General features: G+C 67.2%; 60 protein-coding genes and 1 tRNA gene (1 of these 61 running past the window's edge). 24 read left to right on the top strand and 37 right to left on the bottom strand.

The window, feature by feature from the left end:
• The 11 genes from JJQ90_RS26160 to JJQ90_RS26110 form a co-directional block, all read right to left on the bottom strand.
• Window positions 1-428, bottom strand: the 5' portion of a protein-coding gene (locus tag JJQ90_RS26160) for a thioredoxin domain-containing protein (RefSeq protein ID WP_168049725.1). The gene continues 268 nt to the left of window position 1, outside the view; only the first 428 of its 696 coding nucleotides appear in the window; the start codon lies at window positions 426-428; its stop codon lies beyond the left edge, outside the window.
• Complete coding sequence (lspA, locus tag JJQ90_RS26155) at window positions 425-931, bottom strand: signal peptidase II (RefSeq protein ID WP_230411006.1); 507 nt, start codon at window positions 929-931, stop codon at window positions 425-427. The genes JJQ90_RS26160 and lspA overlap by 4 nt, the downstream gene beginning before the upstream one ends.
• Window positions 931-1653: a cytochrome c biogenesis CcdA family protein gene (locus JJQ90_RS26150; protein WP_168049726.1), complete on the bottom strand. Its 723-nt coding sequence runs from the start codon at window positions 1651-1653 to the stop codon at window positions 931-933. Before JJQ90_RS26150 ends, lspA begins: the two co-directional genes overlap by 1 nt.
• Entirely contained in the window at window positions 1643-3238 is a 1596-nt protein-coding gene (lnt, locus tag JJQ90_RS26145; protein ID WP_216879210.1) for an apolipoprotein N-acyltransferase, read from the bottom strand. Before lnt ends, JJQ90_RS26150 begins: the two co-directional genes overlap by 11 nt.
• The gene (locus JJQ90_RS26140; RefSeq protein ID WP_216879209.1) at window positions 3235-3405 is read right to left on the bottom strand and encodes a hypothetical protein; all 171 of its coding nucleotides are present in this window, start codon (window positions 3403-3405) and stop codon (window positions 3235-3237) included. The genes lnt and JJQ90_RS26140 overlap by 4 nt, the downstream gene beginning before the upstream one ends.
• Entirely contained in the window at window positions 3402-3869 is a 468-nt protein-coding gene (locus JJQ90_RS26135) for a copper chaperone PCu(A)C (RefSeq protein WP_216879208.1), read from the bottom strand. Before JJQ90_RS26135 ends, JJQ90_RS26140 begins: the two co-directional genes overlap by 4 nt.
• Entirely contained in the window at window positions 3866-4159 is a 294-nt protein-coding gene (locus tag JJQ90_RS26130; RefSeq protein ID WP_216879207.1) for a TFIIB-type zinc ribbon-containing protein, read from the bottom strand. The genes JJQ90_RS26135 and JJQ90_RS26130 overlap by 4 nt, the downstream gene beginning before the upstream one ends.
• Window positions 4160-4171: 12 nt before the next feature.
• Entirely contained in the window at window positions 4172-5095 is a 924-nt protein-coding gene (locus JJQ90_RS26125; RefSeq protein ID WP_216879206.1) for a cation diffusion facilitator family transporter, read from the bottom strand.
• Window positions 5096-5107: 12 nt separating this feature from the next.
• On the bottom strand, window positions 5108-7324 hold the full coding sequence (locus tag JJQ90_RS26120) for a heavy metal translocating P-type ATPase (RefSeq protein ID WP_171970238.1): 2217 nt from the start codon (window positions 7322-7324) through the stop codon (window positions 5108-5110).
• A gap of 129 nt (window positions 7325-7453) precedes the next feature.
• A complete protein-coding gene (locus JJQ90_RS26115) occupies window positions 7454-7906 on the bottom strand; it encodes a DUF411 domain-containing protein (protein WP_168049732.1) in 453 nt (150 codons plus the stop codon).
• 283 nt (window positions 7907-8189) lie between these two features.
• Window positions 8190-9527 carry an Nramp family divalent metal transporter gene (locus tag JJQ90_RS26110; protein ID WP_168049733.1) on the bottom strand — a complete coding sequence of 446 codons (1338 nt, stop codon included), beginning with the start codon at window positions 9525-9527 and terminating at the stop codon, window positions 8190-8192.
• 82 nt (window positions 9528-9609) lie between these two features.
• Between JJQ90_RS26110 and mntR the strand changes: the two genes are divergently transcribed.
• From mntR to JJQ90_RS26020, 19 genes are all read left to right on the top strand, one after another.
• Window positions 9610-10062 (top strand): manganese-binding transcriptional regulator MntR, encoded by a 453-nt coding sequence (gene mntR / locus JJQ90_RS26105; protein ID WP_168049734.1) that lies wholly within the window; start codon window positions 9610-9612, stop codon window positions 10060-10062.
• Complete coding sequence (locus tag JJQ90_RS26100; RefSeq protein ID WP_168049735.1) at window positions 10059-10532, top strand: MerR family transcriptional regulator; 474 nt, start codon at window positions 10059-10061, stop codon at window positions 10530-10532. Before mntR ends, JJQ90_RS26100 begins: the two co-directional genes overlap by 4 nt.
• A gap of 225 nt (window positions 10533-10757) precedes the next feature.
• Window positions 10758-11165, top strand: a complete 408-nt coding sequence (locus JJQ90_RS26095; RefSeq protein ID WP_168049736.1) for a hypothetical protein — start codon at window positions 10758-10760, stop codon at window positions 11163-11165.
• Window positions 11166-11296: 131 nt separating this feature from the next.
• Window positions 11297-11848: a cupredoxin domain-containing protein gene (locus JJQ90_RS26090; protein ID WP_456305470.1), complete on the top strand. Its 552-nt coding sequence runs from the start codon at window positions 11297-11299 to the stop codon at window positions 11846-11848.
• Window positions 11849-11864: 16 nt separating this feature from the next.
• The gene (locus JJQ90_RS26085; RefSeq protein WP_168049737.1) at window positions 11865-13676 is read left to right on the top strand and encodes a copper resistance system multicopper oxidase; all 1812 of its coding nucleotides are present in this window, start codon (window positions 11865-11867) and stop codon (window positions 13674-13676) included.
• A complete protein-coding gene (locus tag JJQ90_RS26080; RefSeq protein ID WP_168049738.1) occupies window positions 13676-14401 on the top strand; it encodes a copper resistance protein B in 726 nt (241 codons plus the stop codon). The genes JJQ90_RS26085 and JJQ90_RS26080 overlap by 1 nt, the downstream gene beginning before the upstream one ends.
• A gap of 35 nt (window positions 14402-14436) precedes the next feature.
• Window positions 14437-15180: a response regulator transcription factor gene (locus JJQ90_RS26075; protein WP_168049739.1), complete on the top strand. Its 744-nt coding sequence runs from the start codon at window positions 14437-14439 to the stop codon at window positions 15178-15180.
• A complete protein-coding gene (locus JJQ90_RS26070; protein ID WP_216879205.1) occupies window positions 15177-16547 on the top strand; it encodes an ATP-binding protein in 1371 nt (456 codons plus the stop codon). Before JJQ90_RS26075 ends, JJQ90_RS26070 begins: the two co-directional genes overlap by 4 nt.
• Window positions 16548-16684: 137 nt before the next feature.
• Window positions 16685-17017: a DUF411 domain-containing protein gene (locus tag JJQ90_RS26065; RefSeq protein WP_230411005.1), complete on the top strand. Its 333-nt coding sequence runs from the start codon at window positions 16685-16687 to the stop codon at window positions 17015-17017.
• Window positions 17018-18074: 1057 nt separating this feature from the next.
• Window positions 18075-18518 carry a hypothetical protein gene (locus tag JJQ90_RS26060; protein ID WP_230411004.1) on the top strand — a complete coding sequence of 148 codons (444 nt, stop codon included), beginning with the start codon at window positions 18075-18077 and terminating at the stop codon, window positions 18516-18518.
• A gap of 207 nt (window positions 18519-18725) precedes the next feature.
• Window positions 18726-18929 carry a heavy-metal-associated domain-containing protein gene (locus JJQ90_RS26055; protein ID WP_168049744.1) on the top strand — a complete coding sequence of 68 codons (204 nt, stop codon included), beginning with the start codon at window positions 18726-18728 and terminating at the stop codon, window positions 18927-18929.
• A 286-nt stretch (window positions 18930-19215) separates the two neighbouring features.
• Window positions 19216-19485 carry a CopM family metallochaperone gene (gene copM, locus JJQ90_RS26050; protein ID WP_168050077.1) on the top strand — a complete coding sequence of 90 codons (270 nt, stop codon included), beginning with the start codon at window positions 19216-19218 and terminating at the stop codon, window positions 19483-19485.
• Window positions 19486-19581: 96 nt separating this feature from the next.
• Window positions 19582-20196, top strand: coding sequence for a Spy/CpxP family protein refolding chaperone (locus tag JJQ90_RS26045; RefSeq protein WP_168049745.1), 615 nt, complete (start codon window positions 19582-19584; stop codon window positions 20194-20196).
• A gap of 1 nt (window position 20197) precedes the next feature.
• Window positions 20198-20452, top strand: a complete 255-nt coding sequence (locus JJQ90_RS26040; RefSeq protein ID WP_209443224.1) for a DUF2933 domain-containing protein — start codon at window positions 20198-20200, stop codon at window positions 20450-20452.
• 29 nt (window positions 20453-20481) lie between these two features.
• Window positions 20482-20919 (top strand): hypothetical protein, encoded by a 438-nt coding sequence (locus JJQ90_RS26035; protein ID WP_209443225.1) that lies wholly within the window; start codon window positions 20482-20484, stop codon window positions 20917-20919.
• Window positions 20920-20933: 14 nt separating this feature from the next.
• Window positions 20934-23303, top strand: a complete 2370-nt coding sequence (locus JJQ90_RS26030; RefSeq protein WP_168049746.1) for a heavy metal translocating P-type ATPase — start codon at window positions 20934-20936, stop codon at window positions 23301-23303.
• A 40-nt stretch (window positions 23304-23343) separates the two neighbouring features.
• Window positions 23344-23469: a hypothetical protein gene (locus JJQ90_RS27405; RefSeq protein ID WP_268958725.1), complete on the top strand. Its 126-nt coding sequence runs from the start codon at window positions 23344-23346 to the stop codon at window positions 23467-23469.
• Window positions 23469-23933: a c-type cytochrome gene (locus JJQ90_RS26025; protein ID WP_216879204.1), complete on the top strand. Its 465-nt coding sequence runs from the start codon at window positions 23469-23471 to the stop codon at window positions 23931-23933. Before JJQ90_RS27405 ends, JJQ90_RS26025 begins: the two co-directional genes overlap by 1 nt.
• Before the next feature lie 118 nt (window positions 23934-24051).
• A complete protein-coding gene (locus tag JJQ90_RS26020) occupies window positions 24052-25377 on the top strand; it encodes an MFS transporter (RefSeq protein ID WP_168049747.1) in 1326 nt (441 codons plus the stop codon).
• A gap of 103 nt (window positions 25378-25480) precedes the next feature.
• Here JJQ90_RS26020 and JJQ90_RS26015 read toward each other — a convergent pair whose 3' ends face one another.
• From JJQ90_RS26015 to JJQ90_RS25965, 11 genes are all read right to left on the bottom strand, one after another.
• Window positions 25481-25897, bottom strand: a complete 417-nt coding sequence (locus tag JJQ90_RS26015) for a CopG family transcriptional regulator (RefSeq protein ID WP_168049748.1) — start codon at window positions 25895-25897, stop codon at window positions 25481-25483.
• A gap of 6 nt (window positions 25898-25903) precedes the next feature.
• Window positions 25904-27880, bottom strand: a complete 1977-nt coding sequence (locus JJQ90_RS26010) for a conjugal transfer protein TraG (RefSeq protein ID WP_168049749.1) — start codon at window positions 27878-27880, stop codon at window positions 25904-25906.
• Between the two features lie 154 nt (window positions 27881-28034).
• Complete coding sequence (locus tag JJQ90_RS26005; protein WP_216879203.1) at window positions 28035-29792, bottom strand: relaxase/mobilization nuclease domain-containing protein; 1758 nt, start codon at window positions 29790-29792, stop codon at window positions 28035-28037.
• 312 nt (window positions 29793-30104) lie between these two features.
• Window positions 30105-30821: a lytic transglycosylase domain-containing protein gene (locus JJQ90_RS26000; RefSeq protein WP_457851898.1), complete on the bottom strand. Its 717-nt coding sequence runs from the start codon at window positions 30819-30821 to the stop codon at window positions 30105-30107.
• Window positions 30822-30934: 113 nt separating this feature from the next.
• A complete protein-coding gene (locus JJQ90_RS25995) occupies window positions 30935-31465 on the bottom strand; it encodes a S26 family signal peptidase (RefSeq protein ID WP_230411003.1) in 531 nt (176 codons plus the stop codon).
• Window positions 31462-31926: a DUF2840 domain-containing protein gene (locus JJQ90_RS25990; protein ID WP_168049751.1), complete on the bottom strand. Its 465-nt coding sequence runs from the start codon at window positions 31924-31926 to the stop codon at window positions 31462-31464. Before JJQ90_RS25990 ends, JJQ90_RS25995 begins: the two co-directional genes overlap by 4 nt.
• Window positions 31923-32996, bottom strand: a complete 1074-nt coding sequence (locus JJQ90_RS25985) for a replication initiator protein A (protein WP_216879202.1) — start codon at window positions 32994-32996, stop codon at window positions 31923-31925. The genes JJQ90_RS25990 and JJQ90_RS25985 overlap by 4 nt, the downstream gene beginning before the upstream one ends.
• A gap of 12 nt (window positions 32997-33008) precedes the next feature.
• The gene (locus JJQ90_RS25980) at window positions 33009-33293 is read right to left on the bottom strand and encodes a helix-turn-helix transcriptional regulator (protein ID WP_168049753.1); all 285 of its coding nucleotides are present in this window, start codon (window positions 33291-33293) and stop codon (window positions 33009-33011) included.
• Between the two features lie 124 nt (window positions 33294-33417).
• Window positions 33418-33759 carry a DUF2285 domain-containing protein gene (locus JJQ90_RS25975; RefSeq protein ID WP_171970240.1) on the bottom strand — a complete coding sequence of 114 codons (342 nt, stop codon included), beginning with the start codon at window positions 33757-33759 and terminating at the stop codon, window positions 33418-33420.
• Window positions 33760-33841: 82 nt separating this feature from the next.
• Window positions 33842-34180 carry a transcriptional regulator domain-containing protein gene (locus JJQ90_RS25970; RefSeq protein ID WP_168049422.1) on the bottom strand — a complete coding sequence of 113 codons (339 nt, stop codon included), beginning with the start codon at window positions 34178-34180 and terminating at the stop codon, window positions 33842-33844.
• 122 nt (window positions 34181-34302) lie between these two features.
• Window positions 34303-34569: a DNA -binding domain-containing protein gene (locus JJQ90_RS25965; RefSeq protein ID WP_168049755.1), complete on the bottom strand. Its 267-nt coding sequence runs from the start codon at window positions 34567-34569 to the stop codon at window positions 34303-34305.
• Between the two features lie 152 nt (window positions 34570-34721).
• On the opposite strand from JJQ90_RS25965, the gene JJQ90_RS27590 reads away from it, so the two are divergent.
• A complete protein-coding gene (locus tag JJQ90_RS27590; protein WP_168049756.1) occupies window positions 34722-35039 on the top strand; it encodes a helix-turn-helix domain-containing protein in 318 nt (105 codons plus the stop codon).
• 140 nt (window positions 35040-35179) lie between these two features.
• On the opposite strand, the gene JJQ90_RS25955 is transcribed toward JJQ90_RS27590, so the two are convergent.
• The 12 genes from JJQ90_RS25955 to cysK all read right to left on the bottom strand — a co-directional run bounded on the left by JJQ90_RS25955 (window position 35180) and on the right by cysK (window position 49890).
• Window positions 35180-35497: a DUF736 domain-containing protein gene (locus tag JJQ90_RS25955; RefSeq protein ID WP_168049757.1), complete on the bottom strand. Its 318-nt coding sequence runs from the start codon at window positions 35495-35497 to the stop codon at window positions 35180-35182.
• Window positions 35498-35961: 464 nt separating this feature from the next.
• Complete coding sequence (locus JJQ90_RS25950; protein ID WP_209443227.1) at window positions 35962-36501, bottom strand: hypothetical protein; 540 nt, start codon at window positions 36499-36501, stop codon at window positions 35962-35964.
• Window positions 36502-36603: 102 nt separating this feature from the next.
• Complete coding sequence (locus JJQ90_RS25945) at window positions 36604-37536, bottom strand: DUF2493 domain-containing protein (protein ID WP_209443228.1); 933 nt, start codon at window positions 37534-37536, stop codon at window positions 36604-36606.
• Window positions 37537-38150: 614 nt separating this feature from the next.
• On the bottom strand, window positions 38151-40907 hold the full coding sequence (locus tag JJQ90_RS25940) for an AAA family ATPase (protein ID WP_168049759.1): 2757 nt from the start codon (window positions 40905-40907) through the stop codon (window positions 38151-38153).
• 380 nt (window positions 40908-41287) lie between these two features.
• On the bottom strand, window positions 41288-42316 hold the full coding sequence (locus JJQ90_RS25935) for a DUF7146 domain-containing protein (protein WP_216879201.1): 1029 nt from the start codon (window positions 42314-42316) through the stop codon (window positions 41288-41290).
• Window positions 42317-42378: 62 nt separating this feature from the next.
• Window positions 42379-44499, bottom strand: a complete 2121-nt coding sequence (locus JJQ90_RS25930; protein WP_216879200.1) for a ParB/RepB/Spo0J family partition protein — start codon at window positions 44497-44499, stop codon at window positions 42379-42381.
• A 77-nt stretch (window positions 44500-44576) separates the two neighbouring features.
• Window positions 44577-44996, bottom strand: a complete 420-nt coding sequence (locus JJQ90_RS25925; RefSeq protein ID WP_230411002.1) for a hypothetical protein — start codon at window positions 44994-44996, stop codon at window positions 44577-44579.
• A 44-nt stretch (window positions 44997-45040) separates the two neighbouring features.
• Window positions 45041-45961 carry an ArdC family protein gene (locus tag JJQ90_RS25920; protein WP_216879199.1) on the bottom strand — a complete coding sequence of 307 codons (921 nt, stop codon included), beginning with the start codon at window positions 45959-45961 and terminating at the stop codon, window positions 45041-45043.
• A gap of 161 nt (window positions 45962-46122) precedes the next feature.
• Window positions 46123-46515 carry an XRE family transcriptional regulator gene (locus JJQ90_RS25915; protein ID WP_168049763.1) on the bottom strand — a complete coding sequence of 131 codons (393 nt, stop codon included), beginning with the start codon at window positions 46513-46515 and terminating at the stop codon, window positions 46123-46125.
• Window positions 46515-46886, bottom strand: a complete 372-nt coding sequence (locus tag JJQ90_RS25910; protein WP_168049764.1) for a type II toxin-antitoxin system RelE/ParE family toxin — start codon at window positions 46884-46886, stop codon at window positions 46515-46517. Before JJQ90_RS25910 ends, JJQ90_RS25915 begins: the two co-directional genes overlap by 1 nt.
• A 22-nt stretch (window positions 46887-46908) precedes the next feature.
• Window positions 46909-48291 (bottom strand): tyrosine-type recombinase/integrase, encoded by a 1383-nt coding sequence (locus JJQ90_RS25905; RefSeq protein WP_168049765.1) that lies wholly within the window; start codon window positions 48289-48291, stop codon window positions 46909-46911.
• A 570-nt stretch (window positions 48292-48861) separates the two neighbouring features.
• Window positions 48862-49890, bottom strand: coding sequence for a cysteine synthase A (gene cysK, locus JJQ90_RS25900; RefSeq protein WP_230411001.1), 1029 nt, complete (start codon window positions 49888-49890; stop codon window positions 48862-48864).
• A 181-nt stretch (window positions 49891-50071) separates the two neighbouring features.
• On the opposite strand from cysK, the gene JJQ90_RS25895 reads away from it, so the two are divergent.
• Window positions 50072-50515, top strand: coding sequence for an RrF2 family transcriptional regulator (locus JJQ90_RS25895; protein ID WP_216879198.1), 444 nt, complete (start codon window positions 50072-50074; stop codon window positions 50513-50515).
• A gap of 125 nt (window positions 50516-50640) precedes the next feature.
• Here JJQ90_RS25895 and obgE read toward each other — a convergent pair whose 3' ends face one another.
• From obgE to rplU, 3 genes are all read right to left on the bottom strand, one after another.
• Window positions 50641-51672: a GTPase ObgE gene (obgE, locus tag JJQ90_RS25890; RefSeq protein WP_216879197.1), complete on the bottom strand. Its 1032-nt coding sequence runs from the start codon at window positions 51670-51672 to the stop codon at window positions 50641-50643.
• A 76-nt stretch (window positions 51673-51748) separates the two neighbouring features.
• Window positions 51749-52018, bottom strand: a complete 270-nt coding sequence (rpmA, locus tag JJQ90_RS25885) for a 50S ribosomal protein L27 (protein WP_216879196.1) — start codon at window positions 52016-52018, stop codon at window positions 51749-51751.
• Window positions 52019-52046: 28 nt separating this feature from the next.
• Entirely contained in the window at window positions 52047-52364 is a 318-nt protein-coding gene (gene rplU, locus JJQ90_RS25880; RefSeq protein WP_216879195.1) for a 50S ribosomal protein L21, read from the bottom strand.
• Window positions 52365-52665: 301 nt separating this feature from the next.
• On the opposite strand from rplU, the gene JJQ90_RS25875 reads away from it, so the two are divergent.
• The 3 genes from JJQ90_RS25875 (at window position 52666) to JJQ90_RS25865 (ending at window position 54840) form a co-directional block, all read left to right on the top strand.
• A tRNA-Ser gene (locus JJQ90_RS25875) sits at window positions 52666-52755 on the top strand.
• 88 nt (window positions 52756-52843) lie between these two features.
• On the top strand, window positions 52844-54412 hold the full coding sequence (locus JJQ90_RS25870) for a site-specific integrase (RefSeq protein ID WP_216879194.1): 1569 nt from the start codon (window positions 52844-52846) through the stop codon (window positions 54410-54412).
• Between the two features lie 74 nt (window positions 54413-54486).
• Window positions 54487-54840: a BRO-N domain-containing protein gene (locus JJQ90_RS25865; RefSeq protein WP_377100213.1), complete on the top strand. Its 354-nt coding sequence runs from the start codon at window positions 54487-54489 to the stop codon at window positions 54838-54840.
• Window positions 54841-54878 lie beyond the last annotated feature (38 nt).

Raw genomic sequence — 54878 nt, 5'->3', positions numbered from 1 at the left:
CCGCGAGCATCTGGGCTGTGCGCCCAAGCCTCCTTGTTGGTGTAGAGCACGGAGAGCAGGGCCTCGAACCGCTCCGGCCCCGCGCAGTGGACAAGCGCGGCGGCATCGACCGCCACGCGGTCGAGCGGGAAGTCCCTCAGCACGAAGCGCACCAGCCCAGGATCCACATAGGCAGCCTTGATGCGGGGAAAATGCTGGGTGTGAAAATTGGCGCAGTTGCCGCAGGTCAGCGAGTGGAACTCGATCACCGTCACAGGAGCGTCCTCCCGCCCGATCGCGCGCTCGCTAGGCAGTGGGCGCGGGGTCTCCGGGCCAGGCTCGGTGACCGCGAAGGGTGGGGCTGCCGCTTGCTGTCCCAAGGCAGGGGCGGACAGGACCAGGACGCCCAGGCCGGTCAGGGTGCCGCGGCGCGAAAGATCTTTGCTCATTGGATTTTGCTCCCAGTATTTTGAAAGGCGGTGGTGTTCTCGGCCGATGCGGGACGCAGGCCGGCAAGGATGAGCAGGGCGACACCGCAGACGATTGCAACATCGGCCATGTTGAAGGTGGGCCAGTGCCAGCCCGCGTAATGCGCGTCGAGGAAGTCAACGACGGCCCCGATGCGCAGCCGGTCGACGGCATTGCCAAGGGCGCCGCCGATGATGAGGCCGAGCGCCAGGGCCTCCACTCTTGATGTCCTGCGCCAGAGCCAGCGCAGCAGAACACCTGTGATGGCGAGGGTGACCAGCACCAGCACCCAGGCGGCGCCGGCTGCACTGTCGGCAAACATGCCGAAGGTCACGCCGGTGTTGAAGCCGAGCCGCAGGTTCAGCACGGGCAGCACCGTGATGCCCTCACTATAGGGTGGCCAAAGGGCGCCGAGCGCCCAGGCTTTGGTGGCCTGGTCCACCGCACCGGCGGCCAGCGCCGCCATGATCCCGATCAAGCGCATCAGCCAAGCCTCAGCAGGAAGGGAAAGGTCTGGACGAACCAGCCCGCGATGCTGGTCATCTCGCCCAGCATCATCAGCACGCCCATCGCCGCCATGACGAAGCCAGAGGCGACTTGCGCTCCGCGGCCGAAGCCACGCCATTGCCGCAACGTCGCCGCGGCCGCAGGCAGGTAGAAGGCGACCAGCAGGAAGGGCACGCCCAGCCCCAACGAGTAGGCCAGCAGCAGCGGTGCCCCTGCGCCATCACCCTGGATAGCCGCGACCGCCAGTACTGCACCGAGGACAGGGCCAATGCAGGGCGTCCAGGCAAAACCGAAGGAGACGCCGAGCAGCGCCGCGCCGCCGGGCGTGCCGCCCGCTGCAAAGGCGGGCAGCCGCACGTCCCGTAGCAGCCAGGAGGGGCGCAGCGCACCGATCTGCACCAGGCCAAAGGCCAGGACCAGTGCCCCGCCGGCGACCTGGAACTCCAGGCTCCAGCGCCGCAGCCATTGCGACAACGCCGAGGCACCGAGCCCGAGCAGCACGAAGACCAGCGAAAAGCCTAGGACGAAGCTGGCACCCAGCAGCATGGCGCGGCTTCGTGGCGGCGCATCCCGCACGCCGGTGCCGCAGGCGTAGGCCACCCAGCCCGGAACCAGCGGCAGCACGCAGGGCGACAGAAAGGAGACCAGGCCGCCACCGAACGCCAGGAGCAGGCCGAGGGCCGAGAATTCAAGCGCCATGCGGCTCGCCTCCCCTGCGGGTCGCGGCTAAGCCTGCCAGCCCTGTGAACAGGACCGCCAGCAGCGGCCAGTCTCCGAAGCTTGCGTAGGGCGTTCGGCTCGGCAACGCTCCAGGCAGCGCCACGTCCAGTACGCCCCGCGTGCCAAGTGCCAACTGCTGCCGCACCCGCCCGTAGGCATCGGTGACGAAGGAAACCCCGCCATTCGCAACGCGCACCATCGGTAATCCGAGTTCCACAGCGCGCATCCTGGCCGCAAGCGCATGCTGGTGCGGCCCCCAGGAGCGACCGAACCAGGCGTCGTTGGTGAGGGTCAGAATCCAACCTGCGTCGCGTGCTGTTCCACCGCCACCACCAGGAAAGATTGCCTCGTAGCAGATCAGCGTCATGGCGGCAGGCAAGCCGGGAACCGGCAATGGCGCCGGGTCCGTGCCCGGCGAGAAATCTACTGCGCCATCCGTCAGCTTCGGCACCCCCGGTAGCCACGCGCGGAAGGGCACGTATTCGCCGAAGGGGACCAGCCGCATCTTGTCGTAGGCCGACAGGATTCGGGCCGTGCCATCGAGGACCAACACGCTGTTCCGCATCGACGGCTGCCCGGCGACGTCCAGCCCGCGTCGTACCCCGCCAGTCACGAGGGCGCCCCGCGGCGGCACCACAGCGGCGATTGCCGCGCGGACGGCAGGCTCCTCTGCGATCAGGTAGGGAACTGCCGTCTCGGGCCAAAGCAGATGCGTCGGTTCTGCGCCCAATGCTCCCGGTGTGCGGCTGAGAGAGAGAAGATCGGCGAGGATGCGAGCCCTTTCCGAGGGCGCCCATTTGAGGGACTGCGCCACGTCGGGCTGCACCAGGCGCAGCCGAACATCCGGCAATTCCGGTGGCGGCGGCACCGCGAGCCTTGCCGCGCCGCCGGCCCACAGCAGCGCCACGCAGCAGGCGGCGAGGCCGAACGGCAAGACCCGCCGAGCGGAAAGCGCGAAAGCCGGCAGCGCCGCGAGGAGGATGGTCGCCAGACCAAGGCCATGAATTCCAATGAAGGCGGCAAGCTGAAGGGGCGCGTCGGCGAACCCCCAGACGTGCCCCGCGAGATTCCATGGAAAGCCGGTCAGGACCGTCCCGCGCAGCCATTCACCCGCCGTCCAGCAGATCGTGAATGCGATGAGAAGACGCGGACCGCGCCCGGAACCCGCCACGTATCGCGCAGCCGCGAGCGATAAGGCGGGAAACAAGGCCAGACCCGCCGACAACGCCACGAGCGCCGGAACGGCGAGCGCACCGAAGGTCTCGGCATCCACGGCGAATGCCTCGGTGATCCAGCCAAGCCCGACTATGAAGTTGCCGATGCCGAACAGCCATCCAAGAAGGAAGGCGCCTTGGACCGAGCGCGTCCGCTCCAGCAGCAGAAACAACCCGCCGAAGCCGAGAAGGAAGGCCGGCAGAAGGTACAGCGGCGCGAAAGCGAGCGGCGTCATAGCCCCGAGAGCAAGTGCGGCCGCACTCGACCGCACCCCAAGCCGGAGCGGCGTCAAGGTCGAATTGCCCACCGATGCGGTGCCGGCTGCTGCGACCAGCGGGCCGGCCTTCATCTTTGCTCCGTCGCACGCGCCTTCCGCGCCTCCGCCTGTTCGTCCATCCGCGCTATGGTGATGGCGAAGAACACGGCTACGAGGGTGAAGAGCACGGCAAGGATGGCGCGCGACCGGCGCTTTTGGGCACGGATGCGGAGGGCATCGGGCGACGTGTCATCGTTCAATGGTCATGACCTCGAAGTTCAACAGGTACGTCGCCGGCCTGCGCAAACCGAAGGAACACCCGGATCATGTTGCCCGACCCGAGAGGCTGACGCAGTCCATTCAGCGCAAGGTATGGCCCGCCGGGTTCCAGTGTGAGAGTTCCGCCAGGGAGAATGGGAAGCCCCTCGGCTGGGGGACGGAATGCGCCGGCAGAGATCGGATCGCGCTCCAGCACGCGTGCTGTCTCGACATCGGGCGACCAGGCTGAGACCAAGAGATCCGCTGTCGCGCCGGCATTGCGGACGATGAAAAAGCCCTGACTTTCGCGAGCTTCAGGGGTCACGGCTCGCGCCCACGCGCCGCTGACGACGACCGATCCTCCCTGTCCATCCTGCGCCTCGGCCGAGCGCGACGAGATCGCCCGCCAGGCCAAGGCAATCGCCATCACCAGCCAGCGGCGTTGGGGTTCATGCAGGGCCTTCAATCGAACATCTCCTGCAACCAAGACTTTCGGCGCCCATGTTGGGCTTGCTTTCCATGGCCCCCGTGCTCCTCGCGGTGGCCGCCTTCCGGCCGCCATCCACTTGCGTTCGGCCTGGTCCAGGCTGAACTTGGCGCGGCAGGCGCGGCCTCCGCACGCTCGATGATCTTGTCCAGCTCGCCGCGGTCTAGCCACACGCCTCGGCAGCTCGGGCAGTAGTCGATCTCAATGCCGGCGCGGTCGCTCATTGTCAGCACGGTGCCACAGCGTGGGCAGTCGAAAGGAACGGTCATGCGGTGAGATCCTCAGTGTTTGCCGGCGACAAGGGCGCCAGGTGGATCAACCTGCGTGGTGACGTGGTCGATAGCATAGCGTTCGCGCAGCCGTGACGCGACCAGCGCCGGCAGCGCCAGCGGATCGCCACCGGCCTCCGGGACGACATGGACCGTGGCCACGCTGCTCTCGTCGGTCAGCGTCCAGGCATGGAAGTGTCCGGCCTCGGCAATGCCGGGAAGAGTGGCAAGATCGGCCTCGGCGGCGCGGGCATCCAGGCCGCGTGGTACGGCCTGTAACAGAACGCGGATCGATTCAGACACCAGCCCCCATGCGGAACGCACCACGAGCACGGCGACCAGGACCGACAGGATCGGGTCAAGCAGGGTCCAACCGGTCAGCATGATGCCGATGGCGGCGCCAATCGCGCCTACCGAGCCTAGCAGGTCGCCCAACACATGCAGCATCGCACCGCGCAGGTTGCTGTCACCCTGGTCGCCGCGGCGCAGAATCAGGGCGCCGATGATATTGATGGCGAGACCGATGGCCGCGACCACCAGCATGGGTCCGGCCAGGACTTCCGATGGCTCACGCAGACGCGACACGGCCTCCCAGGCGATCCAGGCGACCAGCAGCAGCAGGGAGGCGCCGTTGGCCAATGCGGCCAGCACCCGGAGCCGGTGGAAGCCATAGGTCCGTACCGCATCCGGCGCCCTTGCCGCGACACGATAGGCGATCAGCGCCAGCAGCAGGGCCGCCGCGTCGGACACCATGTGACCAGCATCAGCGATCAGCGCCAAGGACCCTGAGAGCCAGCCGCCGACGGCCTGCACTGCGGCGTAGCCGGCAGTCATGATGAGGACGGTGCGGATCCGCCGCTCGCTGCCTGCCGTCACCCGCGCGCCGTGCGCGGGCCCAGCATGGTTGTGCGGCGCATGGTCATGTCCCTCGGACATCAGGTCCCCCTATCAAGCCTGGGGCCGCCAGCGCAGCAGGCGCAGGGCGTTGAGGGTTACAAGCACCGTGGCCCCAGTGTCAGCCAGGATCGCGGGCCAGAGGCCGGTCAGGCCGATCAGCGTCGTCACCAGGAACACGCCCTTCAGCCCGACCGCCACTGCCACGTTCTGCTTCACGTTGGCCATGGTCGCCCGCGAGAGGGAGACCAGTTCCGCCACGCCGGTCACACGATCCTTCAGCACTGCGGCATCCGCCGATTCCAGCGCCACGTCGGTGCCGCCGCCCATCGCCACGCCGACAGAAGCCGCCGCCAGCGCTGGCGCATCGTTGATGCCGTCGCCGACCATCACGACCGGGCCACCCTCCATCAGGCGGCCGATCTCCCGCAGCTTGTCATCCGGGAGCAGTTCCGCCTTCACGTCCAGACCGAGCGAGACGGCGATGGCCTCGCCGGTCCGGCGGTTATCGCCAGTCAGCATCACCGACCGCACGCCGAGGGTTGAGAGCGCTGCGATGCCCTCCTTCGCATCGACGCGTGGCTCATCGCGCAGCGCGATCAATCCGAGCGTGGTGCCGTCTGCCAGCACCACGGCGACCGTCTTGCCCTGGGACTCCAGCCGCGCCAGCCTCATCTCAAGGATGCCAAGTTGCGCGCCTGCCTCGCGCGCATGGCGCGGGCTGCCGACGCTAATGCGGCGCCCGCCGATCATGGCCGTGACCGCCTTGCCGGGGATGGCAGCGAGATCGGTTGCTGTCGGCAGGGTAAGGCTCCGCGCCGAGGCCTCGGCCAGGACCGCCTTGGCCAGCGGATGCGCCGAGCCCTGCTCGACGGAAGCCGCCAGTTCAAGGACCTGCTGCTCCATCTGGCCGGGCGCCGGAAGGATCTCGGTCACGCGCGGGTGACCCTCGGTGAGCGTGCCGGTCTTGTCGAAGGCCACCGTCCGGGCGGCACCGATGGCTTCCAGGGCAGCACCACCCTTCACCAGCAACCCGCGCCTGGCGCCGGCCGAGAGACCGGAGGCCATGGCGGCCGGTACCGAGATCACAAGCGCGCAGGGGCAGGCGATCAGCAGGACCGCGAGGCCGCGATAGACGCTGGTGCCCCAATCCCAGCCGAACAGGAAGGGCGGCAACAGGATTACCAGCGCCGATACAATCATCGCCCCGGGCGTCCACCACTCGGAGAAGCGCTCGATGAATCGCTGGGTCGGCGCCCGAGACGCGGCCGCTTCCTCCACCATGCGAATGATACGGGCGATGGTGTTATCGGAGGCCGCGCGCGTCACGCGGACGCGCAGCACGCCATCTGCGTTGATCGATCCCGCGATCACCGCCTCGCCCAGCCCGCGTGCCACCGGGATGCTTTCCCCGGTCACCGGGCTTTCATCCAGGGCTGAGGTGCCTTCCTCGATGGTGCCGTCGCAGGGCACCCGGTCGCCTGGCCGGATCAGCACCAAGTCGCCGATCGCCAGCCTGTCAGCGGGCAGTTGCTCGGTGGTGCCATCTGGCCGCACGCGTAGCGCCACGCGCGGCATAAGGTCGGCCAAAGCGCGGATGCCGGCACGGGCACGGCCGGCGGCAACGTTTTCCAGCAACTCGCCGATCGCGAAGAGCAGCACGACGACCGCGGCCTCCTCCGCCGCGCCAATCACCACGGCGCCTATGGCCGCGGTGCACATCAGCGTCTCGATGCTGAAGGGGCTGCCGACACGGGCCAGCGCGATGGCGCGCCGGCCAAAGGGAAACAGCGCCACGGCGGTGGCGACGAGGAAGAGCGGATAGGTCAGCTGCTCAGGCAGAACCAGCGATAGCGCATAGGCGCCAAGAACCAGCGCGCCGAGCAGCCAGACCAGCTTTGCCTTGCCGGTCGCCCACCAAGACTTCGTGGCGTCGACAGGATCTTCATGGTCGGTGTGGCTGTGGCCATGTGCCGCGGGCTTCGCTGAGGCAGACTCGTGGCTATGGCCATCCTCGTGATCATGATCGTGTGGATGGTCAGGGCCACAGGTGGGCGCCGCACCGCCTGGGCCTGCCGCCGTCGCGGCGCCATCGAGCCGCTTCGTCGAATAGCCGAGTGCCGCAACCTGCGCCTCGACGGCCTCAGGCCGGCCGGCCGTATCGAGGTCGAGCGTCAATCGCTCGGCCATGAGGTTGACCTCGACACCCGAGACCCCCGGAAGCCGTTCCACGGCTTTGGTGACCTTGGCAACGCAGGAGGCGCAATCCATGCCCTCCACCCGCCAGGTCTGTCTTGTTACAGCGCCCATGACATCCGTCCGATCGTACAGGCGGTAGGTATGGGACCTCTAGTGGCTAGAGGTTCAAGCCCCTTCTTATCGGCCAGCTCAAGTCGGGGTTCACCCGTTGAAGCGCATGAAAGGCCGGTGTGGGCCGGTGCCGAAGGCGATCACGTCGTAGCTGTCAGCCGGTGCGCCGGGCACTTCCATGCCGGGCGAGCCAACCGGCATCTCCGGCACAGCGAGGCCACGAACGCCCGCGGGGCGCTCTGCCAGCAGCCGGCGGATGGCAGCCGCGGGCACATGGCCTTCGAGCGCGAAGCCTTCGACCTCGCCCGCGTGGCAGGACAGGAGGTCGGCCGGCGTCCCAAGGCGGCGCCGCACTGGGGCGACCGACTGCACCACCTGGTCCGCCACGGTAAAGCCCTCAGCGCGCAAATGCGCGATCCAGCCCGAACAGCAGCCGCAATTCGGGTCGCGCCATACGCCGATCTGCGTGGCGCGCTGGGCAAGTACGGGCATCGGCAGCGCAACAAGTGTGGCGGTGGCGAGGAGAGAGCGGCGTGACGTCATGGGTGTTCCTCATCTCGGCCGGACGGGCGGTGACACTAAGCTGGCGACATAAGCCGGTTTGCCCCGGTGGGAAGGTCAAGCGGAACCGGTGCCATGGCTCGTTGCCAACGGGAGCGATTAGCGGGCAGCACCAATATAGCCTCACATTGCATCGCTGACGCGGCCCGTTGGGCCTCTGTACCGGCGTTGCGGGCGCCCTTGGGCAAGTGGAGCCGGCTACAGCATAGATCGCGCCAGCAGACCTGGATGCGGTGCAACCGCCGCCGGACGCGCGGGACCTGCCTTAATCCCCAAGCCCTGCGTCAAACAAAAGCTTCATGTTCAGCCCGACTATCACCGCCGCCGTCGCCCAGCCAAGCGCGATCTGCCAAGCCGGTGCCGTGAAGACACCCATGCGGTTGCGGTCCTGCGCGAACAGCATCAGCGGGATCACCGCGAAGGGCAGCTGGATCGACAGGATAACCTGGCTGAGGATCAGCAGCTGCGCGGTGCCGGACGCTCCATACATCCAGGTGACGATCACAGCGGGGATGATGGCGATCAGCCGCGTCACCAGCCGCCGCAACACCGGGGGCAAGCGGAACCGCAGGAAGCCCTCCATCACCACCTGCCCCGCCAGGGTGGCGGTGACGGTGGCGTTAAGTCCGCACAGCAGCAGCGCCACGCCGAAGGCGGTGGCCGCGATGCCTGCGCCCAATAGCGGCGTCAGCAGCTGGTAGGCCTCACCAATTTCCGCCACCTCGGTATTGCCGCTTGCGTGGAACGTGGCGGCTGCGGTGATTAGGATCGCCGAATTGATCAGCAGCGCCAGGGTCAGCGCCAGAGTGCTGTCGATGGTGGCGAACTTGATTGCCTCCCGCTTGCCCGCTTCATCGAAGTTCCAGGACCGCGACTGCACCACGGCGGTATGCAGGTACAGGTTGTGCGGCATCACGGTGGCCCCGAGGATGCCCATGGCGATGTAGAGCTGCGTCTGGTTAGTCACGATCGAGACGGCAGGGATATAGCCGTTCAGCACCGCCGCCCAGTCCGGGTCGGACAACACGATCTGGATGCCGAAGCAGCCGACGATCAGCATGATGAAGCCGAAGATCAGCGCTTCCAACCAGCGCACGCCTTTGTTCTGGAGCCACAGGATCAGGAAGGCGTCGAGCGCGGTCAGGAACACGCCGTACAGCAGCGGAATGCCGAACAGCAATTCCAGCGCGATGGCCGTGCCGATCAGCTCGGCGAGGTCGGTGGCGCAGATCGCAATCTCGGCAAACAGCCACAGTGGATAGGCGACCACCTTTGGAAACCGCTCACGGCAGAGCTGGGCGAGGTCGCGGCCGGTGGCGACGCCGATCCGGACGCACAGCGCCTGCAGCAGGATCGCCATCAGCGAGGAGGTCAGTGCGACGGCGAGCAGGGTGTATCCGAAGGCCGATCCGCCGGCGAGCGAGGTCGCCCAGTTGCCCGGGTCCATGTAGCCGACCGCAACCAGGTAGCCTGGACCCATGAAGGCAAAGAGCTTGCGGAGGAACCCGCCTGCGTTTGGCACCGCAACCGAGCGGTGCACCTCCGGCAGGCTTGGCAGCCCGGCGGGTGCGGGCGAGGCGACAACCTCGGATGGCGGGTTCACGCACGGCCTCCAAAACTTAGTGTCTGCTAAATTATAGTGATCGGACTATGGCTGATGTCAAGCGGAGGCGCTAATGTCAGGCATGCCTCGCGCCTCGCCACGTTCCCTCCCGCCCCCGGAAGATCACGCAGCGCGCTTCACGCAGCAGCGCGAAGCCGATCGCTCGGCCATTGCCGAAGACTACGTCGAGCTGATCGCCGACCTCCTTCAGGAGGAAGGCGAGGCGCGTGCCGTGGATATTGCCCGACGCATGGGTGTTGCCCAGGCGACCGTCGCCGCGACGGTCGCGCGGCTGCAGCGCGACGGCCTGGTGGAAACCAAACCGTACCGCGGGCTGTTCCTGACGCCTGCCGGCCAGGCGGTGGCATCCGCTGCCCGGGCGCGACACGAATTGGTCGTCCGCTTCCTGCTGGCGGTGGGGCTCGACCCCGAGACTGCGGAGGCTGATGCCGAGGGGCTTGAGCATCATGCCAGCGAGAAAGCCCTGGCCGCCTTCGCACGCTTTCTCGCCAAGCATGAGGCCGACCCAAAGTGAGCGCGACATTCTCGATCGGCGATCTCGCGCGCGCCACGGGCGTCAAGCCAACCACGATCCGGTGGTACGAGCAGGAGGGGTGGCTGCCGCCGCCAAGTAGGACCGAGGGCGGCCATCGCGCCTATGGCGCCGCGCATCTGCGCCGCCTCGGGTTCATTCGCCACGCCCGAGAACTGGGCTTCGAGAGCGAGGCGATCCGCGCATTGCTCGACCTTGCGGACAGGCCAGACGCAGACTGCGGTCAGGCGCATACGCTTGCGACCGCGCAGATTGGCGAGATCGACGCGCGGCTACGGCGGCTCACGGCTCTGCGCGCGGAACTTCAGCGCATGGCGACGAGTTGCGAGGGCGGCGTGGTTGGAGAGTGTCGGATCATTGAGACCCTTGCAGACTTCGCCCACGGGCACTGTGAGGATCCAACACACGGGACGCGTCGACTCCGAAGACGAGACGCGTCTCACATATTGTGACAACCCCCGCCGCGGACAGCCGCCTCCGCTGGCCCGTAGGGCATCCCTGCTGCGGTCGTCCGCCCGATGCAAGACGCTCACGCGTCGCGGTGCGAACGCAGCGTCGCAATGCGACGTATTGAATATGCTTTGTCGGCAAGCCGATAAACCGCTGCAACGGAGGCATTCCATAAGTGGCCTGTGCCGCACCGCAAGGTGCTCGGCCCACGCAAGGAGAGAGCCACCATGTCCCCGACTTCACCCACTGGATTAGCCCTCGCACTCGTCGCCGGCCTGGCCGTGGCGCCAACCTTGGCGCACGCCAACGGTCAGCCGGTGGTCTCCCTGGAGCCGATGTACCTGGGTCGCCTGCCTGTGCTGATCTACTCCAACCGCGCTTCAATGGTGACCTCGCTACCGGTGCGGCGCGTGACCGGCAGCGGAGAGAACGTTGAGATCGAATACGACACCTCCGCCACACCGAGTCCTGTCGTCAGCTGCGTCAATCCACGCATTGTCGGAACTGGGGAGAACGCCAGCAGCGAGTGCGACGAGGCCGCGACCGCCGCCGCGCCTCACACGATGCCCGACATGGGTGGGGGCCACAATTCGGCACTCTGGAACCTCCAGCGGCTGTCCAATTCGGTCCGCTGACCATCCTCCGGACGTCCCGGTCAGCAATATTTTGTCATGATCGGGACGTGCCCCGTACATGTTGGCAAGGCATCCTCCATGCCGAGGGGTTGTTCCGTCCGCCCCCCGCCCAACCATTCCAGGAGAGACCTGTGATCAAGATGTCCCGTTTGGCTGCCCTGACGTTGCTGGCGGCCGCCGCCGCGACGCCTGCGATTCTCGTTCCAGCCCCTGCGCTCGCCTCGCCAGAAGGTCATGGCAACAACGCCCAGTTGCTCGGCCAGCCAGCCGCGCGCGGCACCGGCCGCGTGGTGCGGATCGAGATGACGGAAAACGCTTACAGCGTGCCACGCATCCAGGTTCGCGCCGGCGAGACGATCCGCTTCGTGGCGGTGAATCGCGGCCAGTTCCTGCATGAGTTCAGCTTTGCGCCGGCTGCCGTCGCGGCCGCGCACCGGCCCGAGATGGCACGCATGTTCGAGCACGGCATGATCACGCCGGAGCGCGTCGTCAGCCTGACGATGACGATGCCGGACGGCACACGCATGGACCACACGGCGCCCAACACGGTGCTCGTGGAGCCGGGCAAGACCGGCGAGATCTCCTGGCGCTTCACGCGCGCCGGCACCATTGAGATCGCCTGCAACATCCCCGGCCACTATGAGAGCGGCATGGCGGCCGAACTCGTCGTGACGCCGCGCTGAACGACGGAGAACGCACATGACCAGCCCGCTTTCCCGTCGTGACTCCCTGAAGCTGGCCGCCGCCGCCGGGATGGCGGGCGTGGTGACCGCCTTCCCAGGCCGCCAGAGCTTCGCCAATGCGCATCGCGTTCAGGATCTGGCGGTGGAGGCTACGCGCATCACCGTTGATGGCACGCAGACCAATGCGCTGACCATCGGCGGCACTGTGCCCGGCCCGGTACTTCGGTGGCGCGAGGGCGAGGAGGTGGTGATCCGGGTCACCAACCGCCTGAGCGAGCCGACCTCCATCCACTGGCACGGGCTGCTGCTCGCCGGCGTCATGGACGGCGCGCCCGGCTTCAACGGCTATGAGGCGATCCAGCCCGGTCAGACCTACACCTACCGCTTCCAGCTCCGGCAGGCCGGCACCTACTGGTACCATAGCCACTCCGCGGCGCAGGAGCAGGCGGGCATGTACGGCGCGATCGTCATTGAGCCGGCGAGACCGGAGCCGGTGCGCGTGACGCGCGACTATGTCGTGTTGCTCTCGGATCATAGCCCGGAAGCGCCGGACGCTATCTTCCGTAATCTCCGGAACCGCGAAGGCTACTACAACCGTGGCCAGCGCACGTTTCTGGATTTCATGCGTGACGTTCGACGTGATGGCTGGAGTGCCACAATGGCCGATCGAAAGGCCTGGGGCGAAATGCGGATGGACCCGACGGACCTAGCCGACGTCACCGGCTACAGCTTCCTGGTCAACGGGCGCGGCCCGCAAGACAACAAGACTTTCCTTTTCACCCCGGGCGAGCGGGTGCGGCTACGCTTCATCAACGGATCAGCCATGTCCATGTATGACGTAGCGATTCCCGACCTGCGGATGACGGTGATCTCGGCGGACGGGTTGCCTGTCATCCCGGTGCCGGTCGACGAGTTCCGCATCGGCGTCGGCGAGACCTACGACGTGGTGGTCAACCCGACGGAGGCGCGAGCCTTCACCATCATGTCGGAGCCGCTCGACCGCAGCGGTTATGCGCGCGCCACGCTGGCACCGCGCGAAGGGATGGAGGCGGCTATTCCGCCACGTCGGCCGAGGACCGTGCTGACCATGGCAGATATGGGCATGGCCCATGGCGGGATGGCGATGGGCGGCTCAGCGATGGCTGGCATGGATCATAGCGGTATGGCGATGGGTGGCTCGGCGATGGCGGGCATGAACCATGGTGGCATGCCGATGAGTGGAAGTGGCACCGGCCCGGCCGCGGCCAACCCTCATGCGGGGCATGTGATGCCCGGCGCGCCGGCGCAAGCCGCAGCCGACCCCCATGCGGGACATGCAATGCCTAGTGCCACTGCCATGGCCGATCCGAACAACCCTTTGGGTTGGGAACAGGCCGGCACACCCGAAGGCAAGCGTGCACTGCGCTACGCCGACCTCCGTAGCACGCGAGCTCGCCCGAACGCGCCGCAGCCTTCACGGGACATCATCCTGCGACTCACCGGCCAGATGGGGCGCTATTCCTGGTCACTGAACGACCGCCGCTTCGGCATGGAGGAGGGAATCCGGGTCCGCGAGGGTGACCGCATTCGCATCCGATTCATGAATGAGACGATGATGGCGCATCCCATGCACCTGCACGGGATGTTCATGGAGATGGAGAACGGCGCAGGCGACCGGCTGCCCTACAAGCATGTTGTGCTCGTCCGCCCGGGTGCCGAAGCCTCCGTTCTGCTCACCGCCGACGAGGTAGGCGACTGGCCGTTCCACTGCCACCTCCTGTACCACATGGAAGCCGGCATGATGACGCGCTTCATCGTCGAGCCGGCTCGCGTGGCGAGCGCCGGTTGATGCGAAATGTTGTCCTTGCTGCCGTCGCGGGTGCCTTTCTGGCGCCCGCTATGCCCGCCCTGGCCCACAGCCATAACGCCATTAACTCAGTGGTCCGCCTCAATAATCTCGACTACGGCGGGTCTTCGCAGGGCGATCGATTCTCATGGGATCTCGATGCCCGGGTTGGAACTTACGATCATCGGCTCCTGTTCCGTACGGAAGGCGAGCAAATCCGTGGTCAGACAGACAAGGCCGAGATCCAACTCTTCTACAACCGACCCATCTCGGAATTCTGGGACGTCAACGTCGGGTGGCGCCGCGACTTCTTCCGGACCAATAGGAACTACGGCGCTTTCGGCTTTTCGGGCATCGCGCCCTACTTCTTTGAGGTCGAGGCAACCGCCTATGTCAGCGAAGAAGGCGTGCTGAGCGGGCGCCTGGAGTCTTCAACCGACTTGCTGATCGCCCGAAGCATCTTCAACGACAACGGACCAGGTCTCTATCTGAAGCCCGCAATCGAGATCAACGCAAGTGCGGGCAATGACCGCGAGTTGGAGATAAGGCGGGGACTGACGGACATGGATCTGTCGCTACAGCTGCGCTACGAATTTACCCCTCAGATCGCGCCCTACGTCCAGGTCGGCTGGGAGCGTCAGTTGGGCGAGACCGCCAATCTGGCACGCGCGAATGGAGAGCGAATTTCCAACAGCTATGCTGTCATTGGCATTCGATCGATGTTCTGATGTTACAGGGCCCGCGTACACGGAGGTAGTCAGCTATGCGGGCCGATCAATTGTCACCAGAAGCGCATCTCCTCGTTGTCGAGGATGACGGGGAGATGCGAAACCTGATCACGAAATTCCTGCGCCAGAACGGCTTCCGCGTCACTGGCGCGCGCGACGGGCGGGAGATGTGGGACGTGCTAGGCAGCGCCCCGGTGGACCTTATTCTTCTCGATGTCATGCTTCCCGGGCAATCCGGCCTCGATCTGTGCCGCGCCCTGCGCGCGAAGTCAGGCGTGCCGATCATCATGGTGACGGCGCGCGGTGAAGAGGCAGATAGGGTGCTCGGGCTCGAATTGGGTGCAGACGACTATATCCCAAAGCCGTTCGGCCGCGCAGAACTTTTGGCGCGTGTGCGGGCTTTGCTGCGTCGGTCCAGCGGCGCAGCTGGCGAGCCGGTGGCAGGCACGACGGGAGGCACGATTACCTTCGGCGGTTGGTCGCTTGATGCCCGGCGGCGGGAGCTGGCGTCCCCGGACGGCGTGGCGGTCGACCTCTCGGGCGGCGAATACGATTTGCTGCTGGCCTTCTGCGAGCACGCACAGCGGGTTCTGAGTCGGGACCAGCTGCTCGACCTGGCGCGGAACCGCCATGCATTCAACGGCACCGACCGGTCGGTGGATGTGATGGTGAGTCGCTTGCGGCGGAAGCTTGAACCGACCGACGAAAGCCCGACAGTGATCAAAACGATCCGCGGCGCCGGCTATATGTTGGTGCCTGCCGTGAAGCGCGGCGTGTGAGGTGGCTCGGCTGGCTGGTTCCCGGGACGCTTGGCGGGCGCGTCGTCCTTGTCCTGCTGGTCGGCCTGCTCACCTTCCATGTCGGCAGCCTTTGGGTGCACCAGGCGGGAACTGCGGCGCTGCTCGGCACGACGTGGGAAGCAGTGCTCGCGGAGCGTCTGGTTTCCGTCAAGCGCGCGGTGGTCGCGCTGCCGCTTTCGGAGCGCGACGGCACAGCTCATGCCCTATCAACCGCTAGCCTGGACCTGCATTGGACCGCAGACCCGGCCGTAAACTTGGTGGAGGAGGCAAGCTCACGCATTGAGGCGCTCCGGGCAAGGCTCGGCGAACTCGTGCCAGTATCCGACCTTGCCGGCCTTCGGCTGGGCTATGCCGAGCAGGGCGCGAATCAGGCCGACCCGGCGCGCCACCTGCTTCTAGGCGCACTGCCAATGGCGGATGGAACTTGGCTCAACTTCTCGGCGACGCTGCTCCGTTCGGGTGCACCCGAACACGCGACAGTATTGTCCACCACGGCCATGGGTGTGGGTATCCTCATCCTCGCGCTGTTCGTGGTTCGGCTGATAAGCCGACCGCTGCGCGCGCTGTCGGAGGCGGCGGACCGGATCGGCGGGGTGGGGTCGCAGGCGCCGATCCCGGAGGAGGGGCCACGTGAGGTCCGCCAGGCGGCGCAGGCCTTCAACCGAATGCAGGGGCGCATCGACCGTCTCATCGCCGACCGCACGCAGGCGCTGGCCGCCGTCAGCCACGACCTGCGCACACCAATCGCGCGACTGCGGCTGCGCGCCGGCTTCGTCGAGGATGGCGAGGCGGCGCGTGCGATTGATTCCGATCTCGACGAAATGGAGGCAATGATTGACTCAACACTCGCCTATCTGCGTGGCGAAACCGAAAGCGAGCCGCGCAAGGCGGCCGATTTGGTGGCGATGATCGAGACCCTGTGCGACGCGGCCGCCGATGCGGGCGCGGCCGTGACCTATACCGGCCCATCGCAGGCGAGGCTGGTCTGCAGCCCGGTGACGCTGAAGCGAGCGTTCTCGAACCTGATCGACAATGCCGTGAAATATGGAGGCGGCGCTCGTGTCGGGCTGATCGATGAGGGATCCCGGATCCTAATCCGAGTTGAAGATGACGGGCCCGGCATTCCAGAGGCGGACATGCAGGCAGTGTTCGAGCCGTTCCGGCGCCTCGAGACATCGCGCAATCGCGGCACCGGCGGCAGCGGGCTCGGTTTGACTATCGCTCGTCAGGCTGTCGAGCGGCACGGCGGTACGCTGCGGCTTTCAAATCTGCCCGCTACTGGGTTGTTGGCAGTAGTTACGCTACCGATATCAACAAACACATCGACAAAGGAGAGTGCGTCGTGACGCTAGGAAGACGTGGACTGTTTTCGGCGGGATTAACCTTGCTGGCTGCACCGGCCGCTGCGGTCGCGGGGGGGCTACCGCGCGTTCAGGTGTGGCGAGATGCGAACTGCGGCTGCTGTGGCGCGTGGGTGGAGCACATGCGCACGGCAGGCTTCGCCGTTGAAGACAATGTTGTGGGATCGGTAGCCGCTGCGCGCAGGGCGCTCGGCACACCGGCTGACCTGCTCTCCTGCCATGCGGCGCTAGTCGACCGCTATGTACTGGAAGGCCATGTGCCAGCGGTTGCCGTGAAGCGCCTGCTGGCAACGCGTCCCCCAGGTGTCCGCGGGCTCTCGGTGCCGGCCATGCCGCTGGGATCGCCGGGCATGGAGATGCCTGGCGCAGCGCCGGATACCTACGACGTAATCGCTTTCGACGGCACTGGCGGCCGAATGAGCTTCATGCGTTTCCGGGGCGGCGAGCCGGCCTGACCGCTTTGCGCGGCCACCCGGCAATCTCGTCCGGTGTTCCCGCTATATCCGCCGAAGCCGTAGAAGGAACCGACGACGCCGGTTCTCGCTGTGAAGCCAGGCGATTGGAAAGATGTGAAGCCGTTCGCCGAGGTTCGAAGTGGCGAGACGTAGCGGGCGGAGAAGATCGCAAGGCGGGTTGCGAAGCCCGCCGAATCTCGCTCGAGGCTGCTGGCGCCCGTGTGGATCGCGAATGTGAGACACGTGTTCGCGAGATTCACTCGCTTGGCCACGCCACACTGCTTGCCGCGACGCTTACGCTGCCGCTGTTCGTACTCGAGATGGTGGGCCACCTTGTGCGTGCGCTGCATCTTTGGATAGCCGGCGCGATCGGATGGAGGTGTTCTGGTAACTGCATTTCGCCCTGGCCGCGGTGATGCTCTTCGGGCTTGGCCTGTGCTTCCATTTGAAGGGCTGACCGACCTGCTGCGCGGTGCGCCTAGCATGGACTCTCGCTGGTAGCGATCGGCACCGGCACCGCTTGGGCCTACTCGGTCGTGGCAGCTTTCGCGCCGGGGCTGCTACCTGCGCAGGCACTGGCGGTTTTTACGAGGCGGAGGCTGTCATCGCCACCCTGATCCTGCTTGACCGCCGGCTCGAGGCGCGGAGCAGGCACTGACATCGCCATCAAGAGCGCCGACGGGGTGCTTATACGCGGCGACCTACTCGGCGTGCCGAACGCCATTGCTCTTGGCCATGCTACGATCCGGAACATCCGCCAGAACCCGTTCTCGGCTTCCGCCTACAATGGCGCGCTGATCCCGGTGGCCGCGGGCGCACTGCATCCTGCCTTCTGCATACTGCGCTCGCCGATCCTCGCAGCAGCCGCGAAGGGACGCTCCAGCGTCTTGGTTCTCATTAAGGCATTGCGCTCAAGAAGCGTCCGGACGCCCGGGGAGCTACAGCGGAAGATCCCTACTCTTCCTCACACAACCCACCAGCGACGGAGCCGCGCAGCATGTCGTAGGGATGATCGCCGAGAAAGGTGTCCACGGCTCTGCTACAATGAGACAAAGTATTGCTGGTGGAGGACTTTTACAACCATTGGGGAGATTCGCGCATTATGAAGGGCTCGCGCCAATCGACGGTGCTCAAAGGTCCTTCGGTCGGCGTCAACAAGGGCGAGCAAGAGGAGAATGCCGTGATAGGACTGACCAGGGGTATCGGCGTGAGCTTGGCTGTGCTGCTCGCCGTGGGCGCAGCTGCGTGTGCACCGCAGCAGAATTCTCCCGCAGCGGCCTCAGCGCGGAGCGCGAGTGGCTCACAGGCACCGCCGGGCCAGGGAATGTCCGGCATGCAGGGACACAGTATGGGGGGCATGGATCATCAGGCGATGATGACGCACTGCGCCCAGATGCGGCAGTCGGTGCAGCAGGGTGCGCAGTTGTCCTCTGACATGCAGCAGATGATGACACAATGCGACCAGATGGACCGGTCCATGGGATCGCAGCGGACGCGCTGACAGCCTTTGTCCTCTTGGCCGAAAGACCTGGGCGTTAGGGGGCGATTTAAATCTTACTGGCGAACCTGGCGACAGCGGCCGATGCGCGGAAGGTTGCGCGAAATCGGCCGTCCAGGAAATCGCTTGTCGCACACTGTTGCGCCTCTTGACCTTACCCTTGTGGCAATCACCACATGTGAGGAGGCGAGATTTCATTAGGGGGGCGTTATGCATCGCTTTCGGATCACAAACATGAACTGCGGCGGCTGCGCGAAGGGCGTAACGGCGTCGCTCCGGCAGGTCGACCCGCAGGCGGAAATCGATATCAAGCTGGACACGCGCGAAGCCTCCGTGAAGTCGACCATGGATACAGCGCGTCTCGAGCAGGCGCTGCGCGATGGTGGTTGGCAGGCCGAGCGCATCACCGCCTGATCCCACGGCGACATGCTTCGTCCTGGCGCTGTGAAGCCGGAGATATACGCCGACTTGATGATGCAGATCGTTCAAGGGAAGGAAGCCATCTGATGCCTCGCAAATCCTTCGTGCTGTCTCTCGCAGCCGGCATATTTTTTAGCGCTGGCCTCGGTTACGCCGTGTCGCAGGGCATTTCTCCAGGGCATCTCATGCCGGACGGCACGATGATGCACGGCCAAATGCCGAATGCGCCTGGTCACACGCCCGGGATGCAGCACGCACCCACCGCGCAGCAGCTGGGCGCATCGGGCAGGCAGTCCCCTCGACCGTCGCCTTTCTAGCTGCGAACGAGAAGATGCACCGCGACATGGCCATCACTTTCACGGGCGATGCGGACCTCGATTTCGCGGCCTCCATGATCCCCCATCATGGGGGTGCGATCGCAATGGCGCGCATTCAGTTTGCGCACGGTCGGGATTTGGCGATGCGCCGACTGGCCGAAGCCGTGATCCGCGAGCAGGAGCGGGAGATCACCGAATTGCGTGCCTTTTTGGCGCATACGCCTCCCCGGTGACGCTCTGAGCCGACGCCGGGCGGCACCCTGCGCGCACTCAACCGGCTCCCGTTCGTCTCACAACACGGTTGCCCAACAACCGAAGAGGACAAGACCATGAGGAAGCTCAGCAGTTTCACAACGGCAGCCATTCTGGCGCTCGGAGTGGCCGGAACGGCGCTCGCGCAAGCGCCAGCACCTGCTGGCGGAGCAACCGATCCCCATCATCCCGGAGCGCCCACCGGCGCCCCGCAGCCAGCGACGCCGCCAGCCCAACACGGCGCGCCAGGTCCCGGCATGGCAGGCCCGGGTGCCGGAATGATGGGTGGCGACATGGGCCGCATGATGCAGCAGATGATGCAGAGCCGGATGGCAGCTGCATCGATGCAGCCCTTCCGCCGGATTGAGGGACATCTGGCCTTTTTCCGCGCTGAGCTGCGGATCACGGACGGCCAGATCTCTCAATGGAACGCGTTCGCGGATGCGGTTCGCGCCCAGAGCGACAGGCTTCGGCAGGCAATGCAGCAGGCGATGGGCAGCAGCACCGGCCCTGGCACCGCGCCAGAACAGATGGAGCGCCGTATCGCCCTGCTCTCCGCCCATCTGGAAGCGATTCGCGCGGTCAGCGCGGCGGCGACACCGCTCTATGCAGCGCTGTCCGAGGAGCAGCGCCGCACCGCCGACGAGCTAATGGCCGAGCACCTGCGCGGCATGCGGATGGGGATGCGGTGACATGGACCGCATGGTTGGCGTCCATGCGCAGGGCGCGCCATCCTGGTGGCGCACCCGCACCGGAATCGCCGTGATCGGCTTCGCGCTAGTCGCGGCCTTCTACGTCCTGCGAGAGCATTGGGGCCACGCGTTCGGCGCGCTACCGTATTCTATCCTCCTCGCCTGTCCGCTGTTGCACCTGTTCATGCACCACGGGCATGGCCACGGCGGAGGCGGGCAAAATGCTGGTTCAGATCGTGGCACCGGCGCCAAATGATGCAACTTGCGCCGCAAGGGTGGGCTGCCTTGGCCACCCCCGCGGCACGCTACCTCGCGGTCATGGTAGCCTTGAATCTGATCTGGGAAGTGGCGCAGCTCCCCCTCTACACGTTGTGGGCGGAGGGAACGCCGGGCGAGATTGCCTTCGCCGTCGGTCATTGCACCGGCGGGGACGCGATGATCGCCGCTGCCGCGCTGGCGATCGCGATACTGCTGACGAGAGCCTGGCAATGGCCGAGCCGGGGGTGGGGACGCGTCACCGTTACCACGACCCTGGCGGGCCTTGGATACACGGTGTTCAGCGAGTGGCTGAACGTCGATCTGCGCCAGTCGTGGGCCTACACGGCCGCCATGCCGCGCCTTCCGCCGTGGGGAACCGGGCTCACCCCTTTCCTTCAATGGCTGCTGTTGCCGCCACTGGCGATGCTGACAGTGCGGCCGCCCGCGCGACCTTTCGCGCGCTGAGGAGTTAGACGGACATGGAACATCACGGCCCCCACACCGCCCACGGCAAGCACGATCCTGAGCTTGAAGGGACTGCCTCGGCATCGGGAACCGTGAAGGATCCGGTCTGTGGCATGACGGTGGACCCGGCAAAGACGGCTCACCACGCCGATCATGCAAGGCATGCCTACCATTTTTGCTCAGCAGGTTGCCGCACCAAGTTCATCGCCGAGCCTGGTAAGTATCTGCAGCCAGGTGCCCCGCTGCGCGCCGAGGCTGTGGCGCCGGGCACCATCTACACCTGCCCGATGCACCCGCAGATCCGACAGCCGGGCCCCGGCAGTTGCCCGATCTGCGGCATGGCACTCGAACCTGAAACCCCCTCGGCCGAGACGGGACCCAACCCGGAGCTTGTGGATTTCACCCGGCGCTTCTGGATCGGCCTTGTGCTGACCATCCCGGTCTTCCTGCTGGAAATGGGTGGCCACCTGACGGGGATGATGCACCTCGTCGGCGGGCCGCGCGTCGGCAACTGGATTCAGCTGGCGCTGGCGACACCCGTGGTGCTCTGGGCTGGCTGGCCGTTCTTCGTCCGGGGCTGGCAGAGCCTGGTGAACCGAAGCCTCAACATGTTCACCCTGATCGCCCTGGGCACTGGGGTCGCCTGGGTGTTCAGCGTCGTGGCCACCTTGGCGCCTGATATCTTCCCGGCGGCCTTCCGCGCGACCGATGGCTCGGTTGCCGTTTATTTCGAGGCGGCTGCGGTAATCGTCGTGCTGGTGCTGCTCGGGCAGGTGCTCGAACTTCGGGCGCGCGAGCAGACAGGCGGCGCAATCCGCGCCTTGCTCGATCTGGCACCAGCCCAGGCCCGGCGGCTGCGGGACGACGGATCAGATGAGGAAGTCCCGCTGGCCGCAATCGTGGTCGGCGATCGGCTCCGCGTCCGCCCAGGCGACAAGGTGCCGCTCGACGGCGCGGTGCTGGAGGGCACCTCCAACGTCGATGAGAGCCTGGTGACGGGTGAGGCAGTGCCGGTCACCAAGACGGTGGGCGATCAGGTCGTCGGCGGCACGCTGAACGGCCAGGGCAGCTTCATCATGCGCGCCGATCGCGTCGGCCAGGACACGGTACTGGCGCAGATCGTCCGCATGGTCGCGGGAGCGCAACGTTCCCGCGCGCCGATCCAGCGCTTGGCCGATCAGGTCTCTGGCTGGTTTGTGCCGGTGGTGGTGGCAATAGCCATAGTTGCCTTCGCGGTCTGGGCGATATGGGGACCAGAGCCGCGCCTCGCCTTTGCTTTGGTCGCCGCGGTGACGGTGCTGATCATCGCCTGCCCGTGTGCGCTAGGGCTGGCGACACCGATGTCCATCATGGTGGGCGTGGGACGGGGCGCGCAGGCCGGCGTGCTCATCAAGAACGCCGAGGCGCTGGAGCGCATGGAGCGGATCGACACGCTGGTCGTGGACAAGACCGGCACCCTTACCCAGGGGCGGCCGGACGTGGTGGCGGTGATCCCGGCGGTGGGCGTGGCCGAGGATGAGGTTTTGCGCTTAGCTGCGGGGTTGGAGCGGCCGAGCCAGCATCCGCTCGCTGAAGCCGTGGTGCGGGCGGCGGAGAAGCGCGGCTTGGCCGTACCGGCGGTCGAGGGCTTCGATGCGCCAATCGGACGTGGCGTGACGGGGGCGGTCGAGGGACGCCAGGTCGCGGTTGGTAACGCCCGTCTGATGGACGAGGCGAAGGTGGATGTCGGCGCGCTGTCGGCGGAAGCCGAGCGCCTGCGTGGGGATGGCGCCACCGTCTTCTTCGTGGGGGTGGATGGCCGCGCCTTCGGAATTGTCGCCGTGGCCGATCCAGTCAAGGCGACGACACCAGCGGCGCTCGCGGGTCTCGCGAAGGATGGCGTGCGGGTGGTGATGCTGACCGGCGATAACCGCACGACGGCGGAGGCTGTGGCGCGGCGCCTTGGCATCACAGAGGTCGAGGCGGAGGTTCTGCCCGAGGACAAGCAGCGCATCATCGAAAAGCTGAAGGTCGAAGGGCGTCGCGTGGCGATGGCGGGTGATGGCGTGAACGACGCGCCTGCGCTGGCGGCTGCCGAGGTCGGCATCGCCATGGGCACGGGTACGGCCGTTGCGATCGAAAGCGCGGGCATCACGCTGCTCGGCGGTGACCTCATGGGGATCGTTCGAGCGCGGCGGCTGTCGGAGGCCGTGATGGGCAACATCCGGCAGAACCTGTTCTTCGCCTTCGCCTACAACGCTGCCGGCGTGCCGATCGCCGCGGGCGTGCTGTATCCGATATTCGGGATTCTGCTCACGCCCATCATCGCGGCGGCGGCGATGGCGCTATCGTCGGTGAGCGTTGTGGGCAACGCGCTGCGGCTCAGGGCGACGCGGCTCGATTGAAGATGCCTGATCGCTGCTGAGGAGGGCACGGAAGAGTATGATGAATGAAACGATGATGAGTGGCGGGATGTTCTGGGGAATGGGTGTGGTTGGGCTGCTGTTCCTTGCCCTTCTTGTCCTGGCGATCCTCGCGCTTGCCAAATACGTGTTCGGACGACGCAACTGATGCGGGTTCATTCCCACCTGCTCGCCGCGGCAGTAGGTGTAGTCGTGGCGGCGGCGCTCGCGGGGGGGGGGTGGAACCTGTGGAGACCAAGCAGTGATAGCTTGGAGGGAGACGAGGCAAGTATCCATCTCGGGCGGCGCGTTTATGCGGAGAACTGCGCCTCCTGCCACGGTGTGAAACTCGAGGGCCAGCCGAACTGGCGGACGCGCCGGCCGAACGGCCGCTTGCCCGCGCCGCCGCATGACGCCACAGGCCACACTTGGCACCACCCGACTGCCCAGTTGATCGAGTTGACCCGCAAGGGGGTCACCGGCCTTGTGCCGGGCTACGAGAGTGACATGCCCGCCTTCGAGGGCGTGCTCACCGACGCAGAGATCGCGGCTGTCATTGCCTATATTGCCAGCACTTGGCCGCAAGAGCTCCGGCGCCGGGCGGAGGACGTTCCCAAAGGGGCCAGCCGATAATGGGGGGGGGGGAAACGTCCAGCATGCCTACTGTTCAATCGAATCCTGACTTTTGGTGTCGCTACCGGCGCGTGTCGCCGTTCGTTTGATGCCATAGAATGGCACACGGATGCCCTCCATGTTCAGCCCGCTTGCCAACCTGACCTATCGCCGCCTGTTCGCGGCGCAGGTTTTGTCGCTGCTCGGCACGGGCCTCTCCACGGTCGCGCTGGGGCTGCTCGCCTATCACCTCGCCGGCGCCGATGCCGGGACCGTGCTGGGCACGGCGCTGGCAATCAAGATGATCGCCTATGTGGGCATCGCGCCCGTCGCCGGAGCCTTCGTGCATCTGGTGCCTCGGCGCAGCCTGCTGGTGGCACTCGACCTGCTGCGCGCCGCGGTTGTACTGGCGCTGCCCTTCGTGACCGAGATCTGGCAGGTCTATGTGCTGATCTTTGTGCTGCAAACTGGCTCCGCCGCCTTCACGCCGACCTTCCAGGCGACCATCCCCGACATTCTCCCGGATGAGGCCGGCTACACCAAGGCGCTGTCTCTCTCGCGCCTCGCCTACGACCTGGAGGCGCTCGTTAGCCCCGCGATCGCCGCTGCGCTGCTCGGGTTGATCGGATTCCATTGGCTGTTCGCCGGCAATGCGCTGGGCTTCCTCGCCTCGGCCGTTCTCGTGCTGAACGTGGCGCTGCCCTCGCCCAAGCCACTGGCGACGGAGGAGGGCGCCTGGGGCCGCATCACGCGCGGTGCGCGCATCTACCTTGCCACGCCCAGACTGCGCGGGCTGCTCGCGCTGAACGTCACAGTGGCCATGGCCGGCGCGATGGTGATCGTGAACACCGTGGTGCTCGTGCGCGCGGGCTTCGGCCTGGGCGCAGCCGAGCTGGGCTGGACGCTGGCGGCCTATGGCGCCGGCTCCATGCTTGCCGCACTCGCGGTGCCGCGGCTGCTCGACGGCGTGATGACCGACCGCACCGCCATGTTGGCCGGTGCCGGACTGCTTGTTGCGGGCTTGCTGATCGGGCTGCTGGTGCCGAGTTGGTCGATGCTGCTGCCGCTTTGGATGCTGCTGGGCCTTGGCAACGGGCTCGTGCTGACGCCGAGCGGACGGTTGCTACGACGCTCAGCTCATGCCGGCGATCGCCCTGCATTGTTTGCGGCGCAGTTCGCACTCAGCCACGCCTGCTGGCTTGTCGCCTATCCGGTGGCAGGGCGGTTCGGCGCTGCAGCGGGCATGGATGCCACCTTCCTGGTGCTCGCTGCGCTCGGCGCCGTGGGGTTGGTAGCGGCCATGCTGCTGTGGCCGAGGAATGATGCCGAGGAGGTCGAGCACATTCACGATCAGCTTCCACCCGGGCATGCACATCTGGATGATGCGCGACCGGATCCGACGGGCGCGCTTCGCCACCGCCATGCCTTCGTGATCGACGACCTTCACCAGAGCTGGCCACGGTAGAATCAGGCGCGATGCGCTGATGGGTCAGAGGCGTTCGGGCGGGATGGTGAGGATGGTCACGGCATCCTTCGCTTCGTCACCTCCACCGAAAGCGTCGCCGCCGCTAGTCGGATTGACTTGGTTCACGCTCAGAAGCGACCTCATCTGCAAGACCCCGGCTTTGAACCAGTCGGCGTCCTAGCGCCTCTATAAATGCCTGGTAACGTTCTCGTCCCTTGGCCTGAGTGGCGGCCGGAGCAGTGTCCGGTAATGCGGGCGTACTGGTCAGCCAGAACCGTACGAACAGGGCTAACGCCTCATTGCCGATGGTGGTGTGGCGTTCCAGCCGCTCGCTGACACGCGACAGGCGATCGAGCCGACGTGCGAGGGCTGCCTCCAGCCGCTCAGGACCGTCCGGCGACAGGTAGCTCTCGAGTGCGGCCTCGACCACGACGGCTTGGCTCATGCGCTTGCGCGTCGCGTAATCGGCGAGGCGGCGCATCAGACCCGGGGGCAGCCGGAAAGTTGCCTTGGTCCTCATGGCGGGTCAGAGGGCAATGCCGTCATCGGGGTCGAGCGCCGCCTGGCGTACCAAGCGACGTGCGCGCGCCGCGAGGGCCCGCGTACGGGCGACATCGTCGTCCTGCTCGTCCTCCGAGAAGACGAACTCTTTATCGGACGGCGGCCCTGGCTCAGGCGCGATCTGCTCATGCTCCGGCAGGGTAGGCTCCCGTCGGATGCCGCCCTCCGTATTGTCGATCGCGGCGGAGGCGGATTTTGCTGCCTCAAACGCGGGGGGCTTAAGCGCGCTCCAGTCATCCGGGCGGGGCACTGACGGCTCAACCGATACGGGGTCCGGCGGCGCCACCACGCGTGCGCGAAGCTGCCTGTCCTCGTAGTAGCGCGCCTTCAGCGCGCGGATTGGCGGGCAGCCCGAGACCAGGACGATCTCATCCGTCGGTGGTAACTGCATCACCTCGCCCGGCGTCAGCAGCGGCCGCGCGGTCTCCTGGCGGCTGACCATGAGGTGGCCGAGCCAGGGCGAAAGGCGATGCCCCGCATAGTTCCGGCTATCCCGAATCTCAGTCGCAGTGCCGAGCGCATCGGAGACGCGCTTCGCCGTGCGCTCGTCATTCGTCGCGAAGGCAACGCGGACATGGCAGTTGTCGAGGATCGCGTTGTTGGGTCCGTAGGCCCGCTCGATCTGGTTCAGGGACTGCGCGATGAGGAAGGACCGGATGCCGTATCCAGCCATGAAGGCGAGCTGGCTTTCGAAGAAGTCGAGCCGCCCGAGTGCGGGGAACTCATCCAGCATCAGCAGCAGCCGATGACGTCGCCGATCGTTTTCCAGCGCCTCGGTCAGGCGCCGGCCGATCTGATTCAGCACGAGTCGTACCAGCGGCTTGGTCCGCACGATGTCGGAGGGCGGGACGACGAGGTAGAGCGTGACCGGCTCGCGCGCCTCGACCAGGTCGGCGATCCGCCAGTCGCAGCGGCGGATCACCTGCGCGACGACCGGATCACGATATAGACCGAGAAAGCTCATCGCGGTCGATAGAACACCGGATCGTTCATTTTCCGACTTATTGAGCAGCTCTCGCGCGGCGGAGGCGACGACAGGGTGTGGCCGGTTGCCGAGATGGGGCGTCGTCATCATCGCCGCCAGTGTGCGCTCGATCGGGCGGCGTGGATCGGAGAGGAAGCCCGCGACGCCGGCGAGCGTCTTGTCCTGCTCGGCGTAGAGAACGTGCAGGATGGCGCCGACCAGCAGGGAGTGGCTGGTCTTCTCCCAGTGGTTCCGTCGCTCCAGCGCGCCTTCGGGGTCGACCAGGATGTCGGCGATGTTCTGCACGTCGCGCACCTCGCTGTCGCCGCGGCGCACCTCGAGCAGCGGGTTGTAGGCGGCGCTCGCCGGGTTGGTGGGGTCGAAGAGCCGCACCCGGCCGAAGCGCGCCCGCCAGCCGGCGGTGAGCTGCCAGTTCTCGCCCTTGATGTCGTGGACGATGGCCGAGCCGGGCCAGGTCAGCAGTGTCGGCACCACGAGCCCCACGCCCTTGCCGGAGCGGGTCGGCGCGAAGCACAGCACATGCTCGGGGCCGTCATGCCGGAGGTAGCGCGGCGCGAACCAGCCGAGGACGACGCCATCGGGGGCAAGCAGCCCGGCGTCTCGCACTTCGCGCTCCGTCGCCCAGCGGGCCGAGCCGTAGGTGGTCACGTCCCGGGCCTCGCGGGCGCGCCAGACGGACATGCCGATGGCGATGCCGATCGCCGCGAAGCCACCGGCGACGGCGATGATGGCGCCCTCGTAGAACACGCTCGGCGCGTAGGCGTCATACCAGTACCACCAGAGGAAGAAGGCGGGCGGGGGGTAGACCGGCACGCTCCCCCAGACGTCCATCGGTTGCCCGAGCTGCGCTTGGTAGCCAAGGCGCCAGGCGACCCACTGCGTCGCACCCCAGACCGCGGCGAGGACGATCAGGAAGACGACCAGGACCTGACCCCAGAGGATCTTGGTGGCGGTCATCGACGGGTGGGGAGCGCGGCGGACATGCCATGAGAGGTGCGCGATTGACGCGGTGACCTTCAAGCGGCCAGCGGCCGGCATCGTGCCCGCGGCGAGCGCATCGCGCGAAACGGCGGGGACGCCTACCTAGCCGATGCGGTGGCGCGGCATCCGCTCAGAGGCTGAGGCCTCGCTTGCGCGTGGGTGTGAGCTCGAGACCGCCGCCAGGCGCAATGCTCCCTGCCACGGCCAGCCCTCGCTGTCGCTCCATTGATGGCTTCCACGGTACAAGCTGGAAGCCCAGCCCGTCTTCGATTATCGCAAAGCGCCCCGAGGCCAGGTCGAGGCGTCGGGTGAACACCCCGGAGACAGGGTCACCCTCCCGCGCCGGCCGCCATGACTTGCCCGTCTCGGCCGCTACCCGCGCGGCAGCCGCCTCCACCTCGCGCTGGCGCAACGTGTTGAGCAGGTCGCGCGCGAAGACCACGCGCTGACCCTGCCGTCGTGCGAGACCGGCCGCGACGAGATGCTCGGTCCGGCGCGCGAGCGCGCCCTCGATTTCCGCACCGAAGCCCTGCCCCGCCAGTGGTAGCGCCCCGCGGTCCAGCAGGCGCCGGTCCAGCCAGGTCGTGCCATTGGCGGTGACCTGCGCCTCGACCGAAAGATCCGACCGCACGACCAGAGCGCTGCGTTCCCTCCCGCCGACGTCCTGGTAGCGACGGAGTTCGACGACCGCACCTGGGTGCCCGTCGCCGGTTGCATCGATATCCGCGAAGCGGACATGATGCACGCGGCCATCGACGCCGTCGATGATCGCGTAGCCGCTGCCCTTGAGCTCGTCGGCGATGCCGCGCTCGAGGAGGCGGCCGATGATGGGCTCGGGACGGTCGCCATGGATGGCGAAGTCACCGGCCGCGCGCTCGGCACCGAGGCCCTGCATGGCGCGGTGCATGGTCCTGATGATGTCGCCGCGGGTGCCGAGGTCGCGAAGCGTCTCCTCCATGCCGGGCTTGAGCGTCCAGACCGCGGGACCATGCCGGTCGGCGAGACCGAACCGCTCCAGGGTCTGCGCCCGGCCGATCATCAGCCGGCGGAGTTCCGGATCGGCAGCGTCCGCGCCGCCGGGGCGCAGGTCCAGGATGCCGCCACCCTCATCGGCGGCGGCGCGGAGGGCACGATCGAGACCGGTCCAGCGCTCGGCACCGACCTCAGCCTCCAATGCGCTGCGGATCTCCTTCTCGGTCCGCGGCCCAAGTTCCAGCTCGACCAGCGCTTCGGCGCGGCCGCGGAAGCCGCGCGAGATGTAGTCGCGCGAGATCACCAGGTCGCCGCCATCCTGGGCCCGGCCGCGCACCAGGACATGGACGTGGGGGTTGTCGGTGTTCCAGTGATCGACCGCGACCCAGTCGAGGCGGCTGCCAAGATCCTGCTCGGCCTGGCGCATCAGGTCGCGCGTCCAGGCCTTCAGGTCTGCGAGCGCGGGCGCGTCCTCCGGGCTGACGATGAAGCGGAAGTGGTGCCGGTCATCGGCGCAGCGCTCCGCGAAATCCCGGCCGTCGGCATTGTCGGTGCCCGCGCCGAAGAGCTGGGCCTTGGCGCCGACGCGCGTCACCCCATCGCGCTGAAGGTAGCAGATGTGGGTGGCGAGGGAGGCGGAGCGGAAGCGCGTGCCCTGATGGCGCACGACGCGCGCCTTGATCACGACGCGGCGCGACGGCGAGCGAAGCGCTGCCTGTGCCGCAGCGGCGCGGCCCCGCCCGAAACGCGAGCGGTTGCTAGCCCGCGACCCGCCGCCAAAGCCGGGGCCGGTATGGCCGGCCTTGCGGACAGCTCGCATGACCTGACCGACGAAGCTCTGCGCCCGGCGGGTTGGCGCACGTGTGTCGCCGATGCGGCCGGGGCGGACGTTCAGATCGTCGTCGCGGGTCGTCATGGCCGCCGAGCCGCCGGCGCGCAGCGGCGGCTGGCGCTGAGGCCGTTGATTTGCTTTGGATTTTGGCAGGAAGAGCCAGCCGCCACTTCGGCGCGAGGCGGGGATTTCTGTGTTGGATTAGTGACATACGTCCGACCGCCAGCCCTGCTTTTATCTGGCAATCGGCGGTCGGGGTTCCTGAGATGCCCGGCTCTCCACTTCCGTTGTCCCTCCCGGCGGTATCCGATGACACTACAGCAGCACATCAGCGCGCGCGGGGGGGCGACGCATGCTGAGCGGAAAGGGGCTGCGCGATCCCGCGCTGCGTGGCGGTCACTGATCATGCCCACCGCTGCCACGACGAATGGCGAAAATGTGGTCGCGATCGGTTACCGGGCCGTCAAACTCGGGCGCCTCGGCTGTTCGGGATCTGCGAGCCATCGGCTGCGCCGCTTGCCCACCGGCGGTGATCGATGTGTCCGCGACAGGCACGAAGATCGACCGGGCCAGTGCTGCTGTCTCCGCCGGTGCGTCACCGCCGAGCAGCACAAAGATGCCGTCGGGACCGTGCGCCGTTCTCGCCGCAAGCTGGCCAGGCGCCGCATTGCCAGCGCCGCCGGTCATCATCGGCGCGAGGGCCGCGACATACGCTCGCGTCTCCGCCGGCAGCGGCTGTCCGGCCACCAGATGGGCCTCCACTCGTCCCGGACCGGCGTTGTAGGCCGCCAGCATGAGCGGCGCCGATCCAAAGCGGTCCAGCATCTCCCGAAGGTAGGCGGTGCCCGCCAGGATGTTGTCCTGCGGTGCGAAGGGATCGGCGCCGAGGCCGTGCCGCGTGCGCAGGCTTGCCCAGGTCGCCGGCATCACCTGCATCAGCCCCATGGCGCCACGGTGCGACACAGCGAGCCGATCGCCGGCGCTTTCGGCGCGCATGACCGCCCTGATCCAAGCCTCTGGGATGCCGAAGCGCTCCGATGCAGCCGCAATCTCGGCGCCGTGAAGCGTCTGCGCCGCCGACCCGGTCGGCAGCAGACCAAGTAGCAGCAGCAAGGCCGCGATGAAGTGGAGCGACCGGGACGGGAGGGAAGACGCGTGGCGTCCAGCGCGCGCTGTCGGAGCGCCGTGCGTCGTCGATGGGCGTGCGTGGAAAGGGGGCGTTTTGCTCACAGTCCGCGCTCCGTGATCCAGATCGGGCGAAGCCTGGCGACGATGCTGTTGCGCGGGATGGGTCCGAAGTAGCGGCCGTCAAGGCTGTCGGGCTCCGCCGCATTGAGCAGGAACACCTGATCGGATTCGAGCCCGTGGCATCCGTGCCAGGCCGGCAGCGGGCGGCCCAGGCGGTCGGCGACGCGACGATGCGCCACCCTCTGGTCGTCTACCTTGATGGCGTCACCCATCGCGCACACCACCTGCGGCGGCAGAGCGACGACGTGCTTTAGAAGCGGCACCCCGCGCGCGACGTAGCCGCGCTCGTCGAGGAACCTCGCCAGCGGCTCGGGCGGGCTAACAAGCACCAGGTCGCCCAGTGCGACATCGTCGGCAGGTGCCGCGATGTAGAGGCCGAGCGGCACGCTCGCTGATGCGTTCCAGATGATGCGCGGCTGCCAACCCGCGATTGCCGGGACAGCGATCAGCCCCAGCCCGGCCAGTATGGCCGCGAGGGGCACCGCGCGGCGTCTGCGCAGCGCCATCATGCGTCGATCCTCCGGCGCAGCAGCCAGGCGCGGTGGCGCTCGCGCGTGTAGGCGCGCGGCTGCTCGCCGGCTGCCAAGCGGTTCATCACGTGCCGCCAATGGTCGGGGCAGGCCTCCTCCGGCGCGACGCCCGTCTGCTCGACCGCATCGATCGCGCGCAGCACCTCGTTGACCTTCGGCCAGCCGGAGATGCGCAGCAGGATTTCTGCCCCCGGCGTCACGAAGCCGATCGTGCTGTAGGCCTCGCCAGGCCCAACCGCGCGCAGGATGTCGATGCGGCTGACGACGGTGCCATAGCCGTTCGACGCCCACCGCACGAACGCGAAGACCTCACCCGGCGCAAAGGCGACGACGCGGCGGCGGCGGTCGAGGATCGTCTCTTCGGCGATCCGCCCGAAGCGGATCCAGCGCTCGACGCGGCCCTCGAGCCAGAGCAGCTCGACGCCGGTCAGCGCGGTCATGGCGCGCCCTCCCGTTCCCCGTCTCGGTCGGCTTTCCCGCCGGGCGGGCGCCCCACTACCAGTTTAGAGTTAGACTCTCTATTAGACTCATTAAGCGGCCGAATTTCGTTGTCGTGGCAATGGTTTGCGGGGCATTCCTGCGCCTGATCTGCCGATAGTCCTGCGCCTGATGTGCCGATACCTTCTGCGCCTGATCTGCCGTGCTGATCCACAGGCGCACGTATGTTATCCACAGTTTGCCCACAGAGTTGTCCAGGCGAGATGTGGAGAACTTCGGCCCCTGCGGCCGTCCGTTGAACAGCCAGCCGGTAGCGCGGGAGTGGCTGCCGGGCTGCGATGCGGCGCAGATCCAGCGCGAAGTCGGTAAAGCGCGCCAGGCTGCCGGATTTGGCGTGCAGGTGCCGAAACTCGAACGCCCAGCCGCGCGGCTGATGGCCGGCATGCTTGCGTGCGACGCGATACAGCCAGCGCTCGATGCCACCGGTCAGACGGAAATAGGCCGGGTCGATCGTCAGCACGAGTTGTTGGTCGAGGACGCCGCGGTGGAACCAGTCGGGCAGGATGAACTCCATCCCCTCGCAGCGGCCGGAGGCCGTGACGCGCTCCTCCCATTCGTTGATCCAGGAGAATTGCTGGCGCCGCCACTGCGCGCCGTTGCGGATCGTGGTGCGGACGGCCGTGGATTGCAGGCGCGCCAGGGCGGCCTTGAGGAGGAGGTACTGGTGCTGGCCGGCGCCTCGGCCGATGGCCGTCAGCAGGTGATATGGCGTGAAGCGGAGGAACCGTGAGGTTGTCACCCCGCGTTCCGCTGCTGCGACGATCTGCGAACCGGCCCAGATCAGCACATCGGCGTCCCAGATAGTCGCCATGCCGTGCTCGGGGACGGCGTGGACCTGCACCTCGATGCAGCCGGCGCGGTACAGGATCGGTGCGGTTCGACGGCCTTTTGCCAGCGAGAAGAACGGTCGCTCCATGAGATCGCGCTGGTCGCGGCGCGGCGGACCGTCCTCCGGCAGCGCGTCAAAGGGGCTGAGCCGGAGCCGTTCGCTGCCGGCATTTTTGGGGTGCATTTGGCGACGCCCTCAACGCCGGGCCGCGCCGGCATAGGCCGGCGAGACTGCCGCATGGCGCTTGGCGGGCAGCACGGTCGCGCCCGTGTCGTCGCTGGTCGAGGCCTTGGTGCCGCGGTTCACCCAGGCCTGGAGGTCTGTGACGGCATACACGACGCGGCCACCGAGCTTCGAGTAGCGCGGGCCGGTGCCATAGGTGCGGTGCTTTTCCAGGGTGCGGCCGGACAGGCCAAGGAAGCGGGCGGCCTCGGGGGTGCGGAGATAGCGCGGCGGCAGGCCGGCATTCGGGTCGGGCATCGTGAGCCTCCGGTGACGTTGTGGGATGCAGCGCATGGGGCGCGGCGGTCAGGTCGGAGGCTGGCGAAGGGGAGCAGCGTCGGGGGAGTACGAAGGGACGGGCCGGCTGGGCGTACCCACACCGTCAGCGCGCGAGCTTCACGCGCGGGCCCTGGCGAAGCAAACCGCGATAGCCGCCGTCGCGCAGCCGGATGGCGTCCGCGACCAATCGCATGGTGCGACCGCGGAGGTCATGGGACTTCCAGGCCGCGCCCACGGGTACGCGCGCTGGTCCGAACAAGCCCGCCGCCAGCTGCCTGTAGCTGGCACCGGTGTCGCGTCCGTCGAGGGCGCGAAGAGCCTGCACGAGCCGATGCCGGCGCTGCCTGGTCATGTCGTCCGCGGGCAGATTTCGGTCATGCAGCGCGTGCCAGAGGCGCAACACCGATCCGAGACGCTGCGGAAGGTGTTCGTCGAGCGGGATCAACGCCCCAAGCGGCGCTCCGTCGGGCGTGCCGGCGACCACCCAAGTAGGCATGGCAAGCTTGCCGACGGCGCCATGCAGCCCGTCACTCGCCGGGCGTGGCGAGCTCACCCACGGCAGGGCAGCCGGTGAGGGTGGCGAGAACGACAACTGCAAGGCCGAGAGCGCCACGGTGGAGGAGCAGATTAGTGGTGCCCAGACCACCCCTGCCGCTCGCGCATTCAGCGCCGGATCGGCCGGGAAATCGCAACCCCCAGTGCTCGGCGACTGCTTCGGCCGCATCGTCGGGCGGCGCGTCGTCGAGCTGTTCCCAATCGCGCTCGTAGCGCGGGTTGCGCCGAAGGAACTCCCAGGCGAGATCGCTTGCCGAGGCGTTCTCCAGCTCTGCATAGGCGGCCGCCGACCGCCAGTCTCGCGCCGGCATGGCAAGGCTCCGACAGGGGACGGAATTTAAGCTCCGCACACAGTATGCCGACAGATGCAACCATTCCGTGCCCTGTGGAGTCGCACGGCGAGCAACACGTGTTGCCCCTTGCGCAACGTCGCTCAGCTGCTCGAGCCCTGTCGCAGCAGATCGCGATAGCCCGATTCCGTCATCCAGCGGGCTCGAGCGAGGTGGCTATCGTGGATACGCCGCGCGCGATCTGGATCGCTGCCAGCGTCAAGGCCAAGCACGATCCGCGCGACTTCCCGCCAATCCGCGCCCTCAGATGCCGCATCGAGTAGCCGTAGGTAGGCGACTTTGTGCGCAAGGTCATAGGCCGTAACGCGCGGCTCATCTGGCGGGGTGTCCAGGATCGTCGTGGCGGTCATAGGGGCCCCTCAGCCCGGTATCGTTCGCGTGAGCACAGGGTCACCGATCTGTGCGGCAAACGCCAGACGTGGCGTTACATGGTGGAGGCCGCGAAGCATTTACACACTATAGAAGATAAACTCAAAGTATGTAACGCGCCAAGCGTGCCGGCATGGACATGCGCCGGCTGGTCGGGAGGAATGTGCGTCGGATCAGGCTGGAAAAGGGCCTGACGCAGGAGGCATTCGCCGAGCGGTCAGGGTTCAGCCAGCAGTATCTCAGCGACCTTGAGCGTGGCCGGCGCAATCCAACGGTGGTGACGCTGTTTGAGCTCGCCACTGCGCTGGGTGTCAGTCACGTCGCGCTGGTCGAGCCGGATGGCGAGGATGCGCGAGTGACCCCGCTACGGCGTGGGGGCCAGCGCAAGGAGAGTGCAGACAAAGCACTCGCGCGAAATGCAGGCGGAGCATCCAAGGCGACGATGTCGTGATCCAGGTTGGTGCTGCATTACAGCTGGCAGGCCGATCAGTGGTGTGAGCTCGCCGGTCGGGTCTGGGAGCCAGCCTAATCCCAGAAGGGGCCGCGGCGTCACTGGCGCCCCGCCCATCCGGGCGGGGCGCTGATGGCCGTTCACTCCCTGCTGCGGTTGCCGCTGGGGCGGGACCAGATCAGCTCGAACTCGCCGCCCTCCATCTCGAAGAGGTTCGCCAGGATCGGCGCTGGCAGGGAGGGGTCGTCAAGCTTGACCGAGAGGTAGTCGCGGCCCTCGTTCGAGGTCTTCTTCCACGCCGCCCCGATCTCGGCGCGGCCGGCGAAGATGCGGAAGTCGGGGGCCTTGTCGCTGCTCTTCTCGGCCGGACGGACCTGGACCTTGGCGTCGAGAGTCAGCGTCGAGACCGTGCCGTTGAAGCCGTCGCCGGTGCGGGTGAAGGTGCCGATGGTCGCCATGACTGTCTCCTGTCTGTCGATCGGGCCGCGCCCATCGCGGCCTCGATGGCGATCGTCCGGCCGGGGGCGGGCGCCGACGCACCCCGGAGGGGCCGCAGCGCAGCGGAGGACGGGGCTGGGAGACTTTCTTGCCTCGCGAGGAATGCGCGGCACGCGCAGGGGAAGAAAGTCGCACCGGCGCCGTTGCGGCCGAGGCGCCCGAGGCGTCAGCCATCCCTCGGCCAGATCAGGCCATCCGAGGCAGCGTGGCAGCGCGACACCGGACGGACCATGGAGACAGCAGGCGACTGTCGCCGCGCCCGCACAAGCGCGATGAACTAGGCATCGCGGTCACGGCGCCCAAGGCGTGTTCAAGGGAAGATCCGGCCGGAACGGGGAAGGCGAAACGCCAGTCCTGTTGCGCATCATCCTGGCTATACGGGTCGCGGCGCGGATGTTCCCGACGGGGGTCGCCCTGCTTCGTTTCAGCTGCGCGATCCCGATGACGGTGCGGGCAGGCGTGCCGCGGAAGAGGATGGCAGGCGAGGCTGATCCGGTCCCGCCGCTTTGGCGAACTCAGCGTCAGGGCGGCCAATGGTGACCTGCCTCGGCTGGGTGCCGAAGCCCGCGAACGCAGCCAACTGCGCTGCCGCTGAGACACCCACCACGAGGCCGCCGATCGCCGCGAAGACGTGGCGCCAGGCTTCCGACGGCACAAGCAGCGCCGAGATCCCGAGCACCGCGTGGTAGCCCACGACGGCGGCCGGTGCGGCGAACAGCAGCGCGATGACGGCCCGCAGGGCGAGCGAGCGCACGGACGCGAAGAGCAGTTGCGCAGCGAACAGCGCGACCACACCCGCGATGATGCCGACCAGTATGGCGCCGATGACCCCCGCGCCTGTCTCGAACGCCCACATGCCGACCGTCAGCCCAACGAAGAACGGCACGGCGTAGATAGCGAGTGTGAACAGCAGCACGAGCATCGTGCCGAGGCCGAACAGGCTGACGATGACACCGAGCGTCATTCGACCCTCCCCGGTCGAGGCGCGATGATGCGCCCCGATTATAGCGGATCGCGGTCGCCCAGCGGTTCGCCTTTGCGCGAGCGCATCATGGTGCGGGCGGCGCTACCCGCCGCCCCCGCGGAAGTCGAAGAGCGGGATGCCGAGTCGCTTCGCCTTATCGGCCAGGTTGTCGGTGACGCCCGAGCCGGAGAAGACGATGACGCCGATCGGCAGCGTCTCGAGCAGCGCGTCGTTGCGCTTGAAGGGCGCGGCCTTGGCGTGGCGGTGCCAGTCCGGCTTGAAGACGATCTGCGGCACCTTGCGCTGGTCGGCCCAGCAGGCGGCGATGCGCTCGGCGCCCTTCGGCGTGCCGCCATGCAGCAGCACCATATCGGGGTGCTTCGCATGCACCCGGTCGAGCGCGGCCCAGATGCGCTGGTGGTCGTTGCACTCGACGCCGCCGGCGAATGCGATGCGCACGCCCGGCGGCAGCAGCGGCTCGGCCTCGGCGCGGCGCCTGGCGGCGAGGAAGTCGCGGCTGTCGATCATCGCCGCGGTCATCGTGCGGCGGCTGACCATCGAACCGGCGCGCGGGCGCCAGGCGGAACCGGTGTGGTGCTCGAAGTGCTCGGCCGCGGCATCACGGAGGAACTCGAAGGCGTTGCGGCGCTCGATGAGCGTGAGGCCCTGGGCGAGGAGGCTTTCCAGCTCGACGGAGCGGACCTCGGAACCGTCCTGCTCGCGCTGGGAGCGCTGCTGGGCAACCTCGTTGGTGTCGAGCTCGCGGCCGATGCGGTCGATGCCGCGATGGAAGAGGTTGACCAGCGACCAGAGCAGGTCGGGCAGGTCGGGCTCGAGGCGCGTCTCGCCGAGGCTGGCGACCAGTACGTCGAAGATGTCGGCGACGGCGCCGGAGAGGCGGTCGGGATCGGGCAGTGGCCGAGGGTCGGGCTCGTCGGCGAAGGGGCGGTAGCCGTGGAGCTGGAGCTCGTCGAGCAGGTGCGCGGTGGCGGAGGCGGCGTGGGTGGGTTCGGTGTCGTCGAAGCGGTCGGTCATGGCCGGGTCCTCGCTGTCACGGGCCGCGCCCATCGCGGCCTTCGTGGCGATCACCCGGCCGGGGGCGGGACGGACCGGCACCCGCAGGCGAAGCCGGAGGGCCGCAGCGCAGCGGAGGACGCCGGCGCGCGGCTTTCTTGCGTCGCGAGGAAGCGGCCCGTCAGGGCCGCGGGGAAGAAAGTTGCGCGACGGCGTTGCGGGGAGGGCCCGGCTCCGGCCCGATCGCCAGCGAGAAGGCCGTGGGCGCGGCGATGCGCGAGAGACTGCCGACTGACACCTGGCCAGCCCAGTACGTCCACTGCTTCCACGTTCACCCCATGTCGGTACTCAACGACAAGTTTTGGCCGTATCCGCACGGTCTGCTTTTGGAAAGCGGTGGCCAGTAAGCGGGCCGTTCATGCGGCGCATCATCGAGCAAAATTTGCCTCGTCAGCTCGCGACCTCATCCGAGCCGTTCGATGGCCCACTGTGAAGTTTTAGCTGCCATGTAGGCGGTGGCCGCATGAGACCGGATCGGTATGAGCCGGCAAAGCTTATCGGGTGCGCAGAAACACCGCACTGTGTGGACTCAGAGACGCAATATGCATCGGCGATCGGCGGTGGCAGAAGCGTCTCTACTGTCGTTGCGATAGTGACTTGTAGTAAATCCTGGCCGCGCCCGGAGTGGGCTCGAAGGTAAAGCAATCGCAATAGTCATCGATCGCCTGCATCACGCCGAGCAGGGCTGGGCCGGAGAATGCCGCTGCCTGGCCGGTGCCCCAATGGCTTAGGAAGTTTCCAACGATCGTCACCATGTTGGTGTTCAGGCCGGCTTGCTGGGCCGCGTCGAGTTGGAGGCTGTTGGCGGCCTTGTGCAGTTTGACGGCCGCCTCAATGGCCTTAAGGAATTCGCCCGCCAATTGCTTGTCGTCGTTGAAGGCGATGTCCACCGGCACCGGGATGCGGAGCTTGCTGATGAGATCGCTTAATCGATATTCCAAATACTGCCGCACGCCTTCCTTTGCGGAGTCGACCTGGCCGGCTTGAAGCATCGAAATGGTGCGGTCGCGCACCTTGTTGACCGCTCCGGCCTGCGGCAAGACGGCAACCTGCGGCGATCCCTCGAGGCGCTGGTGCCACCACGCTCCCGAACCGCTGTGCTTGTTGAACAGCTTTTCGAGCATCGTGTCGTGGCTCAACAGGATCACCTGCGGTCCTGTCGCGTTTCCGGGCCTCGCGAAGGTGGTTCTGATGAGTTCAACTAGAAAGTGCTGGTGCCCGGCGTCGAAGCTGGACGTCACATCATCGAGAACTACGAATTTCGGCAGTCCGCCGTAGAGAGACGCGGCCGCCAGATAGAGCGAGATCGCGAAGGCGTTGCGGAAGCTCTCGGAGAGAAGCGCCTGGGGCGAGACGTTCGTTAGCCCGTAGAATTGGGTAAGGCCGATGCGCAGTTCTTCGCTATCTGCCTTTTTCGAGACGGCCGGCTCGACGCCGTGAAACGACATCTTCTTGAAATACTCCTTGAAGACGGGCTCGACGGCAGCGAGGCGCGCCTTGCTCATACCTGCCTCGGCCGTCGCGAAGGTCTTGGATGCATCAACGAGAAAGTCACGAACCCGATCAACACAGGCGTCTCTTACCGCTTCTTCCGCAATCGCATTCCGGGATTGCTCGAGCTTATTCCAGCTATCCTGCAAGCGCCGCGCGGTCTCCACTTTCTTGGTCACCTCGACCGACGACGGCGGCAATTCTTTCTCGAGCTGGGCCTGCTCGGCTGCCAACTGCGCATCGATCTCGCCAGCCCTGGTGCGCAGCGCCGCAAGATGTTCCACCAACGCCTCGGCTTCCGCCTTGGAGATCGAGCCAGCGGCGGCTCGGGTATTCCGGGCGGCGAGTAGGCGTTTTTCGGCGGTGGACTCCATCGTGGATTCGAGTTGAAGAAGCTCAGTCCACCCGGACGCACTCCATTCCGTCGCCAGCGCCGTAGCCGCCTTATCCAAGGCCTCGAACTCGGAGAGCTTGGAGGCAATGTGGTCCCGCAGGCTGTGAGTTCCCGTCCCATCGCAAAGCGGGCAAAGATGCGGATCCTCCCACTGTTCGGTTTCCACGACCTTCGAGCCTGCCTGATAAAGCTGGAGCATCAGATCGCCGGCGGTCCTTGCCACCGCGTCCTCCCGCTCAGCGGCAAGCGCGGTGAGTTGCGCGGCCCGCTCCGCAGTTGGAGCCTCATGATTAACTTTAGCGAGATCGCTACGCTCTCGGATGCAGGTGCCAAGGCGCTCGCGTTTCGGCCCGCCCTCGGCATCCTTGATCGCCTCGATGCAGGCGTCGATGTCGATGGCTGCGAACGCCTTTCCTTCACAGACAGGTTTCAGCGGCGCGATCTGGGCCAGCGCGTCCTGGCACTTCTCTTTCGCCGCCGTTGCATTCAACTCCCCAATGGCCGCGCCAACTAGAATCTCGTAGTCGTTGGCAATTGCTGCTGCCAGATCACGGGCGGTCCGCTCTTCGCGCGTCTTGTTTTGCGCATGGGCAGCAACACTGAAGTGATTGTTGAACGCGCGCGTGTTCACCAGACCCGCGAGAGCTTGGCGAAGATCGCTGTATGCCGATAGCCCCAGCAACCCGGAAAAGGTACGTCCGCGAACGAGTGGCCCCGCAGCGATGAACTTCTGAAAAGTCGGTCCATCGAGGAATACGAACTCGCGATTGAGCGCGGTCAGAATCGCGCTGGTATCCCAAGGCGCGGTGGCTGCGACCGAGCGATGGCCTAGCGCGTTCCGGCCGATGGTGATCGCGCATTTTTCCCCGCCGGGTTCGGCGACGAGCCGGAGCTTTATAGTGGACTGACCGGTCGAGTGAAATCGATTCTGGTAGTAGTCTTTGTCCCGCTCGGCGGCGGGGAGTTCATCCAGCCAGGGTAGCTTTCCGGTGATCGCGTAACGCACGGCGTCGTAAACGGATGTCTTGCCGACGCCGTTCACCGCCGAGATACTGCTGACCTTGTCGGGCTGCAGCCTGAGCTCGAGGGGGTGCCCCTCATTGTTCACGCCTCTGAAGCCTTCGATCGAAACGCCTTCAAGTAACCAGCCGGTCACTGGCGGCAGGGGCGCGGCCAATGGTTGGGCGGTAGCCGCGTTAGCGGGCGCTGCCGCGACCTCTACCTCGCTTGTGTTTTTGTCCTCGGTGGGCGGCGCGGCGCAAATCTCGAACAACCGATCCCAGACTTCATCCGCCTTGTACGTTCCCTCGAGAAGCGCCGTGAATTGCTTTCGCATTTCCGCTCCCAGCGCGGCGTCCATCTCGTCGATATAGTTTCCGAACGCGGATAGATTGTCGTCGAGACTTGCATTCTCGTCGAATGCAAAGGCAGCTGCCCGTACAGGCATAATATACAGCCCCCCATTTTTGCCCATTTCAATTATGACGTGATTACTTCGTGGGCACAAGTGTCGGAGGTTTGATCGGGGTGAGTGGCGCGGTGGCGATAAAGCCGCCGCCAGCAGCGCCCAAGGTGCCAGAACCCGTGAATGCCACGCTGCCACTGAGAATCATGCTTGGAGGGCAATTCATGACCCTCCAAATGATCGCGCGCGGTGGATTTTGTCGAAGCCGCTCTGAACCCGAATAGTGATGCCACACCGTCAAGGTCGCCAAGTACTAGCCGAAACGTCCGCTTCTTGGCGATGGCAGGGTCTAGCTGAAGGTCCGCGATGGGCGCGAAGCGGACGAGGGTCATGCCCGCGTTGAGATGACCGTTTGGCTAAGGTTAGCCATTGCCGGTAGGCAGCAGGGCTGCATCCACAGGTGCCATCTGCACGCGCACCCACGCGGCCAGCTCGGCAGCTCCGATCTGGCGTAGATCTTCGTTGAAGTCTTCCGAACGCGGGCTCAGGGCGACAGACTCAATGCCCGCTCGCCCGGCGCACTCGGTTAGCATTGCGGCAGCTCGGTTGCCCGCGTGGTCGCTGTCTTGGGCAACGTAGAGTCGACGCACACCAGGCGGCAGGACAAGAGCGACGAGATGACTCGCCGATAGCGCCGCGATCATCGGCAGCGTGGGCAAAACACAGCGCAGTGCGAGCATCGTCTCGATGCCCTCGCCTACCGCGACGACCTCCTGTGCGGCGCCGAACCGCACGCCATTCCCAAGCAGTCGGCCCATCGCCCGCCGCGGGGTCGCGACCGGCGCCTTGCCGCTGCCGTCACGCGCGAGCCAGGTGCGGTGTACCCCGGTGATCGTGCCGCCGAGGTCCGTCACCGCGGCGAGCATCGCGGGCCACGTCTCGACCGGCGCGTTCTCGTCGGCGCGGTAGTAGCAGCGCGGGTGGAAGCGCAGCGCCGGCAGGTCGTCCAGGTACGTGACACCCCGCGCGCGCAGATAGGTCTCGGCGAGCGTCCCCTTGATCGGCTGCCCGGCGTTGAACAGCCGGCGCGCCGCATCCGGGGAGCCGACGGCTACAGGCGCGCGCTGCTCGGGCCTTTGCGGCGCGGGCAGGCTCAGGAACCGCCGAGCCTCCTCCAGCACGTCGCGCAGGCAGTCGAGGCCACGCGCCCGGGCAACCAGGTCCAGCAGGTCGCCATGATCGCCCGTCGCGGCGTCGGTCCACTTCCCGGCGGCGCCACTGCCCGCCTCGGGCCCGTGCAACCGCACGAACAGGCTGCGCCCCGGCGTGTTCGTGACATCGCCCGCAGTCCACCAGTGCCCCTCGCGTCGGCCGTTAGAGAGGTAGTGGCGGCAGACCGCCTCGGCGTTGCGGGCCAGGCGGCGTGCGAGCGCGGCGGCATCTTCGCGCATTGGTCCCTCCATAAAGATGCGGGCCCGCCTTGCGACGGGCCCGCGAGGTGCAGGGAGGCCGGTTACTCGGCGGCGATGGCGGCGATGGGGAACGCCGCGGCCTCAGTGTCTTGAGCCGGCGGCGCCGAGGCGATGGCCGTATCGCCGCCCTCCGCCGCCGTTTCCGCTTCGCCCTCTGGCGCCGCCTCGGTTTCCGCTTCCACCGCCGCGAAGACCTGACCCGGCGTCCGCAGCGGCTCGGGCACCCAGTCGGTGCCGGCGAGCAGCTCCTCGGCGGCCGTCGCCATCTCCGCCTTCTTCAGGCCAGCGATGCGCTCCGCCGCCCGCACCCCACGCGCCTCCCGTACGGCGGCGAGGATCCTGCCCTTGGTGACGCGGCCTAGATAGGCCTCCGCCGTCGGCCGCCAGCCGACCGCGGCCATGTCGAGGCTGACCGCTTCGGCGATGCGGTCGGCATGCGCGATCGCCTTGGGCCGGCGGTTGTAGGCCTCGTGCACCGCATTGACCGTCAGCCCGACGCAGTGCGCGAACAGCGCCTCGCGGCTGTCGGCGTCGAAGCCGGCGAGGATCCGCCAGAGCTCCCCCGGATCCGTCGGCATCTGCGCCTGCCAGCGCGCATGGCGGGCCTCGATGGCGCGTGCCGAGGCGGTGTCGGCGAGTCCCGGGGCCTGGGCGGAGAACAGCGCGCTCTTCGGCTCGATCTCCAGGCAGGAGTCGAGGCCGTAGCGATAGAACAGCCGCAGGCAGAGCGCGTGCAGTGCGGCGAGGAAGGCCGTCTGCGGATCGGCGGCTAGCGCGTCGCGCAGCGCGAGGGTGCGGTGCGCGGTGAGCTCGGTCAGCAGCCGGTCGGGCAGCGGGCGGATGCCCTCTTCCTCCTCCGGCGGCTCGACGGGCGGGGCGGCCGTGCCGGTGTCGGGCTCGGAAGTGGTCTCGCCCTCCGTCTCCGGATCGCCCGATCGCTGGTCGGTCCCGACCTGCTCCTGCTCCGGCTCAGCCGCGACCGGCGGCTCGTCCTCCGGCCGGACGTAGCCGCTCTCGACGCGCAGCGCGCCCGACCCATCGATGCTGACGAAGACGCCGGCGCACGCCATCTCCTCAGGATCGTAGGCGACGGGCCGATCCTCGAAGGCGGCGAGCGCCTCCTCAATCTCGGCCAGGCGCCGGTCGGTCTCCTCCGGCACCTCGTCGGCCTCGGCGCAGTCCTGCTCCAGCCGGTCGAACTCGGCCTGGAGCGCCTCGCGCCGCGCCGTCTCCTCCTCGGTCAGCGGCTGTGCTTCGCCGGCCAGGCGACGGAGGCCGTAGCTGTGGCCGTAGGGGAAGTCGGGCGCGGCCTCGACCCATCGCCAGCCCTCGGCGCGGATCGCCTCGGCCTCGCGCTCCAGCCGCTCCCGCGCGAGGCGGTCGAGCAGCCCGGCATCCTGCCACCAGCCGCCGTCGTCGGGCTGGAACAGGTCGCGCAGGATCAGCCCGCCCGCGGCCTCATAGGCCTCGGCGCCGACGAAGCGGGCGCGCTTGTCGGAGGCGCGGACGGCACCCTCGGTCAGCAGGCGGCGTATCTGGTAGGGCTCCTTGGTGTAGGAGCGCTGCAGCGCCTCCCAGACCTGCTCCTGGCGCTCATGGTCGGGGCTAACGGTGAAGGCCATCAGCTGTTCGAGCGTCATGCCGTCTTCGGCGTAGAGGTCGAGGAGGCGGGGCGAGACGGCGGCGAGGCGCAGCCGCTGCCGGACGACGCTCACCGAGACGAAGAAGGCCGCGGCGATCTCCTCCTCCGAGCGGCCGCGCTCGCGCAGGGCCTGGAAGGCTCGGAACTGGTCGAGCGGGTGCAGCGGGGCGCGCTGCACGTTCTCCGCCAGGCTGTCCTCCTCAGCGATGCCCTCGGTGCGGATGATGCAGGGGATCGGCGCGGTGCGGGCGAGGCGCTTCTGCTTCACCAGCAGTTCCAGCGCGCGGTAGCGGCGGCCGCCCGAGGGCACCTCGAAGGTGCCGGTCTCGCGGCCATCGTCGTCCAGCACGGGGCGGACGGTGAGGCTCTGGAGGAGGGTGCGCCGGGCGATGTCCTCGGCCAACTCCTCAACGGCGATGCCGGCCTTGATGCGCCGGACATTCGCCTGGCTGAGCACAAGGCGGTTGAAGGGGATGTCGCGCGAGGCGGACAGCGCGACCTTCGGGGCGGACTTCGACATGGGGGGTCTCCATGACGGGCCGGCCGGGAGCCTCTCTCCCTACCCCTGAACCCGTCACGATGACCGCCTCGGCCCTCTCACTCTGTTCGCGCCGCTGGTGCGGGACAGGGTGCGAGGTTCCACACCTCCGCGCCGGCCGCACGATAGGCATCCGCGACATCCGCGAGTGGCGCGTAGGAGAACGCATCCCAGGGCGGCGGACTGGCGGGCTCGCCGACCGCGACCATCGGGCCGCGCACCGCGAGATCGCAGACGACCTCGAAGGGGAGAGCGCAGCTGTCGATCACCGGCAGGCCAGCCGCGATGCAGGCCGTCTTGATGGTCTCGCAGTCGTGCCCACTGAGATATCCACCGCGGGCGAAGTAGAGGGTAAAGCCGCCGCGGCCGATGGCGAGGTGACCACCCTCGGTCGTCAGAGCTTCGCGGATGTAGTGGCCATAGCGCTCCTCTGCCTCTGACGCGATGAGCGGAACCATGGCGCTGTGCTGCTGGGTCATGACACGGCCTCCGCCACATGTGTTTCATCGGTGACCGCGTCGGTCTAGGGCGCGAAGGCGAGCAGGAAGTCGGCCGCCTTTGACGCTGCGCTCGCCGCCCGAACGATCGCGCGATTGTCCTCGCGCAGCACCTCCAGCCAGGAGCCGATGTAGTCGGCGTGGCGCACCGTCGGCACGATGCCCAGGTCGGCGCAGGTGAAGGCCGCGGTCATCTCGGCGACCAGCTCCTCCTGCGCGTACTTCTTCGAACCGAAGCTGTTGGCGATCTCGCGGCCAAGGCGCGACGCGTGCCCCGTCCAATGGCCGAGCTCATGCAGTGCAGTCCGGTGCCAGTCGATCGGCTGGAAATAGGCCTGCGGCGGCGGAACGCGGATGATGTCGCCGAGCACGTCGTAGTAGGCGCGCTCCCCGCCGATGCGGACGTTGGCGCCGGAGGTCGCGATCAGCGACTGGACGCGCGGCTCGATAAGCGAGGTATCCGCGGGCGGCGCCGTCGCGGCGAGTTCGGGCGGCAGTCCGTCGCACTGCTCGACGTTGAATACGGTAAAGCGCTTGAGGAAGTGGATCGCGCGGGCGTCCTTGCCCGTCTCCTGCGCGCGCTGGCGTTCCTCGCCGGGAATGAAGCGGTCGGCATAGACGACGGTGGTACCGCGCTCGCCCTTTCGCACGCTGCCACCGAGCGCAAGGGCCTGGCGGAAGGTGAGCCAGCTCTGGCCGGCGTAGCCGCGCTCGACGACGGCTCCCCAGAGGATCAGGACGTTGATCCCGGAGTAGCGCCGGCTGGTCGCGGCGTTCTTCGGCAGGGCAAGCGGCGCGGCCACACCCGAGGCTCCCCAGGGCTGCACCCAGGGCAGCCGCCCGGCATCGAGTTCAGCGATGATCCTGTCGGTGATCTCGTCGTAGAGGTTCGCGCGGTCACCCGAGGCTCGGCCGCTCGGGGCCGGCCGCGTCGCGGAGCGGGTCATGGCGGTTCTCCATGACGGGCCGGCCGCGAGCCTCTCTCTCGGCCCGGAAACCCGTCACGGCGCCAGCCGCCAAACTCTCACTCTGCGTTCGAAGCGCTACCGCCGGATTTCGCCCATCCCGGCACCCGGATCCTGGGTACTACTCACGGCGGATCGTCCGATCACCCGGCGCGGGCGGCCGCACGCGGCTTGGTCTGCCGCTTGACTGCGACCTTCCTGGGCCCGGCGGAAACGCTCGGGGCGACGTCGCCCAAGTGCTCGATCCGTACAGGCGCGCGTGAAGGCAGGCGGACGACGAGCTCCAGCTTTCCGCCGATCGCCTCGACATAGCTTCGGAGCGTCGAGAGATACATGTCCGCCTGCTTCTCGATCTTCGAAATCGAGGGCTGCTTAACCCGCAAGGCAGATGCGATTTCCACCTGCGCCTTGCCAGCCATACGGCGCAGCTCGCTCAGGCTCTCAACCTCATCAATGAGCTCCTGGGCGCGCGCCTCAACACGTGCCCGCCGCGCCTCGGGAAGCGCGGCAACGACATCATTCAGTGTTCGTCCCATCACGTTTTTCCCTTCTTCGCGGCCTTGAGCCGATCGAGATGCACCCTGAAGCGCCTTTCGGCTTTCGCGATGAGCGATCTGTAGAAGCGCTTCTCACTGCCACCCGATTTGTCGCCGGCGACGAGCAGGATGGCCTTGCGCTCGGGATCGAACGCGAAGGCGACACGCCAGACGCCGCCCTCCGCCTCGAACCGCAGTTCCTTCATGTTGGCGAACGCCGAATCCTTGAGCGTATCCGCATGCGGGCGGCTCAAATTCGGACCGAACGCGGAGAGGAGCTTGGCGGAAGCCAACAGTTCATCCTGCACGGCTTCCGGTAGCTCTCCGAACTCCGCATCGAACTCATCAACAAATAAGACCTGCCAAGTCATTTATAGCTCCCAGGCTATATCGTCAAGGCTTCAGGCCGTGAGGCCCCGGGGTCTGATCGGCGGCGCTGGCTTCGGCCAGGTGGCTCACGGCCGGCAGCAAAGGGTTCCCGAGGTGCCGTGAGAGCGCCATCTCCCTGGACGCGCGATCCAGCGCGTAGCCCCGACGCCGGAACTGCGCACCCTCCAGCAGCGCCTGGATGTATCCGGCGACCGTATCGGCGGCCATGATCAGCGACGTGTCGACCGCGTGAATGTACCGGCTGGTCACCGATCCCTGAGCGTGTCCCAGCAAAGCTGCGACAGTCGACTCAGTGAAGCCGAGATCGTTTGCGATGCTGGCGAAGCTGTGGCGCAAGACATGGGGGGTGACGTCAGCGAGCGGTGTCTTCGCGAACATCCTATCCCAGTGCTTCGGGAAGCCGATCAACGGCTTGCCATCGAGGAAGCCGCGGAACACCGGGCCGACTGGCTCACGCGGCCTATCCGACTCCAGCATATCGACGGCGGGAAGTCCGATCGGGCGCACGGACGCGCCCTCCTTCGTATCGTGGAGCCGAAGACAGCTGTTACCGGTGTCCACCTCGGACCAGGTCAGATTCAGGATCTCGCCGCGCCGGCACCCGCTCAGGGCGAGCAGCCGGGTGATCTTGGCCGAGGTTCGGAGCTGATCGTCAGCGTGCGCCTTCGCCAGCAACCTCCCGAGCAGCCGATACTCGTCCTCCGAGAGACGTCGCGTCCTCTTCTGGTCGGCGGCTTTACGAATGCCATGCGCCGGGTTGGTACTGATGATGCCGGCCTCCCGCGCATAGGTCAGCAGCGCGCCCAGGAAGCCAACCGTGCGGCGGCCCGTCCCCATGCCGCCGCGGACGATGGCGCGCCCGCGCCTCCGCGTCTTTACGTCGGCCTTTGTCTTTCCAGATGCGATGTCGCGCATGAATTGCGTCACGTCGGCGTTGGTGAGGTCCTTCACGCGCCGCGTGCCGAGCAGCGGGACGATATGGCGCTTGATCCGACCTTCGTCCGTGTAGATCGTCGAGGCCTTCTTGGGCCGTTGCTTTTTGCCAAGGATCAGGCCGGCCTTGGCATCGGCCAGATAGCGCTCGCAGAGCTCTTTGACCGTGATCGCGCGGTGGTCGAGCTCGCGCTGCTCCGCCGGATTGTCGCCTTGCGCAATCCGGCCCAGGAGCACGCGAGCTTCCCGCCTCGCCGTCTCGGGCGTCCACACGCCATGAGTGCCGATCGTGAAGCGGCGGGTGCGCCCCTTGGCGCGATACTGCACCAGGTAACTGCGCCGGCCCGAGGTGAACACCCGCATGCCGAACCCGGGCAGTTCGTCATCCCAGATGAAGTAGTCCCCGGCCTGCGGCGTTGCCTGGTCGACGGTGCGCTTGCTGAGCTTTCCCACGTCCTGTGCTCCTGGTCCGAGTTGGGACCCGTGGCTCCACTTACGGAAGCACCACGGAAGCACCCGGGCCGAAACTTCGACGTGCAGACGGATACACGATGCGGTCGGCGGTGCCAGAAAATCTCAATCTACGTAGTGGTTTAGGGGGTTCTAGCGTAAAGAGAGAAAGACTGGCGAAGACCGCCCCAACACGCTCCGAAGGCAGAGGTCGAAGGTTCGAATCCTTTCGGGTCCGCCAATTATTCAAAGGGTTAGCCGGTGGCTGACCTGGCACGAAACAAGTCGGGCCAGGGTGGAGCGCTGCTGGAGCTCCGGCTGTTCCCCGTGCGGTCTTAAGCACCGGCGACACGGTAGACCGTGTAGGATCCCCGGCTTCCCACGCGATTCGGGCCGACCTGGCGAGTTCACGCGACCACCTCGACTGTGACCCCCTTCTTTTTCAGTCCGGTGAAGCAGCCGCGCACCCTGTCCTTGCCCCAGCCCGTCGCCGTTGGCATCAAGCACCGGGGCGCGATGGCGGATCTCATCCGCGAGGCACAGACCTGCGAGGCGGGCAGGTGGAGAAAGCCCTCAAAATCCCTCGAACAGCTCGGTCGAGAGATACCGCTCCGCAAAACTCGCAGCGATGGCGACGACCAGCTTGCCGGACAGTTCGGGGTCACTCGCCACCTGCATGGCGGCATGCAGCGCGGCGCCGGAGGATATGCCGATCGGCAGGCCTTCCTCGCGCGCACAGCGCCGCGCGGCGGCAATGGCCTCCCGCTCCGTCACGCGCAGCACGCCGTCGAGCTGGTCCAGCTCCAGCACAGCGGGCCGAAAACCGGCGCCGATGCCCTGTATACGGTGCGGTCCTGGTTCATCGCCGTTCAGCACCGCGCTCTCCGCCGGTTCCACGCCCAGCACGCGCAGGCCCGGCGCGCGCGACTTCAACATTCGCGCGATTCCGGTGGCGGTGCCGCCCGTGCCGATCCCGGCGACAATGGCCGCAACCTCCCCCCCGGTATCGGCCCAGATCTCCTCGGCCGTCGTGGCGGCGTGAATCGCGGGGTTCGCGGGGTTGTCGAACTGCCTTGGCATCCAGGCCTCGGGCGTTTCGGAAATGATCTGCTCCGCCCGGGCCATGGCCCCTGCCATGCCGGCCCGGGACGGCGTGAGGACAAGCTCGGCGCCCAGCAGCCACATCATCTTGCGGCGTTCCATGCTGGCACCATCCGGCATCACCACGATCAGCCGGTAGCCCCGCGCGGCGGCGACGAAGGCCAGCGCGATCCCGGTATTGCCGGAGGTCGGTTCCACCAGCACCGAACGGCCAGGCGTGATCAGCCCGTCGCGCTCGGCGGCCTCCACCATGGCGAGGCCGATGCGATCCTTCACCGAGCCGAGCGGGTTGAAATACTCCAGCTTCAAAGCCAGCCGCGCCTTCAAGCCGGCGGAGGCGCCCAATCTGGGCAGCAGGACAAGCGGGGTGCCGCCGATCGTCTCAAGGACACTGCCGTAGAGCCGGCCCCTGGGACTTGCGGGTTCCGCGGCCGTGCATGGGCGGGGCGTGGCATCCGGCGCCAGGGCGGGGCGGCGATGGGTCTGCATGCGTTTGGCCATGTGGATGACGATACGCGGCAGGCGTGCCAGCCGTAAGGGGGAAGGCTGGCAATGCACGCGGTCCCGGCGTAGATTGCCCTGCTGACTGGGCCTTAACCGACCAGAAATCCGGTGCCATCGGGACATGGACGCGTCCCGCCTGGTGAAATCCGAGCCTGTTGGCAGACAGAAGGCCAGCCCGATGATTCTCCGCCGAGACCGCGCCCTGCTGGCCATCGACATCGTCCTGGACGTTGCCTTCCATGCCGGTCGGGGTCTGGATGCGACCGGCGGTGCGGAAATCGCCGACCGCCTCCAGGCCCAGCGGCGCGGGATCGAGCCGGTGCTGCAGGGCCTGTCCCGCGCCGGCATCCTGGACAGCACCCGGGGCCCCAAGGGCGGCTATCGCCTGGCGCGCGCGCCCCGCTCCATCACCCTGGCCGAGATCGTCGGCGCGGTGACCGAGACGGAGAAGGAAGAACCCTCGGGACGCCTGGCCGCCGCTGTGACCGCGCCGCTCTGGCGCGACCTGGATGCCGGGCTGCGGGAGCGTCTGGCGACGACGACGATCCATGACCTTCTGCGGCAGGCCGCTGCCGCCGGCCTGCGCCGCCCGACATCCGAGCCGCTGGACTTCGCGATCTGATCCGAGGCAGGAGCTGGCGCTATTGAACTTCGCCACGTTGTGGATCGTGGGTCGCCCTGGGGCGATCAGCGTGCGAGGCGAAGGCCCAGCCGATCTTTCTCGGTGATGCGGAAGGGCCGTTGGTATTACGCGCTGGTGGTGCGATCCGCCAAAATCTGCTGGTACAGCGCATACAGCACCTGCTTCACCCCCGCCCCGGTGGCGCCCGAGACCAGCAGCGCCGGCCGCCCTGCCGCCTTGGACAACGCCTTGAGGCGCGATGCGGTCGCCTGGGGCGTCATCGCATCCGACTTGTTCAGCGCCACCACCTCCGGCTTGTCGGCGAGCCCGCCGCCATAGCCCGCGAGTTCCTCGCGGATGGTGCGGTAGGCGGCGGCCGGGTCGGCGGCGGTGCCATCGACCAGGTGCAGCAGCACCGCGCAGCGTTCGACATGGCCGAGGAAGCGCGTGCCGAGGCCCGCGCCTTCATGCGCGCCCTCGATCAGGCCCGGGATGTCGGCCAGCACGAATTCCAGCGAACCGTCGCGGGATGGCGTGCCATCCGGATTCAGCCGCACCACACCCAGCTGCGGGTGCAGGGTGGTGAAGGGGTAGTCGGCCACCTTCGGCCGCGCCGCGGAGACGGCGGCGAGGAAGGTGGACTTGCCGGCATTGGGCAGGCCAAGCAGGCCGCTGTCGGCGATCAGCTTCAGTCGCAGCCAGATCGCGCGCTCCTCACCCGGCCAGCCGGGATCGGCCCGGCGGGGGGATCGGTTGGTGGCGGATTTGAAGGTGGCATTGCCGTAGCCGCCATCGCCGCCCTTGGCGATGACGATGCGCTGGCCGACCTCGGTCAGGTCCGCCAGCAGGGTTTCCTTGTCCTCGGCGAGGATCTGGGTACCCACCGGCACCTTCATGATGACGTCGTCGGAGCCCGCGCCGGAGCGGTCCTGGCCGGCGCCATTGCCGCCCTTGCGGGACTTGAAATGCTGGGCGTAGCGGTAGTCGATCAGCGTGTTCAGGCCGTCCACGGCCTCGATGATGACATCGCCGCCCTTGCCGCCATTGCCGCCATCGGGGCCGCCATATTCGATGAACTTCTCACGCCGGAAGGCGATGACGCCGTCTCCGCCGTCGCCGGCCTTCACATGGACCTTGGCTTCGTCGAGGAATTTCATGGGGTTGCATCCCAGCCCGGAAACGCGAACGGGGGCCGTGCGGCCCCCGTCCGGAACCCTGCCAGGTGGCGGGTCCTTATTCGGCCGCGACGGCCATCGGCGTGATGGAGATCTGCACGCGGCCTTCGGCCTTGCGCTCGAACTTCACATGGCCATCGACGGTCGCATGCAGGGAGTGGGTGCGGCCGACCAGCACATTGTTGCCCGGGCGCATCTTGGTGCCACGCTGGGTGACGATGATGTTGCCGGCCTGGACGAACTGGCCGTCCGAGCGCTTCACGCCGAGACGCTTGCCAGCCGAGTCGCGCCCGTTGCGCGACGAACCGCCGGCCTTTTTGTGTGCCATGGTGGGGGTTCCTTTCTGTCGCTACGAATCAGGCGGCGGCGATGGCGGAGATGCGGAGCACGGTCTGCATCTGACGATGGCCGTTCTTCCGGCGGCTGTTCTTCCGGCGGCGCTTCTTGAAGATGATCACCTTGTCGCCGCGCGTCTGGCCCTCGACCACCGCGGTGACGGTGGCGCCCGGCACGGTGGGGGCACCCACGGTCAGGCCGGCCTCGGTGCCGACGGCCAGCACATCATGGAAGGTGATGGTGGCGCCGTGCTCGGCCTCGAGCTTCTCGACGGTCAGCAAGGCGTCGGGAGTGACGCGGTACTGCTTGCCGCCGGTGCGGATCACTGCATAGGTCATGTTCGCGCTCGGGCTTTCGGAGGTCCGGTGCTGCTGGGCGGGTTCGCCCGGACAATGTGGGTGGTTCGGCCATGACTGACCGCCGGCATCCCCAGGCAGTTGGCACCTTGGGTGGCCGGAGGGCGCAGCGTATAGCGGGGTGCCGGCCAGGGAGTCAACGGCAGCTGCGGCCCGTGGCAGGTCCATGGGGGGCTCGCCCGACAATCTGGGGGCCGCCAATCTGGCAGATGCACCTACGACCCGCATGATCGGAGTGTTGCGCGCCGCACCGCCTGTGACTATACGGCGCGCCACCGCCTGCGGAGAGGTGGCAGAGTGGTCGATCGCGTCGGTCTCGAAAACCGAAGTAGATGCAAGTCTACCGTGGGTTCGAATCCCACCCTCTCCGCCAGACAGCCCGTAAGCGGCTGATCTTGCAATGGAACTAGGCAGGTCAAGGACTTCGCGGTTGCTCGGTGATACACCGGGGTGATACACCGATGGTCCTGGCCATGCCTCGTCCCCAACCCCATCCCAAGTCCGGTGTCTTCCGAACCCGCGTGCGAGTTCCGAGGGACCTCCGCCAGATCCTCGGCAGGCTGGAGCTTGTGGAGAGCCTCGGAACGAAGGATCGGACCGAAGCCGCCAAGCGCCATCCCGAGGTCTTGTCGCGCTTCCTGGCGACCCTGGAGGCGGCCCGCGCCGAGTTGGGCGGCAAGGCGCGCCACGTCACCCCACGCGAGGTCGCGGCGCTGGCCGGGCTGGCCTATCGGGAGGCGGTCCAGGACGCAGAGGCGAGGCCGGGGACACGCGAGGCGCGGGAGGCGGAGCTTGACGGCTTGCTGGACAGGCTGACCGGCCCGCATGGCGACAGCCAAGAGGACCTCCGGACCTTCGTTCCGGCCCCTGCCGACCTGGACGATGCCAGGGTCTTCCTCCGGGGGCATGGCATAGCTGCGGACCAAGACAGCGTCGCACGAATGGCGGAGGCCCTGTGGTCATCCCGGCAACAGGCGGTTCACGTCGCGCTCCGCCGTGCGGCGGGCGATTGGTCGCCCGATCCGGATGCGGCGCGCTTTCCCGAACTGCCATCCCCGGCCCCCGCCGCGACAGAGATAAGGTCATCCCCTGCGGCAGGGCGCACGGCGGTGGTGAAGACGTCGGACCTCTTGGCGGCCTTCGCGCGCGAGAACCCGCAGGTCCCGAAGACCCTGGACAAACGGGCTGCGGCCTTGCGCGGCCTGGAGAAGGCGGCCGGTCATGACGACGCGGGGCGGATCACCAAGGCGGACGTCCGGGCATGGAAAGAGGCGCGGCTGGCGGAGGGGAAGGCGCTCAAGACCATCGCGGACGGGATCGCCATGCTTCGCCCTGTGTGGGCATGGGGTGTGGACAATGGCTTGGTCTCCGCCAACCCGTTCTCAGGGATGGCCCCGAAGAAGGCGAAGGGTGGTCCCGCCGCGCGCGTGCCGTTCGATGACCAAGACGCGGTCGTGATCCTGACAGCGGCGCGCCGCGCGAAGGGTTTCCTCCGGTGGCTGCCGTGGGTCCTCGCGTTGTCTGGATGCCGGATAGAGGAGGCGTGCGGCGCGGTCCGGGAAGATGTGCGGGAGGTCCGGGGCGTGTGGGTGCTGGACGTGAACCCGGAGCGCGAGGGGCGCAGCCTCAAGACGGCGCAGGCGCAGAGGCTCATTCCGCTCCACCCGGCGCTGATCGCGGAAGGCTTCCTGTCGCACGTCCAGGCTCTCAAGCCCGGGTCGCCGCTGTTCCCAGACCTGCCGCAGGGCCATTACGGGGGGCGCGGCGAGGTCGCCACCAAGAGACAATCGAGGTGGGTGCGGGGTCTCGGCATCACCGACCCGAAGAAGGCTCCGGCGCACTCGTGGCGGCATCTGATGGCGGAGACCCTGCGATTTCTCCGGGTGCCGACAGAGGCGGCGGATGCGATCCTTGGGCACGACAATCCGACCAATGCCGGGGCCGGCTATGGCGCGGGCTGGCGCAACCGACCTGACGAGTTGCTGGTCGAACTGGCAAAGGTGACCTTGCCGGCCGGCTTGAAGACCTAGCTTGGGGTGGTCGTCAGCGGAGCGCGCCCCGACCCCCCACCCCGAAGACCTTCACCTTCGACGACCTGGATTATGTGACCGAAGTCCGCGTGATCCAGCGCGACGGAGCCCCCTGGTTTGTCCTGGCCGATGTCTGCCGGGTCCTGGGGATCGTCAATCCGGCCCAGGCCGTGAGCCGACTGGACGACGACGAGAAGGATACCATCCGTAATGCGGAGGGTATCGCGGCGGCCCAGGTGCAGACCCTCACGATCATCAACGAGTCCGGCCTCTATTCCCTCGTGCTGACCTCCCGGAAGCCGGCCGCGAAGCGGTTCAAGAAGTGGGTCACGGGCGTGGTCCTCCCGGCCATGGACCTCATGGGACGATCTAGCCCGGAAAATTCATCAGGGTTGGCGGACATGGTGCAAGCCGTTGAACGGCAATAGGATTCGGCTGCGACACCTGAACCCTGCCGTTTCCGGAC

The sequence above is a fragment of the Falsiroseomonas oleicola genome, from assembly GCF_019029495.1.
Taxonomy (GTDB): domain Bacteria; phylum Pseudomonadota; class Alphaproteobacteria; order Acetobacterales; family Acetobacteraceae; genus Falsiroseomonas; species Falsiroseomonas oleicola.
The sequence above is the reverse complement of the archived record's forward strand: the minus strand, read 5'-3'. Positions and strand labels throughout refer to the sequence as shown.

Bases quoted from the DNA above. Each gene is read 5' to 3' on its own strand.
- lspA (WP_230411006.1), bottom strand. From the start codon at position 931: ATGCGCTTGATCGGGATCATGGCGGCGCTGGCCGCCGGTGCGGTGGAC.
- JJQ90_RS26150 (WP_168049726.1), bottom strand. From the start codon at position 1,653: ATGGCGCTTGAATTCTCGGCCCTCGGCCTGCTCCTGGCGTTCGGTGGC.
- lnt (WP_216879210.1), bottom strand. From the start codon at position 3,238: ATGAAGGCCGGCCCGCTGGTCGCAGCAGCCGGCACCGCATCGGTGGGC.
- JJQ90_RS26130 (WP_216879207.1), bottom strand. From the start codon at position 4,159: ATGACCGTTCCTTTCGACTGCCCACGCTGTGGCACCGTGCTGACAATG.
- JJQ90_RS26125 (WP_216879206.1), bottom strand. From the start codon at position 5,095: ATGTCCGAGGGACATGACCATGCGCCGCACAACCATGCTGGGCCCGCG.
- JJQ90_RS26120 (WP_171970238.1), bottom strand. From the start codon at position 7,324: ATGGATTGCGCCTCCTGCGTTGCCAAGGTCACCAAAGCCGTGGAACGG.
- JJQ90_RS26115 (WP_168049732.1), bottom strand. From the start codon at position 7,906: ATGACGTCACGCCGCTCTCTCCTCGCCACCGCCACACTTGTTGCGCTG.
- mntR (WP_168049734.1), top strand. From the start codon at position 9,610: ATGCCTCGCGCCTCGCCACGTTCCCTCCCGCCCCCGGAAGATCACGCA.
- JJQ90_RS26095 (WP_168049736.1), top strand. From the start codon at position 10,758: ATGTCCCCGACTTCACCCACTGGATTAGCCCTCGCACTCGTCGCCGGC.
- JJQ90_RS26085 (WP_168049737.1), top strand. From the start codon at position 11,865: ATGACCAGCCCGCTTTCCCGTCGTGACTCCCTGAAGCTGGCCGCCGCC.
- JJQ90_RS26080 (WP_168049738.1), top strand. From the start codon at position 13,676: ATGCGAAATGTTGTCCTTGCTGCCGTCGCGGGTGCCTTTCTGGCGCCC.
- JJQ90_RS26075 (WP_168049739.1), top strand. From the start codon at position 14,437: ATGCGGGCCGATCAATTGTCACCAGAAGCGCATCTCCTCGTTGTCGAG.
- JJQ90_RS26065 (WP_230411005.1), top strand. From the start codon at position 16,685: ATGCGCACGGCAGGCTTCGCCGTTGAAGACAATGTTGTGGGATCGGTA.
- JJQ90_RS26055 (WP_168049744.1), top strand. From the start codon at position 18,726: ATGCATCGCTTTCGGATCACAAACATGAACTGCGGCGGCTGCGCGAAG.
- JJQ90_RS26045 (WP_168049745.1), top strand. From the start codon at position 19,582: ATGAGGAAGCTCAGCAGTTTCACAACGGCAGCCATTCTGGCGCTCGGA.
- JJQ90_RS26040 (WP_209443224.1), top strand. From the start codon at position 20,198: ATGGACCGCATGGTTGGCGTCCATGCGCAGGGCGCGCCATCCTGGTGG.
- JJQ90_RS26030 (WP_168049746.1), top strand. From the start codon at position 20,934: ATGGAACATCACGGCCCCCACACCGCCCACGGCAAGCACGATCCTGAG.
- JJQ90_RS27405 (WP_268958725.1), top strand. From the start codon at position 23,344: ATGAATGAAACGATGATGAGTGGCGGGATGTTCTGGGGAATGGGTGTG.
- JJQ90_RS26025 (WP_216879204.1), top strand. From the start codon at position 23,469: ATGCGGGTTCATTCCCACCTGCTCGCCGCGGCAGTAGGTGTAGTCGTG.
- JJQ90_RS26020 (WP_168049747.1), top strand. From the start codon at position 24,052: ATGTTCAGCCCGCTTGCCAACCTGACCTATCGCCGCCTGTTCGCGGCG.
- JJQ90_RS26015 (WP_168049748.1), bottom strand. From the start codon at position 25,897: ATGAGGACCAAGGCAACTTTCCGGCTGCCCCCGGGTCTGATGCGCCGC.
- JJQ90_RS26010 (WP_168049749.1), bottom strand. From the start codon at position 27,880: ATGACCGCCACCAAGATCCTCTGGGGTCAGGTCCTGGTCGTCTTCCTG.
- JJQ90_RS26005 (WP_216879203.1), bottom strand. From the start codon at position 29,792: ATGACGACCCGCGACGACGATCTGAACGTCCGCCCCGGCCGCATCGGC.
- JJQ90_RS25995 (WP_230411003.1), bottom strand. From the start codon at position 31,465: ATGATGGCGCTGCGCAGACGCCGCGCGGTGCCCCTCGCGGCCATACTG.
- JJQ90_RS25990 (WP_168049751.1), bottom strand. From the start codon at position 31,926: ATGACCGCGCTGACCGGCGTCGAGCTGCTCTGGCTCGAGGGCCGCGTC.
- JJQ90_RS25985 (WP_216879202.1), bottom strand. From the start codon at position 32,996: ATGCACCCCAAAAATGCCGGCAGCGAACGGCTCCGGCTCAGCCCCTTT.
- JJQ90_RS25980 (WP_168049753.1), bottom strand. From the start codon at position 33,293: ATGCCCGACCCGAATGCCGGCCTGCCGCCGCGCTATCTCCGCACCCCC.
- JJQ90_RS25970 (WP_168049422.1), bottom strand. From the start codon at position 34,180: ATGCCGGCGCGAGACTGGCGGTCGGCGGCCGCCTATGCAGAGCTGGAG.
- JJQ90_RS25965 (WP_168049755.1), bottom strand. From the start codon at position 34,569: ATGACCGCCACGACGATCCTGGACACCCCGCCAGATGAGCCGCGCGTT.
- JJQ90_RS27590 (WP_168049756.1), top strand. From the start codon at position 34,722: ATGGACATGCGCCGGCTGGTCGGGAGGAATGTGCGTCGGATCAGGCTG.
- JJQ90_RS25955 (WP_168049757.1), bottom strand. From the start codon at position 35,497: ATGGCGACCATCGGCACCTTCACCCGCACCGGCGACGGCTTCAACGGC.
- JJQ90_RS25950 (WP_209443227.1), bottom strand. From the start codon at position 36,501: ATGACGCTCGGTGTCATCGTCAGCCTGTTCGGCCTCGGCACGATGCTC.
- JJQ90_RS25945 (WP_209443228.1), bottom strand. From the start codon at position 37,536: ATGACCGACCGCTTCGACGACACCGAACCCACCCACGCCGCCTCCGCC.
- JJQ90_RS25940 (WP_168049759.1), bottom strand. From the start codon at position 40,907: ATGCCTGTACGGGCAGCTGCCTTTGCATTCGACGAGAATGCAAGTCTC.
- JJQ90_RS25935 (WP_216879201.1), bottom strand. From the start codon at position 42,316: ATGCGCGAAGATGCCGCCGCGCTCGCACGCCGCCTGGCCCGCAACGCC.
- JJQ90_RS25930 (WP_216879200.1), bottom strand. From the start codon at position 44,499: ATGTCGAAGTCCGCCCCGAAGGTCGCGCTGTCCGCCTCGCGCGACATC.
- JJQ90_RS25925 (WP_230411002.1), bottom strand. From the start codon at position 44,996: ATGACCCAGCAGCACAGCGCCATGGTTCCGCTCATCGCGTCAGAGGCA.
- JJQ90_RS25920 (WP_216879199.1), bottom strand. From the start codon at position 45,961: ATGACCCGCTCCGCGACGCGGCCGGCCCCGAGCGGCCGAGCCTCGGGT.
- JJQ90_RS25915 (WP_168049763.1), bottom strand. From the start codon at position 46,515: ATGGGACGAACACTGAATGATGTCGTTGCCGCGCTTCCCGAGGCGCGG.
- JJQ90_RS25910 (WP_168049764.1), bottom strand. From the start codon at position 46,886: ATGACTTGGCAGGTCTTATTTGTTGATGAGTTCGATGCGGAGTTCGGA.
- cysK (WP_230411001.1), bottom strand. From the start codon at position 49,890: ATGGCCAAACGCATGCAGACCCATCGCCGCCCCGCCCTGGCGCCGGAT.
- JJQ90_RS25895 (WP_216879198.1), top strand. From the start codon at position 50,072: ATGATTCTCCGCCGAGACCGCGCCCTGCTGGCCATCGACATCGTCCTG.
- obgE (WP_216879197.1), bottom strand. From the start codon at position 51,672: ATGAAATTCCTCGACGAAGCCAAGGTCCATGTGAAGGCCGGCGACGGC.
- rpmA (WP_216879196.1), bottom strand. From the start codon at position 52,018: ATGGCACACAAAAAGGCCGGCGGTTCGTCGCGCAACGGGCGCGACTCG.
- rplU (WP_216879195.1), bottom strand. From the start codon at position 52,364: ATGACCTATGCAGTGATCCGCACCGGCGGCAAGCAGTACCGCGTCACT.
- JJQ90_RS25870 (WP_216879194.1), top strand. From the start codon at position 52,844: ATGGTCCTGGCCATGCCTCGTCCCCAACCCCATCCCAAGTCCGGTGTC.